This is a genomic window from Amycolatopsis sp. NPDC004747, assembly GCF_053601335.1.
Map to the genome: position 1 here is coordinate 241,222 of NZ_JBSGBQ010000006.1, position 54,279 is coordinate 295,500.

The 54,279-nt window shown below is 70.0% G+C and carries 56 protein-coding genes (1 of these 56 only partly in view); 26 read left to right on the forward strand and 30 right to left on the reverse strand.

The features are described from left to right. Positions 1–571, reverse strand: the start of a protein-coding gene (locus tag ACWEGE_RS12205) for an alpha/beta hydrolase (protein ID WP_449660467.1). It extends 1,049 nt beyond the left edge of the window; 571 of the gene's 1,620 nt are visible here — the first part of the coding sequence; the start codon lies at positions 569–571; the stop codon falls past the left edge of the window. 190 nt (positions 572–761) lie between these two features. Between ACWEGE_RS12205 and ACWEGE_RS12210 the strand changes: the two genes are divergently transcribed. Then, complete coding sequence (locus tag ACWEGE_RS12210; protein WP_449660468.1) at positions 762–1,040, forward strand: DUF3311 domain-containing protein; 279 nt, start codon at positions 762–764, stop codon at positions 1,038–1,040. Then, positions 1,037–2,692 (forward strand): monocarboxylate uptake permease MctP, encoded by a 1,656-nt coding sequence (gene mctP / locus ACWEGE_RS12215; RefSeq protein WP_449660469.1) that lies wholly within the window; start codon positions 1,037–1,039, stop codon positions 2,690–2,692. Before ACWEGE_RS12210 ends, mctP begins: the two co-directional genes overlap by 4 nt. On the opposite strand, the gene ACWEGE_RS12220 is transcribed toward mctP, so the two are convergent. Then, positions 2,689–3,291 (reverse strand): hypothetical protein, encoded by a 603-nt coding sequence (locus tag ACWEGE_RS12220; protein ID WP_449660470.1) that lies wholly within the window; start codon positions 3,289–3,291, stop codon positions 2,689–2,691. The genes mctP and ACWEGE_RS12220 overlap by 4 nt on opposite strands. A 32-nt stretch (positions 3,292–3,323) precedes the next feature. On the opposite strand from ACWEGE_RS12220, the gene ACWEGE_RS12225 reads away from it, so the two are divergent. After that, positions 3,324–3,899: a peroxidase-related enzyme gene (locus ACWEGE_RS12225; RefSeq protein WP_449660471.1), complete on the forward strand. Its 576-nt coding sequence runs from the start codon at positions 3,324–3,326 to the stop codon at positions 3,897–3,899. Here the strand turns inward: ACWEGE_RS12225 and ACWEGE_RS12230 are convergent. The 4 genes from ACWEGE_RS12230 to ACWEGE_RS12245 all read right to left on the reverse strand — a co-directional run bounded on the left by ACWEGE_RS12230 (position 3,896) and on the right by ACWEGE_RS12245 (position 7,540). Continuing rightward, a complete protein-coding gene (locus ACWEGE_RS12230) occupies positions 3,896–4,825 on the reverse strand; it encodes a bifunctional helix-turn-helix transcriptional regulator/GNAT family N-acetyltransferase (protein ID WP_449660472.1) in 930 nt (309 codons plus the stop codon). The genes ACWEGE_RS12225 and ACWEGE_RS12230 overlap by 4 nt on opposite strands. 224 nt (positions 4,826–5,049) lie before the next feature. Further along, the gene (locus ACWEGE_RS12235; protein ID WP_167344411.1) at positions 5,050–5,199 is read right to left on the reverse strand and encodes a hypothetical protein; all 150 of its coding nucleotides are present in this window, start codon (positions 5,197–5,199) and stop codon (positions 5,050–5,052) included. A gap of 260 nt (positions 5,200–5,459) precedes the next feature. Continuing rightward, entirely contained in the window at positions 5,460–6,650 is a 1,191-nt protein-coding gene (locus ACWEGE_RS12240) for an AAA family ATPase (RefSeq protein ID WP_449660473.1), read from the reverse strand. A 155-nt stretch (positions 6,651–6,805) separates the two neighbouring features. Beyond that, the gene (locus tag ACWEGE_RS12245) at positions 6,806–7,540 is read right to left on the reverse strand and encodes a MerR family transcriptional regulator (RefSeq protein ID WP_449660474.1); all 735 of its coding nucleotides are present in this window, start codon (positions 7,538–7,540) and stop codon (positions 6,806–6,808) included. A gap of 171 nt (positions 7,541–7,711) precedes the next feature. On the opposite strand from ACWEGE_RS12245, the gene ACWEGE_RS12250 reads away from it, so the two are divergent. Then, complete coding sequence (locus tag ACWEGE_RS12250) at positions 7,712–8,257, forward strand: DoxX family membrane protein (protein ID WP_449660475.1); 546 nt, start codon at positions 7,712–7,714, stop codon at positions 8,255–8,257. Between the two features lie 48 nt (positions 8,258–8,305). Here the strand turns inward: ACWEGE_RS12250 and ACWEGE_RS12255 are convergent, their stop codons facing one another. Beyond that, on the reverse strand, positions 8,306–9,649 hold the full coding sequence (locus ACWEGE_RS12255; protein ID WP_449660476.1) for an acetyl-CoA C-acetyltransferase: 1,344 nt from the start codon (positions 9,647–9,649) through the stop codon (positions 8,306–8,308). A gap of 92 nt (positions 9,650–9,741) precedes the next feature. On the opposite strand from ACWEGE_RS12255, the gene ACWEGE_RS12260 reads away from it, so the two are divergent. Both ACWEGE_RS12260 and ACWEGE_RS12265 read left to right on the forward strand, forming a co-directional pair. After that, positions 9,742–11,076: a 3-oxoacyl-ACP reductase gene (locus ACWEGE_RS12260; protein ID WP_449660477.1), complete on the forward strand. Its 1,335-nt coding sequence runs from the start codon at positions 9,742–9,744 to the stop codon at positions 11,074–11,076. A 1-nt stretch (position 11,077) separates the two neighbouring features. Beyond that, complete coding sequence (locus tag ACWEGE_RS12265) at positions 11,078–11,908, forward strand: MaoC family dehydratase (protein ID WP_449660478.1); 831 nt, start codon at positions 11,078–11,080, stop codon at positions 11,906–11,908. Here the strand turns inward: ACWEGE_RS12265 and ACWEGE_RS12270 are convergent. Then, positions 11,900–12,556, reverse strand: a complete 657-nt coding sequence (locus ACWEGE_RS12270) for a TetR/AcrR family transcriptional regulator (RefSeq protein WP_043787198.1) — start codon at positions 12,554–12,556, stop codon at positions 11,900–11,902. The genes ACWEGE_RS12265 and ACWEGE_RS12270 overlap by 9 nt on opposite strands. 126 nt (positions 12,557–12,682) lie before the next feature. Here ACWEGE_RS12270 and ACWEGE_RS12275 point away from each other — a divergent pair, with 126 nt between their 5' ends. The 3 genes from ACWEGE_RS12275 to ACWEGE_RS12285 all read left to right on the forward strand — a co-directional run bounded on the left by ACWEGE_RS12275 (position 12,683) and on the right by ACWEGE_RS12285 (position 15,208). Further along, positions 12,683–13,345: an SCP2 sterol-binding domain-containing protein gene (locus ACWEGE_RS12275; RefSeq protein ID WP_449660479.1), complete on the forward strand. Its 663-nt coding sequence runs from the start codon at positions 12,683–12,685 to the stop codon at positions 13,343–13,345. Between the two features lie 61 nt (positions 13,346–13,406). Continuing rightward, positions 13,407–13,958 (forward strand): SCP2 sterol-binding domain-containing protein, encoded by a 552-nt coding sequence (locus ACWEGE_RS12280; RefSeq protein WP_449660608.1) that lies wholly within the window; start codon positions 13,407–13,409, stop codon positions 13,956–13,958. Positions 13,959–14,011: 53 nt separating this feature from the next. Next, the gene (locus tag ACWEGE_RS12285) at positions 14,012–15,208 is read left to right on the forward strand and encodes a YDG/SRA domain-containing protein (protein ID WP_449660480.1); all 1,197 of its coding nucleotides are present in this window, start codon (positions 14,012–14,014) and stop codon (positions 15,206–15,208) included. On the opposite strand, the gene ACWEGE_RS12290 is transcribed toward ACWEGE_RS12285, so the two are convergent. Further along, the gene (locus ACWEGE_RS12290) at positions 15,209–15,679 is read right to left on the reverse strand and encodes an FxsA family protein (RefSeq protein ID WP_449660481.1); all 471 of its coding nucleotides are present in this window, start codon (positions 15,677–15,679) and stop codon (positions 15,209–15,211) included. 223 nt (positions 15,680–15,902) lie between these two features. Between ACWEGE_RS12290 and ACWEGE_RS12295 the strand changes: the two genes are divergently transcribed. After that, the gene (locus tag ACWEGE_RS12295) at positions 15,903–16,136 is read left to right on the forward strand and encodes a hypothetical protein (RefSeq protein ID WP_449660482.1); all 234 of its coding nucleotides are present in this window, start codon (positions 15,903–15,905) and stop codon (positions 16,134–16,136) included. Here the strand turns inward: ACWEGE_RS12295 and ACWEGE_RS12300 are convergent, their stop codons facing one another. Further along, positions 16,137–16,688 (reverse strand): TetR/AcrR family transcriptional regulator, encoded by a 552-nt coding sequence (locus ACWEGE_RS12300; protein WP_449660483.1) that lies wholly within the window; start codon positions 16,686–16,688, stop codon positions 16,137–16,139. Between the two features lie 79 nt (positions 16,689–16,767). Here ACWEGE_RS12300 and ACWEGE_RS12305 point away from each other — a divergent pair, with 79 nt between their 5' ends. Continuing rightward, entirely contained in the window at positions 16,768–17,664 is an 897-nt protein-coding gene (locus ACWEGE_RS12305; protein WP_449660484.1) for a quinone oxidoreductase family protein, read from the forward strand. On the opposite strand, the gene ACWEGE_RS12310 is transcribed toward ACWEGE_RS12305, so the two are convergent. From ACWEGE_RS12310 to pdhA, 5 genes are all read right to left on the reverse strand, one after another. Further along, positions 17,661–19,607: an ABC transporter ATP-binding protein gene (locus ACWEGE_RS12310; RefSeq protein ID WP_449660485.1), complete on the reverse strand. Its 1,947-nt coding sequence runs from the start codon at positions 19,605–19,607 to the stop codon at positions 17,661–17,663. The two genes, ACWEGE_RS12305 and ACWEGE_RS12310, sit on opposite strands and share 4 nt — an antisense overlap. A 20-nt stretch (positions 19,608–19,627) precedes the next feature. After that, positions 19,628–20,212, reverse strand: coding sequence for a TetR/AcrR family transcriptional regulator (locus ACWEGE_RS12315; RefSeq protein ID WP_449660609.1), 585 nt, complete (start codon positions 20,210–20,212; stop codon positions 19,628–19,630). Positions 20,213–20,335: 123 nt separating this feature from the next. After that, positions 20,336–21,673 (reverse strand): dihydrolipoamide acetyltransferase family protein, encoded by a 1,338-nt coding sequence (locus ACWEGE_RS12320; RefSeq protein WP_449660486.1) that lies wholly within the window; start codon positions 21,671–21,673, stop codon positions 20,336–20,338. A gap of 16 nt (positions 21,674–21,689) precedes the next feature. Beyond that, positions 21,690–22,682: an alpha-ketoacid dehydrogenase subunit beta gene (locus ACWEGE_RS12325; protein ID WP_364596966.1), complete on the reverse strand. Its 993-nt coding sequence runs from the start codon at positions 22,680–22,682 to the stop codon at positions 21,690–21,692. Then, the gene (pdhA, locus tag ACWEGE_RS12330) at positions 22,682–23,887 is read right to left on the reverse strand and encodes a pyruvate dehydrogenase (acetyl-transferring) E1 component subunit alpha (protein ID WP_449660487.1); all 1,206 of its coding nucleotides are present in this window, start codon (positions 23,885–23,887) and stop codon (positions 22,682–22,684) included. The genes ACWEGE_RS12325 and pdhA overlap by 1 nt, the downstream gene beginning before the upstream one ends. 360 nt (positions 23,888–24,247) lie before the next feature. Here pdhA and ACWEGE_RS12335 point away from each other — a divergent pair, with 360 nt between their 5' ends. After that, positions 24,248–25,669, forward strand: a complete 1,422-nt coding sequence (locus ACWEGE_RS12335; RefSeq protein ID WP_449660488.1) for a M20/M25/M40 family metallo-hydrolase — start codon at positions 24,248–24,250, stop codon at positions 25,667–25,669. Here ACWEGE_RS12335 and ACWEGE_RS12340 read toward each other — a convergent pair. Next, complete coding sequence (locus ACWEGE_RS12340; RefSeq protein ID WP_449660489.1) at positions 25,666–26,226, reverse strand: TetR/AcrR family transcriptional regulator; 561 nt, start codon at positions 26,224–26,226, stop codon at positions 25,666–25,668. The genes ACWEGE_RS12335 and ACWEGE_RS12340 overlap by 4 nt on opposite strands. Positions 26,227–26,306: 80 nt before the next feature. On the opposite strand from ACWEGE_RS12340, the gene ACWEGE_RS12345 reads away from it, so the two are divergent. Continuing rightward, a complete protein-coding gene (locus tag ACWEGE_RS12345) occupies positions 26,307–27,311 on the forward strand; it encodes a hypothetical protein (RefSeq protein ID WP_449660490.1) in 1,005 nt (334 codons plus the stop codon). On the opposite strand, the gene ACWEGE_RS12350 is transcribed toward ACWEGE_RS12345, so the two are convergent. The 3 genes from ACWEGE_RS12350 to ACWEGE_RS12360 are packed head-to-tail and all read right to left on the reverse strand — an operon-like array spanning position 27,308 to position 30,762. After that, complete coding sequence (locus tag ACWEGE_RS12350) at positions 27,308–28,150, reverse strand: transglutaminase family protein (RefSeq protein ID WP_449660491.1); 843 nt, start codon at positions 28,148–28,150, stop codon at positions 27,308–27,310. The two genes, ACWEGE_RS12345 and ACWEGE_RS12350, sit on opposite strands and share 4 nt — an antisense overlap. Further along, complete coding sequence (locus tag ACWEGE_RS12355; protein WP_449660492.1) at positions 28,147–29,094, reverse strand: alpha-E domain-containing protein; 948 nt, start codon at positions 29,092–29,094, stop codon at positions 28,147–28,149. The genes ACWEGE_RS12350 and ACWEGE_RS12355 overlap by 4 nt, the downstream gene beginning before the upstream one ends. A gap of 9 nt (positions 29,095–29,103) precedes the next feature. Further along, positions 29,104–30,762 carry a circularly permuted type 2 ATP-grasp protein gene (locus ACWEGE_RS12360; protein WP_449660493.1) on the reverse strand — a complete coding sequence of 553 codons (1,659 nt, stop codon included), beginning with the start codon at positions 30,760–30,762 and terminating at the stop codon, positions 29,104–29,106. Between the two features lie 182 nt (positions 30,763–30,944). On the opposite strand from ACWEGE_RS12360, the gene ACWEGE_RS12365 reads away from it, so the two are divergent. The 4 genes from ACWEGE_RS12365 (at position 30,945) to ACWEGE_RS12380 (ending at position 35,986) form a co-directional block, all read left to right on the forward strand. After that, positions 30,945–31,856 (forward strand): ABC transporter substrate-binding protein, encoded by a 912-nt coding sequence (locus tag ACWEGE_RS12365; RefSeq protein WP_449660494.1) that lies wholly within the window; start codon positions 30,945–30,947, stop codon positions 31,854–31,856. 23 nt (positions 31,857–31,879) lie between these two features. Beyond that, entirely contained in the window at positions 31,880–32,818 is a 939-nt protein-coding gene (locus tag ACWEGE_RS12370) for an amino acid ABC transporter permease (RefSeq protein ID WP_449660495.1), read from the forward strand. Next, complete coding sequence (locus ACWEGE_RS12375; protein ID WP_449660496.1) at positions 32,815–33,588, forward strand: amino acid ABC transporter ATP-binding protein; 774 nt, start codon at positions 32,815–32,817, stop codon at positions 33,586–33,588. The genes ACWEGE_RS12370 and ACWEGE_RS12375 overlap by 4 nt, the downstream gene beginning before the upstream one ends. Positions 33,589–33,670: 82 nt before the next feature. Continuing rightward, positions 33,671–35,986, forward strand: a complete 2,316-nt coding sequence (locus tag ACWEGE_RS12380; RefSeq protein ID WP_449660497.1) for an oxidoreductase — start codon at positions 33,671–33,673, stop codon at positions 35,984–35,986. Here ACWEGE_RS12380 and ACWEGE_RS12385 read toward each other — a convergent pair. Next, positions 35,983–36,558: a hypothetical protein gene (locus ACWEGE_RS12385; protein ID WP_449660498.1), complete on the reverse strand. Its 576-nt coding sequence runs from the start codon at positions 36,556–36,558 to the stop codon at positions 35,983–35,985. The genes ACWEGE_RS12380 and ACWEGE_RS12385 overlap by 4 nt on opposite strands. 164 nt (positions 36,559–36,722) lie before the next feature. On the opposite strand from ACWEGE_RS12385, the gene ACWEGE_RS12390 reads away from it, so the two are divergent. From ACWEGE_RS12390 to ACWEGE_RS12400, 3 genes are read left to right on the forward strand one after another with little or no spacing between them, the layout of a single operon-like run. After that, positions 36,723–38,540, forward strand: coding sequence for an NHL domain-containing thioredoxin family protein (locus ACWEGE_RS12390; protein ID WP_449660610.1), 1,818 nt, complete (start codon positions 36,723–36,725; stop codon positions 38,538–38,540). Between the two features lies 1 nt (position 38,541). Next, entirely contained in the window at positions 38,542–38,874 is a 333-nt protein-coding gene (locus ACWEGE_RS12395; protein ID WP_449660499.1) for a GroES family chaperonin, read from the forward strand. A 25-nt stretch (positions 38,875–38,899) separates the two neighbouring features. Beyond that, the gene (locus ACWEGE_RS12400; RefSeq protein ID WP_449660500.1) at positions 38,900–41,053 is read left to right on the forward strand and encodes a VanW family protein; all 2,154 of its coding nucleotides are present in this window, start codon (positions 38,900–38,902) and stop codon (positions 41,051–41,053) included. Between the two features lie 4 nt (positions 41,054–41,057). Here the strand turns inward: ACWEGE_RS12400 and ACWEGE_RS12405 are convergent, their stop codons facing one another. Together ACWEGE_RS12405 and ACWEGE_RS12410 are read right to left on the reverse strand one after the other, a co-directional pair. Next, entirely contained in the window at positions 41,058–41,765 is a 708-nt protein-coding gene (locus ACWEGE_RS12405; protein WP_449660501.1) for a leucine-rich repeat domain-containing protein, read from the reverse strand. Further along, the gene (locus tag ACWEGE_RS12410; RefSeq protein WP_449660502.1) at positions 41,762–42,601 is read right to left on the reverse strand and encodes a helix-turn-helix transcriptional regulator; all 840 of its coding nucleotides are present in this window, start codon (positions 42,599–42,601) and stop codon (positions 41,762–41,764) included. Before ACWEGE_RS12410 ends, ACWEGE_RS12405 begins: the two co-directional genes overlap by 4 nt. Positions 42,602–42,712: 111 nt before the next feature. Between ACWEGE_RS12410 and ACWEGE_RS12415 the strand changes: the two genes are divergently transcribed. Further along, the gene (locus tag ACWEGE_RS12415; protein WP_449660503.1) at positions 42,713–44,128 is read left to right on the forward strand and encodes an MFS transporter; all 1,416 of its coding nucleotides are present in this window, start codon (positions 42,713–42,715) and stop codon (positions 44,126–44,128) included. Between the two features lie 62 nt (positions 44,129–44,190). On the opposite strand, the gene ACWEGE_RS12420 is transcribed toward ACWEGE_RS12415, so the two are convergent. The 4 genes from ACWEGE_RS12420 to mug form a co-directional block, all read right to left on the reverse strand. Continuing rightward, positions 44,191–44,466, reverse strand: a complete 276-nt coding sequence (locus ACWEGE_RS12420) for a GlsB/YeaQ/YmgE family stress response membrane protein (RefSeq protein WP_176173976.1) — start codon at positions 44,464–44,466, stop codon at positions 44,191–44,193. A 138-nt stretch (positions 44,467–44,604) separates the two neighbouring features. Then, positions 44,605–46,440 (reverse strand): acyl-CoA dehydrogenase, encoded by a 1,836-nt coding sequence (locus ACWEGE_RS12425; RefSeq protein WP_449660504.1) that lies wholly within the window; start codon positions 46,438–46,440, stop codon positions 44,605–44,607. A gap of 159 nt (positions 46,441–46,599) precedes the next feature. Continuing rightward, positions 46,600–47,385, reverse strand: a complete 786-nt coding sequence (locus ACWEGE_RS12430; protein ID WP_449660505.1) for a response regulator transcription factor — start codon at positions 47,383–47,385, stop codon at positions 46,600–46,602. Positions 47,386–47,652: 267 nt separating this feature from the next. Then, complete coding sequence (gene mug / locus ACWEGE_RS12435) at positions 47,653–48,213, reverse strand: G/U mismatch-specific DNA glycosylase (protein ID WP_449660506.1); 561 nt, start codon at positions 48,211–48,213, stop codon at positions 47,653–47,655. Between the two features lie 116 nt (positions 48,214–48,329). On the opposite strand from mug, the gene ACWEGE_RS12440 reads away from it, so the two are divergent. Then, positions 48,330–48,506 carry a hypothetical protein gene (locus ACWEGE_RS12440; protein ID WP_003058066.1) on the forward strand — a complete coding sequence of 59 codons (177 nt, stop codon included), beginning with the start codon at positions 48,330–48,332 and terminating at the stop codon, positions 48,504–48,506. On the opposite strand, the gene ACWEGE_RS12445 is transcribed toward ACWEGE_RS12440, so the two are convergent. Together ACWEGE_RS12445 and ACWEGE_RS12450 are read right to left on the reverse strand one after the other, a co-directional pair. Further along, on the reverse strand, positions 48,447–49,073 hold the full coding sequence (locus ACWEGE_RS12445) for a VanZ family protein (RefSeq protein WP_449660507.1): 627 nt from the start codon (positions 49,071–49,073) through the stop codon (positions 48,447–48,449). The two genes, ACWEGE_RS12440 and ACWEGE_RS12445, sit on opposite strands and share 60 nt — an antisense overlap. Further along, complete coding sequence (locus ACWEGE_RS12450) at positions 49,070–49,294, reverse strand: hypothetical protein (RefSeq protein ID WP_449660508.1); 225 nt, start codon at positions 49,292–49,294, stop codon at positions 49,070–49,072. Before ACWEGE_RS12450 ends, ACWEGE_RS12445 begins: the two co-directional genes overlap by 4 nt. Here ACWEGE_RS12450 and ACWEGE_RS12455 point away from each other — a divergent pair. The 4 genes from ACWEGE_RS12455 to ACWEGE_RS12470 all read left to right on the forward strand — a co-directional run bounded on the left by ACWEGE_RS12455 (position 49,293) and on the right by ACWEGE_RS12470 (position 53,364). Next, complete coding sequence (locus ACWEGE_RS12455) at positions 49,293–50,372, forward strand: Gfo/Idh/MocA family protein (RefSeq protein WP_449660509.1); 1,080 nt, start codon at positions 49,293–49,295, stop codon at positions 50,370–50,372. The two genes, ACWEGE_RS12450 and ACWEGE_RS12455, sit on opposite strands and share 2 nt — an antisense overlap. A 39-nt stretch (positions 50,373–50,411) precedes the next feature. Next, the gene (locus ACWEGE_RS12460) at positions 50,412–51,191 is read left to right on the forward strand and encodes an alpha/beta fold hydrolase (RefSeq protein ID WP_449660510.1); all 780 of its coding nucleotides are present in this window, start codon (positions 50,412–50,414) and stop codon (positions 51,189–51,191) included. Positions 51,192–51,307: 116 nt separating this feature from the next. Further along, positions 51,308–52,999: a bifunctional metallophosphatase/5'-nucleotidase gene (locus ACWEGE_RS12465; RefSeq protein WP_449660511.1), complete on the forward strand. Its 1,692-nt coding sequence runs from the start codon at positions 51,308–51,310 to the stop codon at positions 52,997–52,999. Between the two features lie 38 nt (positions 53,000–53,037). Beyond that, positions 53,038–53,364: an MmcQ/YjbR family DNA-binding protein gene (locus tag ACWEGE_RS12470; RefSeq protein ID WP_449660512.1), complete on the forward strand. Its 327-nt coding sequence runs from the start codon at positions 53,038–53,040 to the stop codon at positions 53,362–53,364. Here the strand turns inward: ACWEGE_RS12470 and ACWEGE_RS12475 are convergent. Both ACWEGE_RS12475 and ACWEGE_RS12480 read right to left on the reverse strand, forming a co-directional pair. Then, a complete protein-coding gene (locus ACWEGE_RS12475) occupies positions 53,357–53,887 on the reverse strand; it encodes a GNAT family N-acetyltransferase (RefSeq protein ID WP_449660513.1) in 531 nt (176 codons plus the stop codon). The two genes, ACWEGE_RS12470 and ACWEGE_RS12475, sit on opposite strands and share 8 nt — an antisense overlap. Positions 53,888–53,889: 2 nt before the next feature. Next, positions 53,890–54,267, reverse strand: a complete 378-nt coding sequence (locus ACWEGE_RS12480) for a nitroreductase family deazaflavin-dependent oxidoreductase (protein ID WP_449660514.1) — start codon at positions 54,265–54,267, stop codon at positions 53,890–53,892. Between the last annotated feature and the right edge of the window lie 12 nt (positions 54,268–54,279).

The following is a 54,279-nucleotide window of genomic DNA, read 5'->3' on the forward strand; positions in this document are numbered from 1 at the left end:
GGCAGGACAGCGCCGCGTACTTCGTCGCCTGCAGGATCAGGTTCAGGTTGCCGCGGTTGCGGTCACGCGGGTCGAGGTCCGCCCCGGTGCCGATGGCGCCGCCGCAGGTGATGTTGGTGCTCTTGCCGGTGCCGCGCGGGTCGAAGCCGACGATTTCCTGGTGCTCGCGCAGCTTCGTCTGGTTGCGCAGGCGGGCCGGGAAGTTGCGGCCGGGCGCGCCCGGGCCACCGGGGTTGGTGACGACGCTGGCGGTGGCGTCCGACTTCGCCTTGAGGCGGCTGACCGCGATGGTCAGGTCGATCTGGGCGTTCGCCTGGTACCAGTTGCGCGGGGTCTTGTAGGTCGCGCACTCCATGTCCTCGGCGCCCGCGGGCGGGGCCGTCGGCAGTTCGGAGGGGACAGCGCACTTGTGCCAGTCGAGCTTCTGGTTCGCGTACTGCGCCGGGATGTTCGTGGAGTTCAGCGGCTGCTTACCGGCCGCGACCTCCTGGCCTGCGAACGCAGGAGTGAACCCGGCCAGCAGGGTGCCGGCGATCGCCGGGATCACCACCGCGTAGCGGAGTCGTGTCATACGGTTGCCCCTTTTGGGTTTTGCGCGTGCGGAGTCGGCTATTGATATCGGGCCCGTACGGGCGGGGCAACCCACGTTCGTCGGAGAGAGCTTTCCGCTGGGCGATCAAATCGATATCGGACAAGCGTGACTCGCTGTCACCCAGGTCTTAAGGTCATGCAGTCGGTTACGGGAGTGTTAGGTGAGGTCGATGTCGACTGCAAAGCACGACGGAAAGGTGCGCGGGTTTCAGTTCAGCCCGTGGAACCTGCTCCTGATCGTCCCGCTGCTGGTCCTGGTCACGCCACTGTTCAACATGGACGGACCGCGGCTGTTCGGGATGCCGTTCTTCTACTGGTTCCAGTTCCTCTTCGTCGGGATCGGGGTGCTGAGCACCTGGATCGTCTACATGATGACGCGGGACAAGCCCACCTCCGACGGCCCGGACAAGCTGAGCGTCGACGAACTGGACGAGGGGGACGCTCGATGAGCAACCTGCAGTGGCCCGAGCTGATCATCTTCACGCTCCTGTTCGCGCTGGTCACCGTGCTCGGCTTCATGGCCTCGCGCTGGCAGCGCGGCAGCACGCTGGACCACCTGGACGAATGGGGGCTCGGCGGCCGCAAGTTCGGCTCGTGGATCACCTGGTTCCTGCTCGGCGGTGACCTCTACACGGCGTACACGTTCGTCGCGGTGCCCGCGCTGGTGTTCAGCGCCGGCGCGCTCGGCCTCTACGCGCTGCCGTACACGATCGTCGTCTACCCGATCGTGCTGCTGCCGGCGCTGCGGATGTGGTCGGTTTCGCGGGTCCGCGGTTACGTGACCCCGGCCGACTTCGTGCGCGGCCGCTTCGGCTCGCCGATCCTGGCGCTGCTGGTGGCGATCACCGGCATCGTCGCGACCATGCCGTACATCGCGCTGCAGCTGGTCGGCCTCGAAGCCGTGCTGCGGACGATGGGCATCAACGGCTCCGGCATCGTCGGGCACCTGCCGCTGCTGGTCGCCTTCGTCATCCTGGCGTTCTACACCTACCAGTCCGGCCTGCGGGCGCCCGCGCTCATCGCGTTCGTCAAGGACATCCTGATCTACCTGGTCATCCTGGTGGCGATCATCTACCTACCCTCGAAGCTCGGCGGCTGGTCGCACATCTTCGACGCGGCGGCGAAGAAGCTCGGCACGCCGAACCCGGCCACCGGCAAGCCGGCCGGGTCGATCCTGCTGACGGCCAACAACCAGCTGCAGTACGCGACGCTGGCGCTGGGTTCGGCGCTCGCGCTGTTCCTGTACCCGCACTCGCTGACCAGCGTGCTGGCCTCGCGCGGCCGCAGCGTGATCAAGCGGAACATGGTTGCGCTGCCGGCGTACTCGCTGGTGCTCGGCCTGCTGGCCCTGCTCGGCTACGTGGCGATCACGGCGGGTGTCAAGCCGCTGACGAACGCGGCGACCGGCAAGGCGGACGGCAACACGATCGTCCCGGTCCTGTTCGACAACCAGTTCTCGTCCTGGTTCGCCGGCATCGCGTTCGCCGCGATCGGCATCGGCGCACTGGTGCCGGCCGCGATCATGTCGATCGCCGCGGCCAACCTGTGGACCAGGAACATCTACAAGGAGTACATCCGCAAGAACGCGACACCGCAGGAAGAGGCGAAGCAGGCGAAGCTCGCTTCGCTGGTCGTCAAGCTCGGCGCGGTCGCCGTGATCATCCTGATCGACCCGCAGTTCTCGATCGACCTCCAGCTCATCGGCGGCGTGCTGATCCTGCAGACGCTGCCGGCGGTCGCGCTGGCGCTGTACACGCGCTGGTTCCACCGCTGGGGCCTGATCGCGGGCTGGATCGTCGGCATCGGCTGGGGCCTGATCATGCTGTACGGCATCCCCAACCCGGCCAACGGCAAGCAGCACTTCGGCGGTTCGGCGCTGTCGCTGGGCAACCTGTCGATCTTCGGCTGGCACCCGTTCGCGGGCTCGGCGGTCCAGATCTACGTCGGTTTCGTGGCGCTGATCGGCAACCTGGTGGTGGCCGCGATCGTCACGGTGATCGCGCGCCAGATGAAGGTGTTCAACGGCACGGACGACACGGAGCCCGAGGACTACCACACCGACGAGCACGACAAGAACCTGCGGCCGATCGGCGTCCACTAAGTCCACTGAGGACGGATGGCCGCCCGGGAAACCAGGTAGAGCACCACGCCGTTGAGCAGGTGCCAGAGGAAGTGCGTGCCGACCGGGACGTAGTCGCACACGTCCCGGTCGAGCGTGCGCAGGCTCAGTGAGAGTGCGAAAACCGCGCCTGCCACGGCGAAGTGCGTCCAGTGGGCGTCGCGCTGGAAGGCGAGGATCGCGGCAAAGGCCGCCAGTCCGATCAGGGCGCCGAGGTAGAGCCCACCGCCCAGCAACGCGGTGACGACGGTGAGCGTGAGAAACGCGGGCGCGGCAAGCCACGCGTATCGCGGACTCCAGTGTTCGCGCGCGAACAGCACGGCGTACACCAGCATGAAGGCGAGAATCGCCCCCGAGTCGGCGGCGCCCGCCCACCGCGTCGCGAGCAGGTGGAAAACGGTGCCGGCGACGAAGATGAGCCCGATCAGCCCGGCGAGCAACCGTCCGATCCGATCCCCGCCGGCCAGCCGCCACACGAGAACGGCGGCCACGACGAAGGCGAGGTTGCTGAGACTGTTGAGCGGCTCACCCCAGAGTCCGGGCCCGACGCGTTCGCAGTACCCGTCGACGTAGTACGGCACACCACCAGCCAACCACGACTAGCGTGCGGGGTATGAGCGAAGCGGTGAGCCGGTTCCCGGTCACGGAACTCGAAGACCTGCCCGAAGACCTGCGCGAGCGCGTCGGCGCGATCGCGGAGAAGTCCGGGTTCACCCCGAACATCTTCCGCGCGCTCGGCCACCGCCCCGCCGAGCTGCGCGCGTTCCTCGACTACCACGACGCCCTGATGGAACGCACCGACGGACTGACCAAGGCCGAGCGCGAGCTGGTCGTCGTCGCGACGTCCGGCGCCAACCACTGCACCTACTGCGTCGTCGCCCACGGCGCGATCCTGCGCATCCGCGCCAAGGACCCCGAGCTGGCCGACCGCGTTTCGAGCAATCCGTGGCAGGTCGAGCTGGACGAGCGCGGCCGCGCGATCGTCGACCTGGCCCTGGCGCTCGCCCAGGACTCCGCCCTCTTCGGCGAAGGCGACCTCGAAGCCGCGCGCAACGCAGGCCTCACGGAAGACGAAATCTGGGACGTCGGCGCGATCACGGCGTTGTTCGCCATGTCGAACCGGCTCGCCCACCTCACCGCCCTCCGCCCCAACCCCGAGTTCTTCCTGCTCGGCCGCGTCCCGCGTTAGAACTCCAGGCGCCAGGTTTCGTCGGTCAGCTTCGGGCCCCAGTCGTCGAAGTCCTTCTCGGCGACGAGCTCGAACCCGGCCGCGCGGTAGATCGACCGCGCGGCGTCGAGGACGGAGACCGTCGACAGTTCCATCGCGCGGTGGCCGTGGGCCCTCGCGAAGGAGACGCACTCGGTCACCAGCCGCTTGCCGACGCCGTGCCCCCGCGCCGACGGCTCGAGCAGCAGCAGGCGGAGCTTCGCGGTGTCCGCGTCCGGCCCGGGGCCGCAGCCGATGCTGCCCACCCGCTCGCCGTCGAGCTCGGCGATCCAGAACGCCTGCCGCGGGTCGTCCGTGTTGTCCAGGAACTCCGCGGCGAGCCGGGCGACGAGCGCCTCGAACCGGGCGCCGAAGCCGTACTCGCGGGCGTACAACGCGCCGTGGCGTTCCACCACCCAACCGAGGTCACCCGGTCGTGGCGGGCGGAGGACGAGGACCGGGTCGCGGCGGCGGTCGCCGACCAGGTCGCCGATCGTGCGCATCGCGGACAGCAGGCGCTGCTGGTCTTCGTCGGCGAACCGGCGCAGCAGCCCGCCGATCTGGTCGCTCGACCGGCGGTTCAGCACGGCGAAGGCGTCCCGGCCCGCCGCGGTCGGGCGCACGAGCTGGCGGCGGGCGTCCTCCTCGGACCGTTCGCGCACGACCAGCCCGCGCGACTCGAGGCGCGCGAGCAGCCTGCTGGCGTAACCGGCGTCGAGGTCGAGGCGTTTCCGCAGCTCGGTGACCGGCATCGGGTCCTGGTGGGCGAGCTCGAAGAGCACGCGGGCTTCCGGCAGCGAGTACTCGGCGTCCGCCGGCCCTTCGTCGAGCACGCCGATGACCCCGGTGTAGAGCCGGTTGAAGGCGCGGACGGCGGCGACCCGGTCGGCGAGCAGGGCGTCGTTCATTGACCACCTCAACAAGTTCGTTGACGAAGTCAAAGATTACTGCGGAGTGCTCGGCGCGCAAGGGATTTACCGGGGAAATGGGAAACCCCGCGATGCTGCCAGGTCGGGGGTCCGCCAGCATCACGGGGTCGTACTGGGTATCGACGCCCCTCCGGGCGGCGTTACACCATGAGCACGATGTGGCCTAGGTCACTCGAATGGGCGACCGGCCACGGGGTGAGAGATCAGCGCATGTAGCCCGAGCGAGCCTGCGCGATCGCGATGAGTTCCTGACGGACCGTCGCGGTGGCGGCGGTGTCGATCGCCCGGTTCAGCGCCCGGCGAGTGCGAGCCTCGGCGCGACGGGCACGGAGCTTGGCGGCGATGTTGTTCATCGGTTTCTGCATCCCCTTCGAGGGTCTTGGTGGCTTGTAGGTCTAGTATGCGCCTTTTTTCACAAGTATGCCAATGAATATCCGGTGATGTGGCGCACTTGCCGATGAATCATCGGCAAACTTGGGTATGCGCCGGAGAGATTCAGGGTGGCGGCCGTCACGACGAAGCAACCCGCTAGCAGCCTCTAGCTATCTCTAGTAAAAAAGCAAGACACTCTTAGCGACGCTCATAGACCGCGAGACAGCGGTAAAAGCCCAGGTCAGTCGCGTCCGAGCAGGTAGTGGCCGAAGTGCGGGACGGTGAAGGCGATCTGCCCCCGCTCGGCGGAGTACACGAGGCCCTTCTTCATCAGGCTGTCGCGCGCCGGCGACAGCGACGACGGCTTCCGCCCGAGGAACACGGCGACGTCGGCGGTGCCGGCCGGTTCGTCGCGGCCCTGGGTCAGCGAGGCCATCGCCTGCAGGTACTCCCGCTCGGCCGGCGTCGCCCGCTCGTAGCGCGACCCGAAGAAGCCGACCGCCAGTTCCGACTCCGCCTCGGGCGCCGCGACCTGGACGTCCTTGACCGTGATCGGGTCGGACGGCGCCGCGTCCCAGGCCGCCTTGCCGTAGGCCTGGATGAAGTAGGGGTAGCCGCCGGACGCGTCGAAGAGCGCGTCGAGGGCTTCCGGCTCGATGCCGGCGTCCTCCCGCTCGATCGGCGCCATCACGGCGAAGTCGGCGTCCTCGCGGCTGAGCCGGTCGATGCGCGCGTACCGGAAGAGCCGCTCGGAGTAGGACTTCGACGCCGAGAGCACCGCGGGCACGTGCGGCAGCCCGGCCCCGACGACGACGAGCGGCGCGCCGGACTGCGACAGCTCGTGGCAGGCCGCGCACAACGCCGAGACGTCGTCGGGCTGCAGGTCCTGGATCTCGTCGATGAGCAGCGCGACGCCGGTGCCGACGTCGGCGGCCAGCTCGGCGACGTCGGTGAACAGCTCGACGAGGTCGATCTCGATGTCCCCGGAGTCGGCCCGCCCCTGCGCGGCGGGCACGTCGATGCCCGGCTGCCACCGGTCGCGCAGCTTGGCGTCGGGCTTGTTGGATCGGAGCGCAAACGCTTTCAGCACCCCGAGCACCTCTTCGACCCGGTCCGGAGCGCGATGTCGCACGGCGAGGTCCCGGATGGCCCGGTGCAGCGCGGCCGACAACGGCCGCCGCAGCTCGGCGTCCGGCCGGGCTTCGATCTTGCCGGCACCCCACTTGTGCCGCACGGCCATCGCCCGCAGCTCCCCCAGGAGCACGGTCTTCCCGACCCCGCGCAGTCCGGTGAGCACGAGACTGCGTTCGGGTCTCCCCCGCGCAACCCGCTCCAGCACGACTTCGAACGCCTTGAGCTCACGCTCGCGCCCGGCCAGCTCGGGCGGCCGCTGTCCGGCGCCCGGTGCGAAGGGGTTGCGGATGGGGTCCACTCTGCCAAGCTATCGGCGTTTCTAGCGTGAGCCCGATATTCCGCCATAGACGGCTAGCGCGTGTCGCCCAGGTTCCACCGGTCGGCCGTACATAGAGACGAACAGGTCTGCAGCCCTGCTCGTCCCTACCCCCAGTGCGCCCTTACGACGCGCCACTACCCGTTCAGGTTCCGTTCCGCGTAGATCTTCATCGCGTCCCGGACGAATTCCGCCGTCGCGCCTTCGAGCCCGTAGCGCGGGTCGTCCACGTACAGCTGCCCGAGTCCCGCGAAGTACCCCGCGGACACCGACGAGACCGCCGGCCGCAGCCACTCGTGCAGCCGCCGCGTGATCGCCTGGACCTCGTCGGCACCCGGAGCCAGGCCGGCCGAGCGGGCCGCGCCGAACGCCGCCGCGATGTCGAGCTGCTCCTGCTGGTGGGCCTTCTTCTCGTCCGCCGAGAGCGAGCGCCACCACTGGTCTCCGCGCCGGTACGCGTCGGCGCCCCAGCGCTCGGTGACCTCCTTCTCGTACTTCGTGTGGTCGAAGCCGTCGAAGACTTCTTCTGCCATCAGTCGTTCGCCTCCCTTCAGTTTCCGGAGGGTCGTGCGGACCGACTCGATCTGCCGTCCGATCCGCCGCTGCTCCTCTTCGAGCAGCTCCAGGTGGGTTTCGAGCGCCGCGGCGCTGTCGCGCTGGCCGTCGAGCACCTCGGCGATGGCCGGCAGCCCGAGCCCGAGCTCGCGCAGCAGCAGGATCCGCTGCAGCCGGACGAGCGCCTGCTCGTCGTAGTAGCGGTAGCCGTTGCCGCCGATCCGGCTGGGCTCGAGCAGGCCGACCGCGCCGTAGTGGCGCAGCGTCCGGCTCGTGGTCCCCGCCGAGCGGGCGATGTCCTGGATCGACCACTCCATGCCGCCCACGGTAGAAGTTGACGCTGCGTCAAGGTCAACCGCTAAGTCTTCATAAAGCTCTCTAGTGCTCAGACTATAAAGACCCAGAAAGCTCGATGAGGATTCGAGCGCGGGCCGAGCGGGCATCCACGGAGTAGGTTCGACCAGGCAGTGGCCCGTACGAGGAAGGCTATGACCGTGATACTCCGTCGAGTGGCACGTCCCCTGCTCGCCACGATCTTCGTGACGGGCGGGATCAATGCGCTGAGGCAGGCCGAGGGCCACGCCAAGGCGGCGGAACCGTTCCTCAACAGCGCGATCGACAAGTTCGGCGACAAGCTCCCGGAGCAGATCCCGCGGGACCCGGTGACGCTCGTCCGGATCGACGCCGCGGTGAAGGTCGGCGCCGGTCTCGCGCTCGCGGCGGGCAAGGCGCCGCGGCTCGCGGCGGGGCTGCTGCTCGGCAGCCTGGTGCCGACGACGCTCGCGACGCACAGCTTCTGGGCCATCAAGGACCCGGGCGAGCGCCAGCAGCAGCAGATCCAGTTCTTCAAGAACGCGAGCCTGGCCGGTGGCCTGCTGCTCGCGGTGGCCGACACGCACGGGAAGCCGTCGGCGGCCTGGCGCGCGAAGCACGCCGCGAAGGACGTCGGCGCCGCGGCCGGGAAGCTGAGCCGCAAGGCCGAGAAGCGCGCGAACAAGCTCGCGAAGCGGGCTCAGAAGGCGCTTCCCAACTAGCCCGCGAAAAGGGCCGTCCCCGGTGGGGGACGGCCCTTTTTCGTGCGGTTACTTCTCCAGGATCGCGGTGACGCCCTGGCCGCCGGCCGCGCAGATCGAGATCAGGCCGCGGCCGGACCCCTTCTCGTGCAGCAGCTTCGCCAGCGTCGCGACGATCCGGCCGCCGGTCGCGGCGAACGGGTGCCCGGCCGCCAGCGACGAGCCGTTGACGTTCAGCTTCGCCCGGTCGATCGCGCCGAGCGGCTCGTCAAGGTCCAGCTTCTCCTTGGCGAACGCCGGGTCCTCCCACGCCTTGAGCGTGGCCAGCACCTGCGACGCGAACGCTTCGTGGATCTCGTAGAAGTCGAAGTCCTGCAGCGACAGCCCCGCGCGCGCGAGCATCCGCGGCACGGCGTAGGCGGGCGCCATCAGCAGTCCATCCATGCCCCCGCCACCACCCTCAACGGAGGCGCTGCGCGCCGCTGGTCGACCTTTGTCGCCGTGGACGTAGTCGACGGCCGCGGTCTGCGAGAACGTCAGGTACGCCAGCACCGGCAGCTTGTGCGCCTTCGCCCACTCGTCGGTGGCGAGCAGCACCGTCGACGCGCCGTCGGTCAGTGGCGTGGAGTTGCCCGCTGTCATGGTGCCGTCCGGGCCGCCGAAGGCCGGCTTGAGCTTGGCGAGCTTCTCCGCCGTCGAGTCCGGCCGCAGGTTCTGGTCGCGCGCGAGCTTGAGGAACGGCGTCACGAGGTCGTCGAAGAAGCCGCGCTCGTAGGCGGCGGCGAGCTTCTGGTGGCTGCTCGCGGCGAGCTCGTCCTGCGCCTCGCGGGTGATCTCCCAGACCTTGGCCGTCAGCGCGGCGTGCTCGCCCATCGACAGCCCGGTGCGCGGCTCCTCGTTGCGGGGGATCGCCGGGACGATGTGCCCGGGCCGGATCTTCGCGACGAGCTTGAGGCGGTCGCCGAGCGTCTTCGCGGCGTTGAGCTGGATGAGGATCTGGCGCAGGTCCTCGTTGACGGCCAGCGGCGCGTCGCTCGTGGTGTCGACGCCGCCGGCGATCGCCGAGTCGATCTGGCCGAGGGCGATCTTGTTGGCGACGTTGACGATCGCCTGCAGGCCGGTGCCGCACGCCATCTGGACGTCGGACGCGGGCGTCGCGGGCGAAAGCTTGCTGCCCAGCACGCTCTCGCGGGCCAGGTTGAAGTCTTTCGAGTGCTTGAGCACGGCGCCGGCGGCGACCTCGCCGATCACCTCGCCCTGCAGCGAGAAGCGGCTGACCAGACCGTCGAGGGCGGCGGTGAACATGTCCTGGTTCGACGCCTTCGCGTACGGCCCGTTGGACCGCGCGAAGGGGATCCGGTTGCCCCCGATGATCGCGACCTTGCGGACAGCTGGTGTCTTCTTCGGCGGCATGACTTCACCTCTCTGGTCGTGTCCCTCACACTGTAACCTACTAGCGAGTAGGTTAGACTGCGAAGTGACGCAGACTGCACGGGAGGCAACCGATGGCTGACAGGTACCAGCAGTTCACGAAAACCCCGTTGGGGAAGTTCGTGGTGCCGAAGCTCGGCCTGCCGAACCCCGCCACGCTGCGCCGCTACCAGCCCGGGCAACCCGCTCTCGAGGGTCCCGCACTCCTGGGCGCCGCGCCCGGCGGACGGCTGGAGAAGACCCTCCGTGACCAGCTGGCCGACGCGGGCATCGAGGTCGTCACGGCGGCGGTGGACCGGCACGCGGCGCTGGTCTTCGACGCCACCGGCGTCACCGACCCCGCGCGCCTGCGCGAGGTCTACGACTTCTTCCACCCGGTGATCCGCAGCGTCGGGCCGTCCGGCCGGGTCGTCGTGCTGGGTACCCCGCCGGAGCAGGTCGAGGGCCGCGAGCGGATCGCCCAGCGCGCGCTCGAAGGCTTCATCCGCTCGGTGGGCAAGGAGCTGAAGCGCGGCGCGACGGCGCAGCTCGTGTACGTCGCCGAAGGCGCCGAAGAGGCAACGGAGTCGACGCTGCGCTTCCTGCTCTCGGCGAAGTCGGCGTTCGTCGACGCGCAGGTGATCCGGATCGGCACCGAGGGCAAGACGGCTTCCGCGCCGTCGAACTGGGAAAAGCCGCTGGCCGGCAAGGTCGCGCTGGTCACCGGCGCGTCCCGCGGCATCGGCGCGGCGATCGCCGAGGTGCTGGCCCGCGACGGCGCGCACGTCGTCGCGCTCGACATCCCGGCCCAGGGCGGGGACCTGTCGAAGGTGGCGAACAAGGTCGGCGGGTCGTCGCTGCAGCTCGACATCACTTCGCCGAGCGCGCCCGCGAAGCTCGCGGAGTACCTGAAGGAGCGTCACGGCGGCGTCGACATCGTCGTGCACAACGCGGGCATCACGCGCGACAAGACGCTGGGGAACATGAGCGAGAGCGCGTGGGACTCGGTGCTCGCCGTCAACCTCGCCTCGCAGCTCGCGGTGAACGACAAGCTGCTCGCCGATCGCGTGCTGAACGAGAACGGCCGGATCATCGGCGTCTCGTCGATCGCGGGCATCGCCGGCAACGTCGGCCAGACGAACTACGCGACGTCGAAGGCGGGCGTGATCGGCATGGTCAACGTCGGCGCGCCGCAGCTCGCGGCCTACGGCGGCACGATCAACGCCGTCGCGCCAGGGTTCATCGAGACCAAGATGACGGCCGCGGTGCCGCTGTTCATCCGCGAAGCCGGGCGGCGGCTGTCCAGCCTCGGCCAGGGCGGCCTGCCGGTGGACGTCGCCGAGACGATCGCCTGGTACGCGAACCCGGCGTCGGCCGCGGTGAACGGCAACGTGGTCCGCGTCTGCGGCCAGGCCCTGCTGGGGGCGTGACGTGGCGATCCGCGAACTCGACAGCACGCCGAGCCTGACCACGCTGTACCCGAAGGCACTGCTCGGCTTCCGCAAAACGGGCTCATCGCTGCCGGACACCGAACTGGTCCGCACCGGCGTCGTCGTCGACCCGGCGCACCTGGCGGCGTACAACACGGTGTGCGGCTTCCGGCTGAGCGACGAGCTGCCCGCGACGTACCCGCACATGCTGGCGTTCCCGCTGCAGATGGCGCTGATGACCGAGCCGGGGTTCCCGTTCCCGCTGCTCGGCATGGTGCACCTGAGCAACCGGATCACCCAGCACCGCGCGCTGCGGGTGAGCGAGCCGCTGACCGTTCGCGTGCGGGCGGAGAACCTGCGCCCGCACGAGAAGGGCCGTCAGTTCGACGTCGTCAGCGAAGCCCAGGTCGGCGACGAGACGGTGTGGACGGACGTCAGCACGTACCTGCGGCGCGGCCCGGGTTCGGGCTCTTCCCGGCGTGACCAGCTGGCCCCGCCGACGCCGGACGCGATCTGGCGCGTCCCGGCCGACATCGGGCGGCGCTACGCGGAGGTCTCGGGTGACCGCAACCCGATCCACCTGCACCCGCTGACGGCTCGTCTCTTCGGCTTCCCCCGCGCGATCGCGCACGGGATGTGGACGAAGGCCCACGCGCTGGCGGCGTTCGAAGGCCGGCTGCCGGAGGCGTTCACGGTGGACGTCCGCTTCAAGCAGCCGGTGCTGCTGCCGGCCAAGGCGGCCTTCACGTCGTGGTCCGTGGACGACGGCTGGGCGTTCGAGCTGTGGAGCAAGTCGAAGCCGCACCTGGACGGCACGATCAGCTCACTCTGACGGCTTCCAGACCGCGCCCTCGATGAGGTCGTTGAAGCCGAGCCAGACGAGGTTCATCAGCCAGGACGCCAGCACGCCGTCGGAGATGTCGGGGTGGTCGAGGGCCCAGTCGGCGAGCGACTCGGCCCCGCCGACCAGGGACGCGGCCAGGCCTTCGCCGGAGAACTCGGCCTGCTCGCCGACGCCCTTGCGGGTGCCGGCGGACACGACGAGCGCGGCGACGAGCTGGATCGCCCGGGCCCGCATGTCGGTGATCTCCGCGGCGAAGGCGCCGCCGACGGTGAGGGCCTGGCGGTGCAGGACCGTCCAGGACTCGCGGTACTCGGCGACGAAGCGGTAGAAGGACCGCAGGCCGTGCCAGAGCTGCATGTCCGGCGGGAGGTCGGGCTGCACGCCGGCCTGGATGGCCTCGAGCAGGCGCGTCGCCTCGCGGCGGATGCACGCGCCGAAGAGGTCTTCCTTCGAGCCGAGGTAGGTGTAGATCATCGGCTTCGAGACGCCGGCGACGTCGGAGATCTCGTCCATCGACGCGGCGTGGTAGCCGTGGCGCGAGAAGACCTGGACGGCCGCGTCCAGGATCTGCCGCTCGCGCACCGCACGCGGCAGCCGCCTGGCCCGTTCGGGCGGACGCTGATCTTCCTCTGACACGCTCGACCTCCTTGTTGCTGCCCGGAGACGGTACCTGCAGCGGACCCGGCAGAGTGATTTCGGCACGCTTGCCCGGCTACCTACTGGCGGGTAGTATTACTGCTGGGTAACTGGAGAGGGGTGACCATGGCCGAAAACGCCGGGATGACCAGCGCCGATCGCATCGCGGACCTCCGCGGGGCAGCGCTCCTCGACGCGCTGGAGCGCCTCGACCCGCTGGGCCCGGAGGCGCACGCCCTCGACGTCAACGCGCTCACGGAAGCCCTCGACCCGGGCGAGCTCCGCAAGGACGACTTCCGCCGATTCCTGAACGTCCTGCTCGGCCTGGCTTCACGCGCGCCCGCGTTCGACCTGAGCAAGGTCGAGCCGGCCCGGTTCGCCTCCCTGGTGGCCTCCGCGTCGCGCGCGCAGCTGGAGAGCGTCGTCGCGGACCGCGCGCTGCGCGAGCGCGTGCTGGACGAGATCTTCGCCCGCATGGGCGCGCACATCCGGCCGGATCGCGCCCGCGACCTGCAGGCGGTGGTCCACTGGCGCCTGTCGGGCGGAACGGGCGAAGGCGGCTTCGACCGCTACGAGACGGCGATCTCCCACGGGTCCTGCACGGTGAGCAGGTCGATGCACGCCACTCCGCGAGTCACCATCACCATCGCGCCGACCGACTTCTTCCGGCTCATCACCCACCAGGCGACCCCGGCGGTGTTGTTCGTCACGGGAAGAATCAAAGTGAAAGGTGACCTGGCCTTCGCGGCCGGCTTGATCGGTTTCTTCGACTTACCGAAGCCCGTATAGTCCGCTCGTGCCCCGAAACGCGAAATGGCGCCGCCCCCGCACCCTTCGCGGTGGCCACGCGGTGAACGCGTTCGCGGAGAAGCTGGTCATCGGCCGCCTGACGCCCACGCAGTTCGTCCAGGTGCTCGAAACCCTGCACATGCTGGGCTCCGCGGGCGCCGGCATCGAGCTGAGCTCCCTGTCGACGGACGTCCTGGTGGACGTGGTCCGCCAGGCATCCCGCGACCAGCTGAAGGCGATCGCTTCCCATCCGGAGCTGCGTGCAGTGTTTTTGGACGAGATCTTTCGCCGAATGTCGGAGCATTTCTCACCAACCCGCGCCCGCCACGTGGATTTCGTGGTTTCCTGGCGCTTTTCCGAGGGCACGGGCGAGGACGGCTACGACCGCTTCCAAACGGTGATCGAGGACGGCGTGTGCGTGTCTTCAACGGACCTGTCCCGCACCCCGGACACCACGATCACCCTGTCGGTGGACGACTTCATCCGCATGGCGACGGGCAACGCCGCGGTCGCGGCGATGTTCGTGACGGGCCGGGTGAAGGTGAAGGGCGAGTACGCGCCGGCGGTGCGGTTCAGCAGCTACTTCGACATCCCCAAGCCATCTGTGGACTAGCTGTTCTAGCTGGGTGACAGCAAACTGTCGGTGTCCACCTTTAGTGTGGTCGCATGAGTCTCGCCGACGTGTACCAGGAGCATGTCCTCAAAGCCATCGCCGAGTTCGACGACCTCGGCCGCGATGCGTTCCTGGACAAGTACGGCTTCGGCCAATCGCGACGGTACGTCGTGCTCCATGCTGGCCAGCAGTACGACTCAAAGGCACTTATCGGCGCGGCCCACGGGTATGCGACCGGTCAGGCCCTGGCGGCCAAAGAGTTCAACGGTGGGTTGCAGACCGTCGTCGCGCGGTTGACCGCGTTGGGCTTCGACTTCCGAGACCTCAACATCATGTCAGCCGACGGCTTTGCGCCGGGCATCGGCGAGATCCCCGGCTACCCAGAAGGCTCAGTGTTCGCTAGCCGGGCTGAGGTGGCGGCGAGTGGCGTCCACCGTGCGCTCCAAGCGGGCATCGTGGGAACCGGCAAGGCGGGTGCGGAATCCATCGTGTCGTCGGGCGGTTACGAGGACGACGACGATCACGGGTACGAACTGTTCTACACCGGCCACGGAGGGCGGGATGGCCGCGGTCGACAGGAGAGTGATCAGACCTTCGAAGCGTCCGGAAACGCTGCCCTGCGAACGAGCTGGTTGACCGGTGCTCCGGTCCGGGTGGTGCGCGGCGCGGATCGGAAGTCGCCGTATGCGCCCGATTCGGGTTACCGCTACGACGGCCTGTTCCGAGTCGACGACGCCGCGTTGGTGCCCGGTCAGGGCGGCTACCAGATTTGTCGATTCCGCATGGTCAAGATGAGCGTGGGCGTGGACGTCACCTTCGTCCGGCAAGATGCCTTGCTGTCTGCTGAACTGCACCACGGTGAAGCCCCGGTTGGCACCGTCCAGCCAGAGCGCAAGAAGGTCGTCACGCAACGAACTGTTCGCTCAACCGAAGTCGTGGAGTACGTCAAGAAGATGTACGACCACACGTGTCAGATCTGCGGTGTCCGCCTGTCAGTGGGTGATGGCCGGGGATATTCAGAGGGAGCGCACATCCGGGCGCTCGGCGGCATCCACCGCGGCCCCGACCTGCCGCCCAATGTGCTATGCCTTTGTGCCAACTGCCACGTGCAGTTCGACCGCGGGGCCATTGTCATCGACCCGGATCTCACGATCGTTCGCCACGGGCAGCGGGTGGGCGTGTTGACCGTGCAGGAGTCCCACAACCTCGGCAGCGAATTCCTCAAGTACCACCGCGAGACGCACGCATGATCAGTTCTCGACGATCCGGCCCTCAATAACCGTCGGCTGCTCCCGCCGCCGCGAAGGCTCCGGGGACACGACCTCGCTGTCCACCACTATCACCGGCCCGCGACGTTGGTTGGCGAACCGCACCGCTCGCTTCTCCATCCGCTTCAACCACATCCGCCGCGCCACCGCGCGCGTCGGCGGGAGGATCAGCAGCAACCCCAAGACGTCCGAAACGAACCCCGGCACCAGGATCAGCACCCCGCCCAGGCCGACCAGCATTCCGTCGGTCAGTTCCTTCTCCGCCGGCCGCCCCGAGCGGGCTGCGGCCGTGAACGCCCTCATGGCCTTGCCGCCCTCGCGGCGGGCCAGCCAGGAGCCCAGGAATGCGCCCGCCAGGAGGAGGGCCAGCGTGCCGAGGACGCCGACCGCCGAACCCACCGCCCAGATCGCGGCGATCTCGGCGAAGACGTAGAGCAGGAACGCGACAGCCATACCCGGTCAACGAACGACCTGTCCGATTTGCTCCCGGCCCACCTCGCCGGCCGCTGGTCTCACCCTTCGTGTCCGACTGGCTTCGCCGGCTCCTGATCGCGTTGTGCCGGGTCGTGCCGTTTCTCGTGCTCACCCGCGGTGGGCGCCGGGGGATGGCCGTCTCGGTTATCGGGTGGCTGGTGGTCGCCGTGCTCGTGGCCGGGGGTGCCGGTGGAGGGCTGCTTTGGTTTCTCGGCTGCCCGCGAGCCGTCAGTTCGACGTCGGGCAGCTGCTCGACCTGCTGGAGATCACCCTTTCCGTGGTCGCCGGGTTCGGCGGGGTCGTGCTGCTCGCCGGTGTCTATGCGATGGCCGGCCTGGCCGACGACTGGGCCGACAAGCGCCAGGTGATCCTGCGGGTGATCCGCGACCGGACCAAGGGTTCCTGGTCGGAGCTCGACTTCGACTTCGCCGCCTGATCAGCGCAGCAACGTCGCGATCATCGATCGCAGGCCCGCGCGCAGCCGGTCCGTCTCGCCGGTCTTCAAGAACCGCACCATCAGATCGCTGTGCAACGACCCCAACAGCAGGTGCGCGATCAGGTCCGCATCCAGTGACGGTGCCGCCGAGGCGATCAACTCCGACACGTGCGCGTGCCACGAAAGGTAGATCGGGCTGTTCAGCCGGTCCGTCGACGCCTGCTCGAACGCCGCCATCACCTTGACGTTCTTCGAAGCCAGCTCTACCACCGCGTCGAAGAACGCCGCCAGGCGCTCGGCAGGCGGTGCTCCTGGTCCCAGCGGCGGCGGACCCGAGGTCAAGGCCGCAGAAAGCTCCTCCAGCCGTGACTCCACCAGCGCACGCATCAGGCCTTCGCGGTTGCCGAAGCGGTGGAACACCGTTCCCTTGCCGACGCCGGCCGCGGCAGCGACGCGCTCCATCGACACCTCGGCCAGCTCGTGCGAGGCCAGCAGCTCCTCCGTCGCGCGCAGGATTGCGCGGCGGTTGCGGGCCGCGTCGGCGCGTTCCATGAAGACTCCTCGACAAGTTGACCGTCGGTCATATAGTAGGCGGCCGTAAGTTGACCGTCGGTCCAGTTAGGGGAAAGCGATGCGGGCAGTGGTGCAACACGGTTCTGGTGGTCCCGAGGTCCTCAAGGTCGAGGACCGGCCCGAACCGACGCGGAATCCCGGCGAAGTCCTCGTCAGGACCGAGGCCATCGGGGTGCCGTTCTACGAGACGCAGCTGCGGTCCGGTCTGCTGCCGGCCGGCGAGCCGGCGATCTTCGGGCACGAGGCCGCGGGGATCGTCGTGGAGGCCGACGACCCGGCCTTGCCGGGACGCAGGGTCGTCACCATGTCCTACACCGGGGGTGCGTACGCCGAGGTGGTCGCGGCGAGCCAATACACGCTCGTGCCCGACGGCATCACGCCCGAGCAGGCCGTCGCCGCTGCCGTTCCGGCCTCCGTGGCGCTCACCTTGATGAAGACCGCGGACGTCGAAGCGGGCGAAACGGTGCTGGTCGAGGCCGCCTCCGGGGCGATCGGCGGCTACCTGGCCCGGCTGGCCGAACTAAGAGGTGCCCGAGTGGTGGCGACGGCCGGCGGCGGGAAAGCCGACATCGACCACCGCGACCCGGACTGGCGGCAGAAAGTGCCCGACGGCATCGACGTCGTCTTCGAGTCGATCGGCGGCCCGCGCGCCGCCGAGCTGCTCGCGAAACTCGCGCCGCACGGCCGGATCCTCGCCTACGGCATGCTCAGCGGCGAATTCCCGGCGTTCCCCGTCGCCGGCCTCATCGCCCGCGGCCTCACCCTGATCGGCTTCGGCGGGCCCGACGCCTACGGCAAGCAGGTCGCGGCCGGCCGCGCCGAGGCACTCGGCCTGGTCGCGGACGGCACGCTGACCCCGGTCATCGACCGCACCTACCCCCTCGCGGACGTCGTCGCCGCGCACGCGCGCGTCGAGAGCCGCGAAGGGGTCGGCAAGGTCGTGCTCGTTCCCTAGCTCGGCACCTCGTCCAGGTACGCCTGCGCCTGCAACGTGAACAGCTCCGCGTACCCCGCCTTCGCCGCCATCAGCTCCTCGTGCGTCCCGTACTCGGCCACCTTCCCGTGGTCCAGCAGCAGGATCCGCTCCGCCTGCCGCACGGTCGAGAACCGGTGCGAGATGTACAGCGTCGTCCGGCCTTCGGACAGCTCGCGCAGCCGGGAGAACAGGTCGTGCTCGGCCTGGGCGTCCAGGGCCGACGTCGGCTCGTCGAGGATCAGGATCGGTGCCTCGCGCTGGAACGCCCTGGCCAGCGCGATCTTCTGCCACTCCCCGCCGGACAGCGAAACGCCCTGGTCGAACCAACGTCCCAGCGGGCTGTCGTAGCCGGACGGCAGCCGCTCGATGCGCTCGTCCGCGCCGGCGCGGCGGGCCGAATCCTCGATGTGCGGCCGGTCCTCCAGCCGCGCGAGGTCGCCGAGGCCGATGTTCTCCGCCGCTGTTCCCTGGTACGTGACGTAGTCCTGGAACATCGCGCTGATCCGCCGGCGCAGCTCGTCCGGGTCGTACTCGCGGATGTCGACGCCGTCGAGCAGGATGCGGCCGTCCGTCGGGTCGTACAGCCGGCAGAGGAGCTTGAACAGCGTCGACTTGCCCGCGCCATTGCGGCCCACCACCGCCACCGTCTCGCCCGGGCGGATCTCGAAGCTGACGTCCTCCAGGGCCGGCTCCTCCGAACCCGGGTACGCGAAGGTGACCGAGTCGAACTCGATGTGTCCGTCCACTTTGGCCGGGAAGGGCCGCGGCGCGGCCGGCGCGGTGATCTCCGGCTTCGTGTCCAGGAACCGGTACAGCGTGTCGAGGTAGAGGTTGTTCTCGTACATCCCCGAAAAGGCCGTGAACAGCCCGGACACCGACGCCTGCACGGACGTCGCCGCGGCCGTGTACAGCGCCAGGTCGCCCAGCGTCAGCCGGCCGCCGACCGCCTCCAAAGCGATGTACAGCGCGATCGCCGAACCCGCGAACGTGCTCAGCAGCCCCCAGGACGTCGAACTGATGTTGCGGTTGATCGTCAGCTTCCGCTGCCGCTCGTACGAGACCAAGCCCAGCCGGCGGAACCGGTCGACGAAGTACGGGCCGAGCCCGAACAGCTTCGTCTCCTTGGCGTAGGTGTCCGTGGTGACCAGCGACGACAGGTAGTCCATCCGCCGCTTGATCGGCGACATCAGGAAGGTCAGCCAGAACGCGCGCGAGCCGTACTTGGACTGCGAGATGAACGCCGGGATCGGCGCCACCAGCGCGACCAGCGCCAGCAGCGGGCTGATCGCGACGAGCAGCGCGATCATGCTGCCGAAGGTGATCAGCGTCCGCACGAGCCCCAGCGCGGAGTTCATCATCGACAGCGGCCGCGTCGGCGCCTCCTGCGCCGCCTGGCGCAGCATGTCGTAGGACGCGGACCCCTCGAAGTACGCGAGGTGCAGTTCGCTCGCGTGCGCCATCACCTGGTGGCGGATGGTCAGCGTCATGCGTTCCTGCAGCAGCGACTGCGCGATCGACGTCAGCGCGCTGCTGATCGCGGTCGCGGCGAGCACGCCGAACTGGAACAGCGCGACGTTCACGATGTCGCCGGTGGTCCCCTTGCCCTGGATCGCCGCGACGACGGAGTCGAGCAGCAGCTTCGCCACGTACGCGGTCACCGTCGGCAGCAGGCCCGACAACAGCGTGATCAGCGCCAGGAGGATGGTCAGGACCGGGCTGGCCTGCCAGGTCAGCTTGACGACCTTCGGCAGGCCGCGGACCGTGCCCGCCACCGACGTCTTCGCGCGCCTCAGCCGGGAGCGCAGGTCCTTCGGCTGGTCGTCCTGCTTCGGTTCGGGGATGTCGACGGGCCCGGTCAGCCCGCTCTCCGGCACGGTCACGGCGTGCCGCCGTCTTCCTCGCCGCGCCAGCATGAACTCCATGCCGCCCCCACCGCCCGGGATCACTGAGCCTCCACCGCGCCGTGCAGGAAGACGTCGACCACCTGGCGCGTGGTGGCGGCGTTGTCGTCCGGCGCCATCCGCCGTCCGCCGAACAGCAGGGTGAGGAACAGCGCGGCCAGCTGCTCCGGGGCCAGCCGCAGCCGGTCCTTCTCGGGTTCGAACAGTTCGGTGATCGCGCCGCGCATGGCGGCCATCGACTCGCTGCGGCCGCCCTTCAGCGTGCGGTTCTTCAGGCGCTGCTCGGGGTCGCGGTGCCGGACGCGGCCGGTCGCGTGCAGGGCGCCCATCAGCGCGCCCATCCGCTCGAAGTGCGCGCCGAGCGCTTCGGCGGCCTCGACGAGCCTGTCCGCCAGTGGTTGTTCGATGGGGATTTCGGCGATCGCGTCGAGGACGTGGTCGGGGCGCAGCACCTCGGCGGTGCAGGCGTCGAACAGCTCGTCCTTGTCCTTGAACGCGCGGAAGATGGTGCCCTCGCCGATGCCGGCGGCGCGGGCGATCTGGCTGGTCGTGACCGCGGTGCCGTGGTCCATCAGGAGCGGCAGCACCGCGTGCACGATCATGGCGCGCCGGTCTTCGGCGCTCATGCTCGGCGCTCTGCGCCGGGTCTCGGGTGCTGGTGTCATGCCACCAGTGTGCGGAGTGAGTGCTCACTCCGTCAAATGGATAAAAGTGAAGGCCGCCCGAAAGCGGCCCTCACCTGGGAAAACTCAGTACGTCATGGCCATCGCCGGGTCGGCCAGCAGCGCACCGACGTCGGCGAGGAACTCCGAGCCCTGCTGGCCGTCGACCACGCGGTGGTCGAAGCTCAGCGACAGCTGGAGCACCTTCCGGACCTTGATCTCGCCGTCGACCACCCACGGCTGGTCCTTGATCGCGCCGAGGCACAGGATCGCGGACTCGCCCGGGTTGATGATCGGCGTTCCCGTGTCGACGCCGAACACGCCGACGTTGGTGATCGTGATCGTGCCGTTCGCCATGTCCGCCGGCGAGGTCTTGCCCTCGCGGGCGGTGTCCGTCAACGCCGTCAGCGCGTTGGCCAGCTCCTTCAGCGACATCGAGTCGGCGTCGCGGACCTTGGGCACGATCAGGCCCCGCGGGGTGGCCGCGGCGATCCCGAGGTGCACGTAGTCCTTGTAGACGATCTCCTGCGCCGCTTCGTCCCAGACCGCGTTGACGTCCGGGGTGCGCTTCGCCGCCAGGCACACGGCCTTCGCGGCGAACGTCAGCGGCGTGACCTTGACCCCGGCGAACTCCCGCGACTTCTTCAGCTTCTCGCGGAACTCCATCATCGGCGTGACGTCGATGGTCAGGAACTCCGTGACGTGCGGAGCGGTGTACGCGCTCTGCACCATCGCGGCCGCGGTGGCCTTGCGGACGCCCTTGACCGGCACCCGCCGCTCGCGGGTGGCCGGGTCGTAGCCGGAGTCCACAGTGGACGAAACCGGCGCGGCGGCGGAGCCGTTGGCCGCCCGCTCGACGTCGTCGCGGGTGATCACGCCACCCTCGGCGGTGCCGGTCAGCGCGTGCAGATCGACGCCGAGATCCTTCGCCAGCTTCCGCACCGGCGGCTTCGCCAGCGGGACGTACCCGCCGCGAGGCGCGGCAGGAGCGGCGGGAGCCGTCGGAGCAGCGGGAGCCGGCGGCGGCGGAGCGGCGACAGCGGCCGCGGGGGCGGCGCCCTTGCGGGCCCGCCGCTGCGTGACGACTGTCTTCGAGCCGTACCCGACCAGCGGCTTCATCTCCTCTTCCTCGGCCGGAGCCGAGGCGGCGGGGGCAGCGGCGGGTGCGGCCGCGCCACCGGGGTCGACGTCGATGGTCAGGATCGGCGTCCCGACCTCCACCGTCTGGCCCGGCTCGACGTGCAGTTCGGTGACGACCCCGGCCCACGGGATCGGCAGCTCGACGGCGGCCTTCGCGGTCTCGATCTCGACCACGATCTGGTTCACCGTCACCGTGTCGCCCGGCTTGACGTGCCAGTTGAGGATGTCGGCTTCGGTCAGCCCCTCCGCCGTGTCGGCCAAGGGGAATTGCTTGTACGTGGGCATTGCGCGGAAATCCCCCTTACCAGGCGAGCGAGCGGTCGACGGCGTGCAGCACCCGGTCCAGGTCGGGGAGGTAGTGCTCCTCGAGCTTGGCCGGCGGGTACGGCGTGTCGAACCCGGTCACCCGGAGGACGGGCGCTTCCAGCGAGTAGAAGCACTCCTGCTGGACGCGCGCGGCGATCTCCGAGGTCAGCGACGACTCCGACGGCGCCTCCGACAGCGCGATCAGCCGTCCGGTCTTGCGCACCGACTCGAACACCGGGCCGAGGTCCAGCGGCGAGAGCGTGCGCAGGTCGATGACCTCGAGGGACTTGCCTTCGTCCTCGGCCGCGGCGGCCGCGTCGAGGGCGACCTTCACCGACGGGCCGTACGCGACGACCGTCGCCGTCGTGCCTTCGCGCACGACCTGCGACGAGAAGCACGGGACCGGCGTGCCGGTGACGTCGATCTCCGCGCGCAGCGCACCCGAGTGGTAAAGCCGCTTCGGCTCGAAGAACAGCACCGGGTCGTCCGACTTGATCGCCTGCTGGATGCCCCAGTAGGCGTCGACGGCGTTCGAGATGGACACGACCTTGAGGCCCGGGATGTGCGCGAACAGCGACTCCGGCGACTCCGAGTGGTGCTCGACCGCGCCGATCCCGCCGCCGAACGGCACCCGGATCACGACGGGCATCTTGATCTTGCCCTGCGTCCGGTAGTGCAGCTTCGCCAGCTGCGACGAGATCTGGTCGAAGCCGGGGAAGATGAAGCCCTCGAACTGGATCTCGCACACCGGCCGGAAGCCGCGCACGGCCAAGCCGACCGCGGTGCCGATGATGCCCGACTCGGCGAGCGGCGTGTCCAGCACGCGCTGCTCGCCGAAGTCCTTCTGCAGGCCGTCGGTGATCCGGAAGACGCCGCCGAGCTTGCCGACGTCCTCGCCCATGATCAGGACCTTGGGGTCTTCTTCCATCGCGCGGCGCAGGCCGAGGTTGAGGGCCTTGCCGATGGTGAGTTTCTGGAGGTCGGACATCAGTGCTCACCCGCCGATACGAAGCCGTCGAGGTAGGACAGGAACTCTTCGCGCTGCGCCTCCAGCACCGGGTTGCCCTCGGCGTAGACGTTGCTGAAGATCCTCTCGGGCGGTGGCTCGGGCATGTTGAACGTGTACTCGCGCAGGTCCGCGGCGAACATGTCGGCCTCGGCCTGGACGCTGTCGAAGAACGCCTGGTCGGCGTACCCGCCGCGGGCCAGGTACGCGCGGACGCGCTCGATCGGGTCCTTGAGCTTCCACTCCTCCAGCTCGTCGGAGAGCCGGTAGCGGGTGGGGTCGTCGGTCGTCGTGTGCGCGTCCATCCGGTAGGTGAACGCCTCGATCAGGACGGGTCCGTTGCCGTGGCGGCACTCGTCGAGCGCCCAGCGCGACACCGCGAGGCAGGCCAGGACGTCGTTGCCGTCGACGCGGATGCCGGGGAAGCCGTAGCCGCGGGCGCGCTGGTACAGCGGCAGGCGCGACTGGCGCTCGGTCGGCTCGGAGATCGCCCACTGGTTGTTCTGGCAGAAGAACACCAGCGGCGCGTCGTAGACCGCGGCCCAGACGAATCCTTCGTGGACGTCACCCTGCGAGGTCGCGCCGTCTCCGAAGTAGACAATGGTCGCTTCGCCGTCGTCGTCACCGACCTTGCCCTCGAACTTCTGGCCCATCGCGTAGCCGGCGGCGTTGAGCACCTGGTTGCCGATCACGATGGTGTACGGGTGGAAACCGTGCTGCCGGTAGTCCCAGCCGCTGTGGTCGGTGCACCGGAAGATGCCGAGCAGGTCCTTCATGTCGACCCCGCGCGTGAACGCGACGCCGTGCTCGCGGTAGCTCGGGAAGGCCATGTCGTTGGCCTTCAGCGCCCGGCCCGAGCCGATCTGCGCGGCCTCCTGGCCGAGCAGCGGCACCCAGATGCCGAGCTGGCCCTGGCGCTGCATGGCGTTCGCTTCGCGGTCGGCCCGCCGGACCAGCACCATGTCGCGGTACAGGCCGCGGAGTGCTTCGGCGTCGACGTCCTCGACGTACTTGTCGAACTGGGGCGAGGGAACCCGTTCGCCTTCGGGGGTGAGCAGCTGAGTCAGCTCAGCGCCACCTTCGCTCGTTGCCCGCAATCCGGCGATCACCTGCTCGGGGGAAGGCTGGGCCGCTACGGCGGCCGGCCCGTCTCCGGGCTCCGGGTGCGTCCACTGTTCGGACGGCATGCGCAGTACTCCTCGGTGTCGGTGCCTCTGGCGGCCGCTTGTGGCGACCACAGCGACTGCACCGGCGGGGACCAGCGCATCGGGTCCGAAGCGCTCGGTCACCGTCGGCGTTGACGGTTCTCGCCGACATCCTGGCACGAAGGCCCGCGCTTTGGTGAGTGACGGATGCTGATTTGTTGCTGAGAAAGGGGCCCTGAACAGGGGAAACGTTAGGAAGCCCGAGCATCGGACCTACGAGAGTAGGGAATCGACTCGCGCGCTCACCAGGCGTGGCGCTCCCGCGTGATCGGGTGATCACGCTCCCCGGTGGCGACGTTGTGACGTCCCGCACTGTCGGACCCCCATGGCACGATGGGCCGGGTGGAGCAGAAATCCGTTCGTGAATCCGTAGTGGCGTCGTGGACCAACGACGTCATCCCGAGCCTGTCCGGACTGGTGGCGATCCCCGCCCTGTCCCCGGCCTTCGACGCCGAATGGGCGAAGAGCGGCCACCTCGCCGCCGCCGTCGACCACGTCCGCGAGTGGATCGCCGGGCGCGACCTGCCCGGCGCGACCCTCGAGGTCGTCCGGCTCGAAGACCGGACCCCGCTGCTGCTCGTCGACGTCCCGGCGACCCCGGGCGCGGCGGACAAGGGCACCGTCCTGATGTACGGCCACCTCGACAAGCAGCCCCCGGTCGGCGGCTGGTCCGAAGGCCTCGGCCCGTGGACCCCGGTGATCCGCGACGGCCGGCTGTACGGCCGCGGGTCCGTCGACGACGGCTACTCCGGCTACGCGGCGACCACGGCGATCGAAGCCGTGCACGCGGCCGGCGGCGAGCACGCCCGGATCGTGCTGCTGCTGGAGACCGGCGAGGAGTCCGGCAGCCCCGACCTGCCCGCGTACGTCGAGCACCTGGCCGACCGCATCGGCGAGGTGTCGCTGGTCATCTGCCTCGACGCCGGCGGCAGCGACTACGAGCGGTTGTGGCTGGTCACCAGCCTGCGCGGGATGCTGCACCTCGACGTCACCGTGCAGCTGCTCGGGTCGGCCCAGCACTCGGGCATCGCGTCGGGGGTCGTCGCCAGCTCGTTCCGCGTGCTGCGGAAGCTGCTCGAGCGGCTCGAGGACAGCGCGACCGGCGAGCTGCTGCTCGACGAGCTCAAGGTCGACGTCCCGGCGAACCGGCTCTCGGAGCTCAAGGCCGTCTCGCAGGACTTCCCGGAGGCGCTGTCGAAGGCGTTCCCGCTGGTCGAAGGCGGGCGCGTGATCACGGAGGACGCGCTGGAGCTGATGCTCAACAACGCGTGGCGCCCGACGCTGTCGGTGATCGGCGCCGACGGCTTCCCGAAGCCCGCCGACGCCGGCAACGTGCTGCGCGAGAGCACGACGCTGACGCTGAGCTTCCGCCTGCCGCCGACGGCCGACGCCGAGAAGGCGCTCGAAGCCGTGAAGAAGACCCTGACCACCGACGTCCCGTATGGCGCGAAGGTGACCTTCGGCGACAACCCGCAGGCGGAGGACGGCTGGAACGCGCCGACCGAGTCGCCGTGGCTGACGACGGCCCTGCGCACGGTCAGCGACGAGGTGTTCGGGCAGCCGCACCGGGCGACCGGCATGGGTGGCTCGATCCCGTTCATGGGCCTGCTCTCGCGGAAGTACCCGGACGCGCAGTTCCTGGTCACCGGCGCGTGCGGGGCCGACTCGAACATCCACGTGCCGGACGAGTGGCTCCACCTGGACTACGCGCAGCAGGTCACCGAGGCCGTCGCGCACATCCTGGACGCGCACGCCCGCGGCTAGCGGCAGGCTTCCCGGAACGCTTCGGTGGCCGCATCGAGGTAGGCCGGGAACTGCTGGTCACCGCCCGAGTCGATCCAGCGGTCGAAGGCGTCGCCGAGGATGATCGCCGCGACCTGGGCCGCCGGTTTCGCCAGCTCGGGCGGTGTCCCCCGCTGCTCGAGCGCCTCCCGGATCGCGGTCGTCATCGCCGCGCCCTTGCTCCGCTCGCGTTCGCGGAGCTCGGGCGTGGCGGCGATGACCGCCCGGCGTTCGGGAGACGGGTCGACCAGCTGCGTGACCTGCGTACCGACCTCGGCCAGCGCGGTGAGCGCCGTCCGCAACGGCGATTCGCCTTCTTCGGCGGCGAGCACGGCTTCGGCGACCGCGGGCGGCAGCTGCTCCGCGCCGGCGAAGAGGACTTCGCGCTTGTCGGGGAAATAGCGGAAGTACGAGCGGCGCGTGATCCCGGCGCGCTCGGCGATCTGCGTGATCGTCACGGCGTCGTAGCCGTGCTCGGCGTACAGCTCCAGCGCGGCTTTCCGCAGCCGGTCCGCGGTCCCGGGATCCCATCTGGCCACGGTTCAGCCTAACTGATGTCTCAGTGTGTCATTACCTGCTAGCCTCAGTGATGACACACTGAGACATCACGGGAGTCGACATGGAGATCTGGGTACTCGGCGCCTTGGGCCGCACCGGCCGGGCCATCACCGCCGAACTCGAGCGCCGGAACGTGCCGGTCGTGCTGGTGGGACGCAACCAGGAACGCCTGGCGGCGACCGGCTCGAAGTACGTCGTCGCCGACGGCGTCGAGGCCATGGCCGCCGAAATCCGGCGCCGGCGGCCGGCGGTCGTGATCAACACGATCGGCGAGTACGCCGCCACCGCCCCGGCGATCGCGCGGGCCGGCCTGCCCGGCGGCCACTACGTGGACATGGCTGCGGACCCGGTCGCGGTCCGGCGGCTGCTCGACCTGCACGAAGAGGCCCTGGCCGGCGGCAGCACGTTCGTGACCGGCGCCGGGTTCGGCGTCCTGGCCACCGAGGCCGTCGTCGCGAAGCTGTGCGAGGGGCGTGACACGCCGAGCCGCGTGGAGGTCGACGCGCTGGCCTCCGTCGCGTCCGAGGGCGGGACCGTGGGGGTCGCGCTGGCCGCCAGCATCGTCGACGCCCTGACCGCGGTCACGGCGAGAGGCGCGAAGCCGCGCACCCTCGTCCTGCCGGACGGCGAGTCGGCGAAGGTGGCGGGCGTCGACTCGGGTGAGCTGATCGCCGCCCGGCGTGCGTCCGGCGCGGCGGACGTCACGGTCTTCTCCGGGCTCGCCCCGACCTCGCCGGTGGTCCGGGCCCTGCTCCCGCTGCTCGGGCGGGTGGTGTCGATCCCGGCCGTGCGCCGCTTCGCCGTCCGGCGGCTGGCGGCGGTCCGGACGAAGCCGGCGCCCCGCCCCCGCACCCACACGTGGGGCCACGCCGTCGTGACCTGGCCCGGCGGAACCACCCGCGAGGGCTGGCTCCGTGCGGACGAAGCCATGGACTTCACGGCGGCGGTCGTGGCCGAAACGGCGGCGCGCCTGGCCCGCGGCGAGGGCAAGCCGGGCGCGCACACCCCGGCGTCGGCCCTCGGCGCGGAGCTGGCCGAAGCGGCGGGCGGGACCTTCTTGCTCTAGGCCAGCCGGGTCAGGTGGACCGAGACGTCCAAGGTGGACTGACCGCCCCCGGTGAAGATGCCCTTCAACGGCGCCACGTCCGCGTAGTCCCGCCCCATCGCCACCCACACGTGCCGCGGGCCGACCGGGATGGCGTTCGTCGGGTCGTACGCCCACCAGCCGCCGGTCCAGACGTCGACCCAGGCGTGGGACTCGCCCTCGACCACCTCGCCGAGCTTCGCGTCCGGCTTCGTGTGCAGGTACCCGGACACGTACCGCGCCGGCACCCCGATCGCCCGCAGCATCACCAGCGTGACGTGCGCGAAGTCCTGGCAGACGCCCTCACGCGCCTGCCAGGCGTCCGTCGCCGTCGAGTGGACGCCGGTGGTGCCCGGCTGGTACTTGAGCTGCTTGTTCACCCACTCGCACACCGCCAGCACCGCGTCCGCCGGGTCGAGGCCCGTCCGCAGTGACCGGGCTTCGCGCGCCAGCGTGACGTCTCGCGGGGTGTAGTCGGTCGGGGTCAGGTACTCGGTGCGGTGGTCGATCACCGTCTCCGACCGCAGGTCCTTCCACGACGCCGTGCGGATCGGCTCCGCTTCGTCCGCCGTCTCGACCACCGACGTCGCCAGCACCGTGAACTCGGTGTGCGGCGCGTGGAGGTCGAACGACGTCACGACCGTGCCCCAGTAGTCCGTGTACCGGTAGGCGCGGGTCGCCGGGGTCGTCTCGATGCGGGTCGCCACCGTCGTCTGGCGGCGGTCGGAGCGCGGGGTCAGCCGAGCCTCGTTGTACGACTGCGTCGCCGGTGTCGCGTACCGGTACCCGGTCCGGTGCGCCACCCGCAGCTGCCACGTCACAGTGAAACCTCCGCGCCGCTCCACGCCACCCACGGCGACGTGCTGAAGTACTGCAGGGACACCGCTTCCCCGATGTCCTTGATCGTCGTCTGCAACCCACCGAGCCGTCGCGGCAGGTCGGTGAGCAGGTCCGACGGGCGGAGGAACTCCAGCTCGCTGCGGGCCCGGCCGAGCTGGCGCAGCGCCTCGGACTTCTCGTTGCTGCGCGAGCCGCCGCCCGGGTCGAGCCGCTGCAGGCAGTCCTCGGCCTGGCGCAGCGCGTGGAACACCGAACGCGGGAACAGCGTGTCCCGCAACAGGAACTGCACGACGCGGCCGGCGTCCAGCGCGCCGCGGTAGGTCCGCAGGTACGTGTCCTGCGCGCCGGCGGAGCGCAGCACCGTGATCCAGCCCGGTGAAGACGCGCGGTCCGCGACCCGGGACAGCAGCAGCCGCACGACCATGTCGGCGCGTTCGATCGAGCGGCCCAGCACCATGAACAGCCAGCCGTCGTCCCGCGACATCGTCGAGTCGGCCAGCCCGGCGAACATCGCCGCGCGCTCCTCGACGAACGACAGGAACGCGTGCGGCCCGGCGCGCCGGGCGTAGCGCTGCCGGTCCGGCACCGCGTTCCACGTCGCGTTCAGGCACTCCCACAGCTCGGTCGAGACGACCTCGCGGGCGCCGCGCGTGTTCTCGCGCGCCGAGTTGATCGAGCCGACGATCGAGGCCGGGTTGTCCTTCCCGTACGCCACCAGCTCGGTCAGCTTCCACACGTCGAGGTCCTGCGTGCCCGCCGGGTCGATGCCCAGGACGGCCAGCAGCTGGCGGCTCGCGTGGTCCGGGTCGACGGTCGCGTCTTCGAGCAGCTGGTGGACCGAGACGTTGAGGATGCGGGAGGTGTCGTCGGCGCGTTCGACGTACCGGCCGATCCAGTACAGCGACTCCGCGTTGCGTGCCAGCATGCGGCCTCCCTAGCTCTGCTGTTGCTGCTGTTGCTGCTGGGACGTCGTGAGCTCGGGCCCCTGCTCGGCGGCCAGTCCATCCACAGTGGACATCGCGCCGAGTGCGGGCTGCTCCAGCTCCCGCTCGGCCGTCGACGCCCGGGACGCCAGCACCCAGGTGTCCTTCGAGCCGCCGCCCTGCGAGGAGTTGACGACCAGGCTGCCCTCCGGCAGCGCCACCCTGGTCAGCCCGCCGGGGAGCACGAAGATGTCCTTGCCGTCGTTGACGGCGAAGGGCCGCAGGTCGACGTGCCGCGGCGCGAGCCGGTCGTCCACCTTGGCCGGCACGGTCGAGAGCTGGACCACCGGCTGCGCGATCCAGCCGCGCCGGTTCGCACGCACCTTCCGCCGCAGCGTGTCCAGCTCCTTCTTGGACGCCTCCGGCCCGAACACGATCCCGTAGCCGCCCGAGCCCTCGACCGGCTTCACGACCAGCTCGTCCAGGTGGGCCATGACGTGGTCGAACTCGTCCGGCAGCCAGCAGCGGAAGGTGTCCACATTGGGCAGGAGCGGCTTCTCGTTCAGGTAGTACTTCACCATCTCCGGCACGTAGGTGTAGACGAGCTTGTCGTCGCCGACGCCGTTGCCGATGGCGTTCGCGACCACGACGTTGCCCGCGCGCGCCGCGTTCTGGATCCCGGCCACGCCGAGCACCGAGTCCGGCCGGTAGTGCACCGGATCGAGGAACTCGTCGTCGATCCGCCGGTAGATGACGTCGACCTGGCGCTCGCCCTCGGTGGTCCGCAGGTAGACGACGTTGTCGCGGCAGAACATGTCGCGGCCTTCGACCAGCTCGACACCCATCAACCGGGCCAGCAGCGAGTGCTCGAAGTACGCCGAGTTGTGCACGCCGGGGGTCAGCACGACGACCGTCGGGTCGGCGACGTTCGCCGCGGCCGCCGCGCGCAGCGCCCGGAGCAGGTGCGACGCGTAGTCGCCGACCGGTCGCACGCGGTGCTGGGCGAACAGGTCCGGGAAGACCCGGGCCATCGTGCGCCGGTTCTCCATCACGTACGACACCCCGGACGGGTTGCGGAGGTTGTCCTCCAGCACCCGGAACGTGCCCTCTTCGTCACGCACCAGGTCCACACCGGACACGTGGATGCGCACGCCGTTCGGCGGGGTGATGCCGAACGCCTCCCGGCGGAAGTGCTCGCACGAGGTGATCAGCCGCCGCGGCAGCACGCCGTCGCGCAGGATCTGCCGGTCGCCGTAGACGTCGGCGAGGAACGCCTCGAGCGCGCGGACGCGCTGGGCGACCCCGCGCTCGAGCTTCGTCCACTCGGCGGCCTGGATCACCCGCGGCACCAGGTCCAGCGGGAACGGCCGCTCCTGCCCGGACAGTGAAAAAGTGATGCCCTGGTCGACCATCGCCCGGTCCAGGGCCTGGGAGCGGGACTGCAGGTCGTGCGCGTCGAGGGCGGCGATCGACTCGTACAGCGCCCGGTACGGGCCGCGGACCGTGCCGTCGGCGGCGAACATCTCGTCGTAGGCGCCGGCGTGCGGCCGCTCCGGCGAGAGGTAGCCCTCGAACCGGGCCCCCGGGCGGGTGATCCGGCTGGTCGCCGCCTTCCTCGCGCGTCGACCGGACGGGGGCAGCCGCGGCGGGGTGGCGTTCATGGTCGACATCCTTACTCACTCCCCGGCTCGGACGCGATACCCGGCGGTACGACGAGCGCCGGTCTAAACATCGCCGTAACTTCACGGTGCTGTGCTTTGGTATGGATGAGTGGCAATATGCGTGCTCTCAGAACCTGAGAACTACGAGGAGTGACGACGTGGCCCGAGGAACCCAACTCAAGGCGCTCGCAATGCTGCCTGCGTTCGCCCTGGTCGGCCTGACCGTGGCCTGCGGAGCGGGCGGGAGCGGCGCGGGCAACGTCAACACGAGCCCCTCCGCCTCGGCGCCGGGCGCCGGATCGGGTGACGTGGGCACGGTCGCCAAGGACGACAAGCTCGCCGCCATGGTCCCGGACGCGATCAAGACGGACGGCAAGATCCTGGTCGGCCAGGACCAGAGCTACCCGCCGAACGAGTTCCAGGACGAGTCCGGCAAGGTCACCGGCTTCGACGTGGACCTCGGCACCGCGATCGGGCAGAAGCTCGGCCTGAAGATGGAGTTCCAGAACTCCGCCTTCGACGGGATCATCCCGGGCATCCAGGCCGGCAAGTACGAGCTCGCGATGTCGTCGTTCAGCGTCAACGCGGAACGGCTCCAGATCGTCGACATGGTCAGCTACTACAAGGCGGGGACGTCGCTCGGCGTGCTCAAGGGCAACCCCGACAAGCTGAGCATCGACGACCTGTGCGGCAAGAAGATGGGCGTGCAGAAGGGCACCGTCCAGGTCGACGACCTGGACAAGCGGTCGCAGAAGTGCACCTCGGAGGGCAAGCCGGCGATCGACGTGACCCAGCTGCAGGCCCAGACCGACGTGAACCTCGCGCTCACCGCGAAGCGGGTGCAGGGCGAGCTGGCCGACTCGCCGGTCGTCGACTACGCGGTCAAGCAGACCAACGGGCAGCTTGAGGTCGTCGGCGAGCCGTACGACACGGCGCCCTACGGCATCATCCTGAAGAAGGACAGCGGCGACTACGGCAAGGCGGTCCAGGCCGCGGTCCAGGCCCTGATCGACGACGGCACCTACAAGAAGATCCTCGACAAGTGGGGTCTGTCGGCAGCCGGCGCGGTCAGCAAGTCGGAACTCAACCCGGCGGCTTCCTGAGCCGGGTAGAGAGGCTTCAGTCAGTGTCCAGTTCTTCCGACGCGCCTCCCGGTGACCGGGTCGACGTCGACACCACCCCCATCAAGGCCGTCCCGGTGCGCCACTACGGGCGCTGGGTGGCCGGGGTGGTCGTCCTCTTCATCGCCTTCATCGTCGTTCGCAGCATCGTCACGAACGACAACTTCAGCTGGCCCACCGTCTGGGACTACCTGTTCAACGACCGCGTGCTGCGCGGTCTGCAGAACACCCTGATCCTGACCGTGATCTCGATGCTCATCGGCATCGTGGGCGGGGTCGTGCTGGCGGTCATGCGGCTGTCGCCGAATCCGCTCACCAAGGGCGCCGCCAGCATCTACATCTGGTTGTTCCGCGGCACCCCGCTGATCACCCAGCTGGTGTTCTGGAACTTCCTCGCGTTCGCCTACCCGCGGCTCGGCCTCGGCATCCCGTTCGGGCCCGAGTTCGTTTCGTGGGACACGAACACGCTGATCAACCAGTTCACGGCCTCGCTGCTCGGCCTCGGCCTCAACGAAGCCGCGTACATGGCGGAGATCGTGCGCGGCGGCATCCAGTCGATCGACAGCGGTCAGCTGGAGGCGGCGTCCGCGCTCGGCATGAAGCGGACGACCACGCTGCGGCGCATCATCCTGCCGCAGGCCATGCGGGTGATCGTGCCGCCCACCGGGAACGAGACGATCGCGATGCTGAAGACCACGTCACTGGTGGTCGCGATCGGCTACTACGAGCTGATGGTCGCGGTCCAGACCATCTACGCGCAGAACTTCAAGACGATCCCGCTGCTGCTCACCGCGGTGATCTGGTACCTGTTCATGACGTCGATCCTGACGGCCGTCCAGATCCAGATCGAGAAGTACTTCGCCCGTGGTAGCTCGCAAAGCGTCACCCCACGGACCGGCCTGCGCAGCCGGCTGTTCAGCCGGGGTGGAGGGAACGTCACATGACCCCCGTCGTGTCCGCACAGAAGATCTGCAAGAGCTTCGGCAGCGTCGACGTCCTCAAGGGCATCGACCTCGAGGTGCACGAGCGGGAGGTGCTCTGCCTGATCGGGCCGTCCGGCTCGGGCAAGTCGACGCTGCTGCGCTGCATCAACCACCTCGAGAAGATCGACGCCGGCCGGCTCTACGTCGACGGCGTGCTCGTCGGCTACAAGCAGCGCGGCGACAAGCTGCACGAGCTGCGCGAGAGCGAGGTCGCGCTCCAGCGCAAGGACATCGGCATGGTGTTCCAGCGCTTCAACCTCTTCCCGCACATGACGGCGCTCGAAAACATCATGGAGGCGCCGATCCAGGTCCGGCGCGAGCCGAAGGCCCAGGTCCGGCAGCGCGCGCTGGAACTGCTGGAGCGCGTCGGCCTCGCGGACAAGGCGAAGAACTACCCGGCGCAGCTGTCCGGCGGGCAGCAGCAGCGGGTCGCGATCGCCCGGGCGCTCGCGATGCAGCCGAAGCTGATGCTGTTCGACGAGCCGACGTCGGCGCTGGACCCGGAGCTGGTCGGCGACGTCCTCGGCGTGATGAAGCAGCTCGCCAAGGACGGCATGACCATGGTCGTCGTCACGCACGAGATGCAGTTCGCGCGCGAGGTGGCGGACAAGGTCCTGTTCATGGACGGCGGGGTCGTCGTCGAGGAAGGGCCGCCCGAGCAGGTCATCGGGAGCCCGCGTGAAGAACGGACCAAGTCCTTCCTCGCCCGGGTGCTCAATCCCAACGCCTGAAGGTGTCCCACGGCGGAAACGGTGTTCCGGCACCGTTTCCGCCGTTTTTTCGCTACCTTGATGGCGGGGTGAGGGAGGGGTCATGTCGACGGAAAGCGCTTTGCCGCCGCTGGACCCCTTCGCGGGCATCCCGGACCGCCGGTACGAGGTCAAGGCCTCCGAACTGCTGAAACCCGGCAACGCGGGCCTGATGCGCTGGCGGCGGCAGGCCACGAACGCCCCGATCGTCTACGTCGAGGACGCCTACATCACCGGCACGCTGGACCTGCGGGCCGCGGACCTCAAGTACCTGTTCCGGTTCGAGCGGTGCCGGTTCGAACAGCCGCCGGACGTGCGCGAGGCGAACCTGCTCGGGCTCGTGTTCCGCAAGTGCTGGCTGCCCGGGCTCAAGGCCCGCAACATGCGCAGCCGCAACGACGTCCGGCTGATCCGCAGCGTCGTCCAGGTCGACGGCGACCGGCGGGAGATCGAAGAGACCACCGTCCAGCGCGGCGACGACCGCGAACGCGGCATGCCGAACGCCGCGGTCAACCTGACCGACGCGGTGATCGAAGGCTCGATGGTCCTCACCCGCACGGTGATTTCGCACCCGCACGGCAAGGCGATCCAGGCGGACCGCCTGGTGCTGACCGGTGCGCTGCTGGCCTACCGGATGGTCGCGAACGGCGAAGTCCGCCTCCCGGGCCTGCGGACCGGCGGTAACGTCAACTTTTCCGGCGCCACGCTGAACAACCCGGACGGCTTCGCGCTCAACGGCAACGGCCTGCACATCGGCGGCAGCCTGCTGTGCGAGGTCGACAACTACGGGCCGGCCAGCCAGCGCAAGCGGTTCTCCGCGACCGGGATCATGTACCTGCCGAGCGCCACCGTCGACAGCGACATCTCACTGCGCGAGGCCAAGCTGACGGTGTCGCAGCACGGGCCGATCGCCGTCGACGCCTGGAAGTCCAACGACCCGTACATCGACCCGCGGCCGGCGCTGGTCGCCGACCGGATGCGCGTCGACGGCAACGTCGAGCTGTCGGACGGCCTGCAGGCGCTGGGGACGTTGCGCATGGTCAACGCCCGGGTCGGTGGCTCGCTGCGGCTGGCCGGCGCCGAGATCCGGGTCGAGCGCGGCAAGACGGTGCCGTACTACGACCGCGCGCTGCACCTGGACGGCACCGAGATCGGCGGCGACATCGAGGCGACGAGCCTGCGCGTGCCGGCCGGGCAGCTGCGCCTGGCCGACGTCACCGTCGGCGGCAACTTCCTGGCCTGGAACTCGATGTTCCGCCACCCCGGCCGGGACGTGTTCTCCGCCCGCCGCTCGAAGATCGCCGGCAACTTCCAGCTCACCGACGCCACCATCCACGGCACGCTGCGCCTGCAGGGTGTGGACGTCGGCGGCAGCATCAACCTGGCGGGCACCCGGCTGACCGACCCGGGCAGCCGCGCGACCAGCAGTTATTCGCTCGACGTCCGCACCGGCCGGGTCGGCCGCGACCTGACCCTGCGCGACAACAACGGCCGCCCGTTCGTGGCCGAAGGCGGCGTCAACCTCGACGGCGCCCAGGTGGCCCGCCGCGTCGACCTGCGCGGTTCCCAGCTCGGGTCGTTGCCGCCGTTCGGCGTGGCCCTCGACGCGGGCGACGTCGCCTCGGACGAGTTCATCCTGACCCCGAGCAGCCCACCGGCGGGCCGGGTCGTGCTGAGGCGCGCCCACTGCGGGACGCTGAGCGACAACAACCAGTTCTGGGCGGCCTCCGAGGGCATCGAGCTGGAGGACTTCCGCTACGACGCGTTGAAGAAGGGCATCCCCCTCGACGACGACAAGGCCCTGGACGAGCGCATCGAGCTCCTGCGCCGCGCCATGCGCGGCTACCGGCCGGGGCCGTACGACCAGCTCGCGCACATGCTGCGCGCGGCCGGGAACGAAGAGCACGCCTCGACGGTGGCGCTGCGCAAGCAGCAGTTCCGGTACGAGGCGCTGGCGCGGGGGTTCAAGTTCTTCGGGCCGGGTGTCCGGTTGTGGAGCTGGCTGCAGCGGTCGATGGTCGGCTACGGCTACCGCCCGGTCCGCGCGCTCGGCTGGCTGCTGACGCTGCTGGTGCTGGGGAGCCTGTGGTTCGGCCTGGGCACCGACGACTGCATCACGTGGAAGCCGTCGGACCAGGCCCACCAGATCATCGCGAACGGCCCCCGGTGCGTGGTGAACCAGCAGGACACCGGCCTGCAGTGGAACCCGGTGATCTACACGGCGGACCTGCTGGTCCCGATCGTGGACTTCGGCAACAAGTCGAGGTGGTACATGCACGGCACGGACAACTGGGTCGCGGCCGGCTTCACGGCGTCGGGCTGGATCCTGGCGACCACCGTGGCCGCCGGTGTCAGCCGCATGCTGCGCCGGGACAGCTAGTCGATGAAGCGGGACCAGAACGGTATGTAGCGCGGGCCGTCCGGCGGGGCCGTGCTGATGCCGCCCGTCGCGAACTCGCGGTGCAGGTAGTCCCGCAGGTCACTGCCATACACGATGATGTCCGTCTGGTACACCGACAGCACCGGGTAACCCACCGAGCCCGGCACGCCGGGCAGGTACCGGTGCCCGCACACCGGCACCAGCTGCGGCACGTCGGCCAGGCGGCGCCGGGCTTCGCGGACCGCGTCCTCCGGGCCGACCGGGCGCGTGCCCCACTCCGGGAGCCAGAAGCCGTTGTGCTCGACGTCGTACAGCACGCCGTCGACCGGCCAGGCCAAACGTTTGCGCAGCTGCTCGGCGTTGCCGCAGCGCCAGTCGGGCCAGCGGTCGCCGATCGGGACACCGGCGGACAGGAACGTCCGGTGGTCCGCGGCGAAGCGGAAGCCGAACCGGCGCTCGACCTCGTCGAGCTCGGTTTCGCTCAGCCCGGGACGCACGGGTTCCCGGAGGTTCTCCTGCAGGTGCCGCGCCTCCTCCGGAGTGAGGGCGCCGGCCGGCTGGACGGGTGTCATGGCCCGAGCCTAAGCGGCGGCTCACCTGCCCGCGCGTCCTTTTTCGCGCCGACCTGGTGAACACGTCCGGGTGAGTTTGTTCTCTCATCGGGGCGGACCGCGGAACAGAGCGTGAACGCGTGTAGTTCACTCATGCCGTGACTTCTCCACGACCGCAGAGCCGCGTGCGCGCCCCCGAGCTGCGCGGCGACGTCTGGCTGAACACCGGTGGCCGCCCGCTCACCCTCGCCGGGCTGCGTGGCCGCGTCGTGCTGCTGGACTTCTGGACCAGCGGCTGCATCAACTGCCTCCACGTGCTCGACGAGCTGCGTCCGCTGGAAGCCGAGTTCGCGGACGTGCTGGTCACCATCGGTGTTCACTCGCCGAAGTTCCTGCACGAGGGTGAGCGCGCCTCGATCGAAGCCGCGGTCCGCCGCTACGACGTGCACCACCCGGTGGTCAACGACCCCAAGATGGAGCTGTGGTCGCAGTACGCGGTCCGCGCGTGGCCGACGCTGGTCGTCGTCGACCCGGAGGGGTACGTCGTGCACGTCGCCGCGGGCGAAGGGCACGGAGAAGCGCTTCGCCGCGTCATCGCGGATCTCGTGACGAAGCACGAAGCGAAGGGGACGCTTCGCCGCGGCGGCAGCCCGTACGTGCCGGTCGAGGAGCAGCCCGCCGAGCTGCGGTTCCCGAGCAAGGCCGTCGCCACCGCCGAGGGGCGCGTCCTGGTCGCCGACACCGGGCACCACGCGATCGTCGAGTTTGCGTCCGACGGCGAGACCGTCATCCGCCGCTTCGGCAGCGGGGCCCGCGGAGGTCAGGACGGCCCGTTCGACATCGCGACCTTCGCCGAGCCGTCGGGCATCGCGCTGCTGCCGTACGACATCGCCGAGCGCGTCGGCTACCACGCCGTCGTCGCCGACACGGCCGGGCACCGGCTGCGCGGCCTCGACCTGATCACCGGCGAGGTCACGACGGTCGCCGGCACCGGCGCCCAGTGGCGCAGCGGGCCGGACTCGGGCAAGGCCGCCGAGGTCGACCTCACGAGCCCGTGGGACGTCGCCTGGTGGGGCCCGGCCGGCGGGGTCGTCGTCGCGATGGCGGGCAACCACACGCTGAGCGTGTTCGACCCGGTCGCCGGCCTGATCCGCCGCTTCGCCGGGACGACCGTCGAGGGCCTTCGCGACGGCGACGTCAGCGAAGCGTTCTTCGCGCAGACGTCCGGCTTGGCCGTGGACGGCGACAAGCTGTGGCTGGTCGACGCGGAGACGTCGGCGCTGCGCTGGATCGAGCCTGAGGGCGAGTCGTTCAAGGTGCAGACGGCGATCGGCGTCGACCTGTTCTCCTTCGGCCACACCGACGGCCCGGCCGACAAGGCGCTGCTCCAGCACCCGCTGGGCCTGGCCGTGCTGCCCGGCGACAAGATCGCGATCGCCGACACGTACAACGGCGCGGTCCGCCGCTTCGACGTCTTCACCCGCGAGGTGACCACGATCGCCACCGGGCTCGCCGAGCCGCAGGGCCTGCTGCTGCACGACGGCGAGCTGCTGGTCGTCGAGTCCGCGGGCCACCGGCTGGCCCCGCTCACGGCGGCCGAGCCGACGCTCGTCACCGGCGACGCGCACGCGGTGCGCCGCCCGCCGACGGTGCTCGCCCCCGGCGAGATCGACTTTTCGGTGGTGTTCACGGCCCCGCCCGGCGAGAAGCTGGACGACCGCTTCGGCCCGTCGACCCGGCTCGAGATCAGCGCTTCGCCGCCTTCGCTGCTCGCCGACGGCGGCGGGACGGGCACGGATCTGAGCCGCAGGATCCGCCTGGCCCCGGGCGTCACCGAGGGCGTGCTGCAGGTCGTCGCACAGGCCGCGAGCTGCGACGACGGTGGTGAGCACCCGGCGTGCCGGATCACCCGGCAGGACTGGGGCGTCCCGGTCCGCGTCGAGGACGGCGGGTCGAGCGAATTGAGCCTGGTCATGGCCGGTGAGCCGACGACCGGCGAGTAACATGCAGGCCGTGTCTGACGGGCCGAAACTCGAAATCCAGATGCTGCACGACCGGGTACTCGTGCGGCTGTCGCCGGAAGAGGGAGAGCGCCGCAGCAGCGGCGGCATCGTGATCCCCGCAACGGCGCAGGTAGCGCGACGGCTGGCGTGGGGTGATGTACTGGGCGTGGGCAACAGTGTGCGCAACGTCAAGACCGGCGACCGCGTGCTCTTCAACCCGGAGGATCAGCTAGAGGTCGAGATCCAGGGCGAGGGGCACCTGGTGATGCGCGAACGCGACATCCACGCCGTGGCGACCGAGCTCACCGAGCACGGGACGGGGCTCTACCTGTAGGTCGGGTCCCGCGAAAGGCAGGCGCGTGGCAGACGAAGAGGGACGCGAGGCCGCGGAAACGCTCGAGGCCGAGCCCGGAGCGGCTGAACCAACGGCCGCCGAGGTGTGGCCCGACGCCGAGCAGGAGCTGTCGGCAGCCGAGCGAACGGCCGCGGCCGCGGCGCCGGAGAGCGCGGAGACACCCGATCCGCCTGCCCTGCCCGATCCGCCTGCGCCGGAGGTCGCTGCGGTTGAAGTGCCCGCATTGACCGCCGAGCCTGCACCCGAGGTCGCTGATCCGCCTGCGCCGGTCGCTGCGGCCGAAGAGCCTGCGCCGCTCGAACCTGCCACCGAAGTCGCGCCCGTTTGGCCGCCCGTTGGCGGCGCGGCGGCGGGTGAGCCTGCCGCCACCGATCTCTTCTCCGATGACCTGCTCGGCGAGCTGCTCGAAAATCCCGCGCCCCAGCCGGCGCCGGACACTCCGGCGCGGAAGCTGCGCACCGGGGTGGCCCGGGCCATGATGGCCGTCGGGCTCGCTCTGGGGCTCTTCGTCATCCTCTACGGCATCGATCTCGCCGTCAGTGCCGGGGATGTTCCGCGTGGCGTCACCGTGGCCGGGATCGAGGTCGGCGGGCTCAGCCACGCCGAGGCCGAGGCCAAGCTGCGGAAGGAGCTCGAACCGCGGCTGATCCGGCCCGTCGTCGTCCACGGTGGGGATGTGCAGGCCGAACTCGTGCCCTCGCAGTCCGGGCTCGGGCTCGACTGGCCGAACACCCTCGGGCTCGCCGGGCACCAGCCGCTCAGCCCGATCACGCGGATCATGTCCTTCTTCAGCAGCCGCGAGGTCGGGGTGGCCACGCGCACCGACCAGAACCGGATCGCCGACGCTCTGCGGGAGCTGGCCGACGGCAAGCTGAACCACCCCGCCACCGAAGGCTCGGTCGGGTTCACCCCGATCGCGGGCAGCGACGGCGGTGTCGACGCCTACCCGATCCTGCCGCGTCAGGGCCAGCAGCTGACCGACCTCGCCGGCGCCGTGCACGCCGTCACCGACCACTGGCTCGACCCCGGCGGGGTCAAGCTGGCCATGGCGATCACGCCCGTGCGGGCGACCGCCGCCGGGGTGCAGGCCGCTTGCCGGCAGATCGTCGTGCCCGCCGTCGCGAAGCCCGTCCTCGTGCACGGCGAAGGCAAGGACGTTCCGCTGAAGCCCGCCACCATCGCGGCTTCGTTCCAGTTCGCCGTGGTCGAGGGCGGGGCCCTCGAGGTCCGCATCGACCAGGGCAAGCTGCAGGCCGCCCTCAAGGACCAGCTCGCGAGCACCGAAACCGAAGGCAAGGACGCGCAGATCGTCTTCACCGGCGACCAGCCGACGGTCGAGCCGTCCGAAGAAGCCCGCAAGGTGGACTGGGAGAAGACTTTCCTCCCCCTGATCGACGTGCTCAAGAAGACCGACGGGCGGGATCTCCCCGTCGTCTACAGCGCGTCGGCACCCAGCGTGACCACCGACGCCGCCAGCGCGCTCGGCATCAAGGAAGTCATCGGCGAGTTCACCACCTCCGGCCTGACCGGGCCGGCCGCGACGAACAACCGGACGCTCGCCGCCCGCGTGTCCGGCGCGATCGTCAAGCCCCGCGAGACGTTCAGCCTCGGCGGCCGCTCCGGCCCGCGCACCGCGGACGCCGGCTACGTGCCGGCCCCGGCCAATGAGGACGGCACCGGCCCGGACGTGGTCGGCGGCGGTGTCTCCCAGCTGGCGTCCACTTTGTACAACGCCGCCTACCTCGCCGGCCTGGCCGACGCCGGCCACCTGGAGCACGACCACTACCTCGACCGCTACCCCGTCGGCCGCGACGCCAAGGCCGTCAACGCCGACGGCAGCCCGGTCGAGCTCAAGCTGACCAACGACGCCGCGACCGGCATCGCCATCCAGGCCACCGTCTCCGGCGACTCGGTGACCGTCCGGATCTGGGGCACCCGGCACTTCCGCGTCGAGAGCCAGACGGGGGCCCAGACCCCCGGCGACCCGCCGCCGATCCAGTTCGGCTCCGGCGGGACCGAACCGTGCCGGCCGTCGATCGGTTCATCCGGCTTCAGCGTCACCGACACGCGCGTGTTCTACGACCTCGCAAGCGGTACCGAGCTCCGGCGGACGTCGCACACCGCGACCTACGGCCCGCGCCCGACCGTGCTCTGTTGAGTTGTCAGCGAAGGACCATGCACCCCGCCTCCTCGAAGTCGCGCAGCCACGCCGGCTCCCGGAGCTGCTTGTTCCACCGCAGATCCAGCTTGTCCAATTTGGACAGGCGGGCGAGCGACGCCGGCAGCGTCGTCAGCGAGTTCTCCCGCAGGTCCAGCTGACGCAGCTCACCCAGCGCGCCGATCGACTCCGGGAGCGCGGTGAGCCGGTTGCCGCGCAGGTGCAGCTCCCGCAACGCACCCAGCGCGCCGACCGACTCGGGCAGCGCGGTCAGTTCGTTGCGGTAGAGCCGGAGTTCGCGCAGCGCCGCGAACCCCGACAGGTCCGGCGGCAACGAGGTGAGCCGGTTGTCCGTGCACCCCAGGTACCGCAGCTTGCTCAGCCGGCACCAGGCTTCCGGGAACTTCGTCAGCCGGTTGTCGCTGACGTACAGGTACTCGGTGAGCCCGGCCAGCTCGCCCAGCTCCTCGGGCAGCGCGTCGAACCGGTTGTGCGCCAGGTCGAGCGTGTGCAGCGACTCCAGCGCCGAGATCCCCGGCGGCAGCGTGGAAATCCGGTTCGCCGCCAGGTTCAGCACGCGCAGCCCGGTCAGCGACCACAGCGACCCGGGCACCTCCGCGATCGCGTTCTTGTACAGGTCGAGCCGGGTGACGTCGGGCGGGATGGCAGGCACCGACGTCAGCCCCTGATCGCTCAGGTCCAGTGCCGTCATCGCGACCGCCTGGTCAAGGGCAGCAGCGCCCACGTCGACGCGTCGTCCGGAGTGGACACCTGGATCCGCAGGCCCGGCGCCTCCGAGACGGCCAGCTCGGTCAGCCGCAGGCGCATCCGGCCCGCCCGCGGGTGCTCGAACTCCCGCAGCCTCGGCCGCGGCTCCGCCACCTCGTGCCGCGCCCACAGCGCGGCGAACTCGGGACTCAGCGCGCCCAGCCGCCGGATGTCCTCCTCCCACGACGGGTCACCGACGTGCCTGCCGTACTCGGCGCGCATCCGCGCGACCATGTGCTGGACCTCCTCGTCGTAGTTCAGCAGCATCCGCCGCGCGTTCGGCTCGGTCACGCAGCACCACAGCAGGTTCTTGTGCAGGCACGGCAGGCTGTGCCACTCCCAGAACAGCTCCTCCTGGGCCGCGTTCGACTCCAGGACGTCGAACCGGCCGTTGACCACCGTGGCGGGCAGCGGATCGAGCGCGCGCAGCACCTCGCGCACCGCCTCCGGCACCACCTCGGCCGACGACGGCAGCCGGGACGGTGTCAGCTCCGCCAGCCGGTACAGGTGCTCCCGCTCGGGGTGGTCCATCCGCAGCGTGCGCGCCACGGCGTCGAGCACCTGCGCGCTCGCGTTGATCGGCCGCCCCTGCTCCAGCCACGTGTACCAGGTGACGCCGACGCCGGCGAGCAGCGCGACCTCTTCCCGCCGCAACCCGCTCGTGCGACGGCGGACGCCGGGCGGCAGCCCGACCTCCTCCGGGCCGATCCGCGCGCGGCACGCCTTGAGGAACTGGCCGAGTTCCTCCCGGCGGCTGGTGTGGACCTGCGTCGACGTCATGCGGACCATGGTGCCGGAGGGGTACGACAATTTCCGGGGAGCCGGGTGCTGCCGGTACCAGCATCGCCAGGCTCTCTCCGCGCCGGACCGGAGCACCCCAAGGTCGGAGCCATGACTCTGACCACCTCTGCCCCGGCCGTCCCGGACCGGGCCGCCCGGCCGGACCGGCGGCCGTGGTTCATGCTGGCCGTCCTGCTCCTCGGCCAGTTCATGGCCCTGCTGGACGTCACCGTCGTGAACGTCGCCATGACCGACATCCGCACCGACCTGCACGCGTCCGGCGCCGCGCTGCAGCTCGTCGTGTCCGGCTACACCGTTGGCTACGCGATGCTCCTGATCACCGGCGCCCGCCTCGGCGAGCTGTTCGGGCGGCGACGGCTGTTCGTCACCGGCGTCCTCGCCTTCACCGGCTGCTCGCTGCTCTGCGGATTCGCACCCGGCGCGACGACGCTGGTCGTCGCGCGGATCGCACAGGGCGCCGGCGCCGCGCTGATGATGCCGCAGGTCGTCAGCGTCATCCAGGCGCAGTTCACCGGCCCCGCGCGGGCCAGGGCGCTCAGCGCGTACACCGCGGTCATCTCCGTCGCGTTCGTGGCCGGCCAGGTGCTCGGCGGGGTGCTCGTCGGCGCCGACCTCTTCGGCGCGGGCTGGCGGCCGATCTTCCTGGTCAACGTCCCGATCGGCGTGCTCGTGGCCGTGCTCGCCCGGCGTCTCGTGCCGGGCGGCGCGGCCAAGGCGGGCCGGCGGCTCGACCTCGCCGGCCTCGCCCTCGCCGTGCCCGCCGTGGTGCTGGTCGTCCTGCCGCTCGTCCTCGGGCACGAAACCGGCTGGCCGGCGTGGACGTTCGGCTCGCTCGCGGCGGGCGTGCTGCTGGCGGTGCTGTTCGTGGTGGTGGAACGCCGGGTCCGCGACCCGCTGGTCGACCTCGGTGTCCTGAAGATCCGCGGGGTCGCGCCGGGACTGGCCGCGCTGGGCACCGGAGTGGCGTCCTACGGCGGTTTCCTCTTCTGCGTGGCCTTGCACCTGCAGGCGGGCCTCGGGGAGACGGCGCTGGCCGCCGGGCTGACCATGGCGCCGGGCGGCGTGGTCTTCGGCGTCTGCGGGTTCTTCTGGCACAAGCTGCCCCGACGCGTCCATGCCGCGTTGACGCCGGGCGGCTACGCGGGGTCGGCGGTCGCGTACGCGTTGCTGGGGTGGAGCCTCAAGGACGGCGGAAACGGCGGCGCCCTGTTCTTCACCGCGCTCGTGCTGTTCGGCCTCTCCATGGGCCTGGCGTTCGGCTCCCTGATGGCGCACGCGCTCACCCACGTCCCGCTCGAGCGCGCGGCGGACGCGAGCGGCCTGCTCACGACGACGTTGCAGCTCGGCCAGGTCATCGGGGTGGCGACCTTCGGGAGCCTCTTTCTCACGCTCGCCGCCGGTTCGTCCGCGTCCGCCATCGCCACGACGATGACATGGGCCGCGGCGTTGCTGCTGGTCGGCGCCGGGTTCGCCGTCGCGCTCGCCCGCGCGTCGGCCGGGCGGTAGCCACGGAAAAGCCCGGCCGGTCCACGCGAAGTGGACCGGCCGGGCCGCAAGATCCGAAAGCGTTACCTGGTTACCCCACGGCGACCGTACGCGCCCGCGGCGATGCTGACACCGATCGCGGCCAGCACGACCTGGGTGAGGATCTCCAGCCAGTCGATGCCGTTCGTGTCGGCGTAGCCGAGACCGCGCGCGATGGCCGTGCCGATGAAGGCGGCGATGATACCGATCACGATGGTCAGCCAGATCGGGATGTTCTGCTTGCCGGGAGCGACCAGCCGGCCCAGAACGCCGATGATCAGCCCGACGATGATGGCGCTGATGATGCCGGCGACAGTCATCACTTTCTCCTCTCGGTGATCGCGGGTCCGGCCACTCGGTCCCGCGAACTCGCAGACGGAATTCCCCGGGGATCTGGGCCCGAAACGCCGAAAGGGCCCCTTCCGGGTGGGAAGGGGCCCTTCGGTGGAACGCGTTGATCAGAACGCGGCTTCGTCGATCTCCATGAGCGCGTTGTCGGCGGCCTCCACGATGGCGCGGCGGGCGGTCAGCTCCGGCAGCACCTGCTTCGCGAAGAACGACGCCACGGCGATCTTGCCCTCGTAGAACGGGGTGTCCTTGGCGGACGCGCCCGCGTCGAGCTTGCCGATGGCGACCTCGGCGTGCTTGAGCAGCTGCCAGCCGATGAGCAGGTCGCCGACCGACATCAGCAGGCGGACCGTGTGCTGGCCGACCTTGTTGATGCTCTGCGGGTCCTCCTGCGACGCGGTCAGGTAGCCGATCAGCGAGCCGAGCATGCCCTGGGTGTCCTCGAGGGCCTGCTTGAGCAGCGCACGCTCGTTCTTGAGCCGGCCGTTGCCCGCCTCGGACTCGATGAACTTGGTGATCTCACCGGCGACGTAGGCCAGCGACTGGCCCTTGTCGCGGACGATCTTCCGGAAGAAGAAGTCCAGCGACTGGATGGCCGTGGTGCCCTCGTACAGCGAGTCGATCTTGGCGTCGCGGATGTACTGCTCGATCGGGTAGTCCTGCAGGAAGCCGGAGCCGCCCAGCGTCTGCAGCGACTGCACGAGCTGCTCGGTGGCGCGCTCGGAGCCGACACCCTTGACGATCGGCAGCAGCAGGTCGTTGACGCCGTGCGCGAGCTTCTGGTCGCCGTCGCCGGTCCACAGCTGGTCCTGGAACGACGCCGTGTAGAGGTACACCGCGCGGAGGCCCTCGGCGTACGCCTTCTGGAGCATCAGCGAGCGGCGGACGTCCGGGTGGTGCGTGATGGTGACGCGCGGCGCGGTCTTGTTCAGCATGTTCGGCAGGTCGGCGCCCTGGACGCGCTCCTTGGCGTACTCGAGCGCGTTGAGGTAACCCGTCGACAGGGTCGCGATGGCCTTCGTGCCGACCATCATCCGGGCGTACTCGATGACCTGGAACATCTGCGCGATGCCGTCGTGCACCTCGCCGAGCAGCCAGCCCTTGGCCGGGGTGCCGTGCTGGCCAAAGGTCAGCTCGCACGTCGTCGAGGCCTTGATGCCCATCTTGTGCTCGACGTTCGTGACGAAGGCGCCGTTGCGCTCGCCCAGCTCACCGGTCTTGGTGTCGAAGTGGAACTTCGGCACGAGGAACAGCGACAGGCCCTTGGTGCCCGGCTTGGTCTCGATGCCCGGGCCCTCGGGGCGGGCCAGCACGAGGTGCATGATGTTTTCGCTCATGTCGTGCTCGGCCGAGGTGATGAACCGCTTGACGCCGTCGATGTGCCAGGAGCCGTCCTCCTGCTTGGTGGCCTTGGTGCGGCCCGCGCCGACGTCGGAGCCGGCGTCCGGCTCGGTCAGCACCATGGTGGCGCCCCACTGCCGGTCGATCATGATCTGGGCCCAGTGCTTCTGCTCTTCGGTGCCGTTCTTGTTCACGATCATCGCGAAGTTCGGGCCCGCCATGTACATGAACAGCGGGGCGTTCGCGCCGAGGATGAGCTCGGACGCCGCCCACTGGACCGTCGGGGGGAGGCCGAAGCCACCGAGGTCGTTGGTCAGGCCGAGGCGCCACCACTCGCCGTCGAGGAGCTGCTTGTAGCTCTTCTTGAAGGACTCGGGGATCTTGACGCTGAACGTCTTCGGGTCGTAGACGGGCGGGTTGCGGTCGGCGTCGGCGAAGGACTCGGCGAGCGGGCCGGTCGCGAGCTTGTTCAGCTCGGACAGCACACCGCGGGCGGTTTCTTCGTCGGATTCGGCGAGCACACCCTTGCCGAGGCGCTCCTGCACGCCGAGTACCTCGAAGAGGTTGAACTCCAGGTCTCGGACGTTGCTCTTGTAGTGGCCCATGTCGTCACTCCAATGTGTTCGGCTCCCCGGCCGGGCACACGTTCGCCTTACTCGCCGGTAACTTCAGGATATTACCTGCGGGTAACCAGAGCAAGCGGATCCGCACTTCCGAGTATCGGAAATCCACCCGAATGTTGCCTTCTGCCTGGGGAACGGGCCTCAGCGATGGCCCGGGATCGCCGTTGTGTCCGCCGTCACCGGGAGGTACCCGTCTTCCGGTCGGGCGATCAGGATCCCGCTGCGGAAGGCGATCGTCACCGCGTGTGTGCGGTCCCGGGCGGAAAGCTTGCGCAGAATGCTCTTCACGTGGGTTCGGACGGTCTCGACCGACAGGAACAGCAGCTTCGCGATCGCCGAGTTCTCGAGGCCCTCGGCGACCAGCTGGAGCACCTGGTACTCGCGCCTGGACAGCGGCATCGCGCCGCGCGGCGACGGCGGGCTGTCGTGGGCGAGGTCGCCCTTCGGGGTGGTCGTGCGCTTCGGCCGGGCGGTCAACGCGGCCAGCGCCGGGTCGATGTAACGGCGTTCGCTGTGCGCCCGCCGGATCGCTTCGGCGAGCCGTCGTGAATCGATCGACCGCGGCACGATCGCGTGCGCGCCGGCGGCGATCGCGGCCGCGAGGTACTGCTGCGTGCGATTCGCGTCACGGATCATGGTGACCAGGATCAGCGCGGGGTCACCGGAGTTGAGCAGCTTGGTCAGGTGGCAGTTCGGGTCGAGCGCCGAGTCGAGCACGACGACGTCCGGCTTGACCTGCTCGCACAGCTGCAGGGCGGCGTGGTGGCTGGCGGCCTGCCCGGCCCAGTGCAGGCCCTGGCTGCGGTGCACGAGCGCGGCGAGGCCGTCGCGGAAGATCGGCACGGGATCGACGACCGCCACGCCGAGGCTGCGCCCGCCTGGTCCGGCCGGCCCGGTGGGCCTGCGGGTGGGCTCGATGCCGTGCATCGCGGGCCTCCGTCTCTGCGCTGTCGCTCCCGGGGCGCCGGACGTCTCCGGCGTCGTCCGGTCTCCCTGCCTGGACCGGTCGGAAGTGACTCCTCCTGCTTGGTACGAGTCGCGATTGCGCAGCTCATGACGCCAAATCCCCCTCATGGCCCAATCCGCCGGTCACAGCAAACTTTCCGTAGAAGTCGATCTTGAAGAGATGGCTCGGCCGGGCGGGAAGGGACCTGATGGGGCAGTCGGCGCTACTGAGGGTGGCCCGCAGGAGTTTCAACGATTTCGACAGTTGCCGGATGCGGCCCGCAGCTCGGCGAATTCGGCCGCCAGCCCGGCCGGCGTCCAGTGCGCGTTGAGCCCGCTCGGGTTCGGCAGCACCCACACGTGGGTGTCGCCGATCCGGTGGTCCTGCCGCCCGACGCGCGCCTTCGGGAAGCCGAAGGCGGTCCGGTAGGCGGTGATCCCGACGACGGCCAGCCACCGCGGCCGGTACTTGAGCACCTTGTTGACCAGCAGTTTTCCGCCTTCGCGGAGTTCGTCGTCGGTCAGCTCGTCGGCGCGGGCGGTGGTCCTGGCGACGACGTTCGTGACGCCGAGGCCGAGCTCCAGCAGCTTGTCCTGCTCGCTGGGCGAGTAGAGCCGCGGGGTGAAGCCGCCGTTGTGGAGCGCGGGCCAGAAGCGGTTGCCGGGCCGGGCGAAGTGCTGCCCGAGTGCGCCGGAGTAGAGGCCGGGGTTGATGCCGCAGAAGAGGACGTCGAGGCCGGGGACGATGACGTCGGGGATGGTGGCGTTGTGCGCCGCGGCCAGCTGGTCCTTCGTGGGTCGGTTGCTCACCCGTCCAGTTTCCGGTCGATCCCGGACCACCGCTTCGTCGCGTGGGGTAGCGAATTCGGTACTGACCTGCGTAACCTGTGTGATCTCCCGCACAGCGCCGTACCGAGGAGGATTTCGTGCAGCTTCCGATCGTCCTCGGGCTGGTCGCGCTGGTACTGGCCGTCGCCGCGCTGGTCGTCGTCCTGGAAGACCGGCGGGCCGCCAAGCGGGCCGCGCTGCAGCGGAAAGCGCGGCTAGCGCGTCTCGGCGAGGTGGACCCGCTCGCGCCGGGCCGGCTGCACGTCGACCGGTGAACGCAGGAGCGTCAGCAGAAGGGCGCCGAACACCCAGCCGGCCACCGCGCCTGCCGTGTTGTTCATGAGGTCGTCGACGTCGAAGATCCGGTAGACGTACGGTGCCGTGCCGAAGTTGGCGGTGAGCTGCGTGAACTCGATGAGCAGCGACGCCGTGAAGCCGATCAGCGCGGTGCCGGTCAGGCCGCGGCGCCACAGGGTGCGCGCGAACACCCCGAGCGGCACGAACAGCAGGACGTTCAGGCACGCCTGCTGGAACGTCTGCGTCGTGAACCAGTCCCCGCCGTGCTTGAGCAGCTCCGTGTGGATGTCGGCGATCCACTGGAACGGGTGCAGCTGCACCGTCTGGCCGAGCCGGCGGGTGCCGGGGTCCGGCAGCGGCAGGAGGACGACCGCGACCGCCAAACAGCCGTAGAGCAGCACCGCCGCCGTCGTCGCGATGCTGCGCGGGCGCAGGCCGCCGTGCCGGGCGAGCTGGGTGATCAGCTGCGGGACCAGCACCACGGACCACAGCGCGAGGAAGGCGATGAAGCCGTACTGCAGGGCTGTGAGCTGTGCGTTCGTCATGCCATCGACGCTATGGATCTTGCCCCCGGTACCGCTTCGGTCGAAGAGCTCGCCGGTCCGGAGCCGGCATCGGCCACTCGGCCGACCCGCGCGCGGCCGATCGGCGGGTCGTGGGTGATCGAAGTCATGTCGTCGTAACCGGATGCGGCTTGCGCCGATACGGGAATGCGCACGACGCTCGGCACGTCGGGCTCTGTGCAGGCGACGAAAGGAACGCTCATGGCTCCGGTCCGGGTCGGCATCGTCGGGCTCAGCGCGAACGGCGGCTGGGCCGCCACCGCGCACGTGCCCGCGCTGGCCGCGGTGGACGGCTACGAACTCCGCGCGCTCAGCGGCAGCAGCGCGGACTCGGCGCGGGTGGCCGGCGAGAAGTACGGCGTGCCGCTGACCTTCGGCGACGCCGGCGAGCTCGCCCGGCACCCGGAGGTCGACCTCGTCGTGGTCGCCGTGAAGGTGCCGCAGCACCGCGCGCTCATCGAGCCCGCGCTGGCCGCGGGCAAGCAGGTGCTGAGCGAGTGGCCGCTGGGCGTCAGCCTGGCCGAAACCGAGGCGCTGGCCGAAGCCGCCCGGGGCCGGACGACCGCGGTCGGCCTGCAGGGGCGGTCCGCGCCGGCGTTGCGCTACCTGCGTGACCTCATCAAGGACGGCTACGTCGGCCGCGTGCTTTCGACGTCGCTCATCGCTTCGGGCGCGAACTGGGGGCCGAGTGTGCGGGCCGGCCGCGGCTACCAGCTGCACCCCGCGGGCGGGGCGACGATGCTGACCATCCCGTTCGCGCACACCGTCGACGCGGTGGCCATGGTCCTCGGCGGTTTCGCCCAGCTTTCGGCGACGATGGCGACGGTCCGGCCGCGGGTGCGCGACGAGGTCACCGGCGAGTCCGTCGAGATGACCGCGCCGGACCAGATCGCCGTCACCGGCGTGCTGACCGGCGGCGCGGTCGCGTCGCTGCACCTGCGGGGCGGGACGTCGCCGGCCACGGACTTCCACTGGGAGATCAACGGCACCGAGGGCACGCTGGTCGTCGGGGCCGCGGACCCGCTGTTCTGGATCGCGAAGCTCACGCTGCGCGGCAGCCGGACCGGGACGCTGGAGAAGCTGACCGTGCCCGCGCGGTACGAGCTGCCGCAGCTGGCCGGCCGCAGCGCCGAGCCGTCGTACAACGTGGCGCACGCCTACGCCCGCCACCTCAAGGGCGACTTGCCGGACTTCGCGCACGCCGTGGGCGTGCACCGGGTGCTCGACGCCGTCCAGCGCTCGGCCGACAGCGGGACCCGGATCCAGGTGGACGCAAAGTAACTGTTACTGCTGGTCGTAGGTTTCCGCTACCCTCGGGTCATGGACGACGTTGTCTACGACCGGGCGGGCCGGGGCGAGCCGCTGGTGCTGATCCACGGCATCGGCCACCGCCGCCAGGCGTGGGCACCGGTGTTTCCGCTGCTCACGCCGCATCGCGACGTCATCGCCGTCGACCTGCCCGGCTTCGGCGAGTCGCCCGAGCCGTCCGGCGGGTACGGCATCGAGCCCGCGCTGGTGATGTTCAAGGAGCTCTTCACCGACCTCGGGCTCGACCGGCCGCACGCGGCCGGCAACTCGCTCGGCGGCCTGCTGTCGCTGGCCCTCGGGCAGGCCGGGCTGGTCCGCAGCGTCACGGCGTTGTCGCCGGCCGGGCTGTGGACCCGGCGCCAGAAGCTGTACGCCATCGCCATGCTCAAGGCCCACCGCGCCCTCGCCCAGCGCACGCCGCCGCACGTCGTGCGCCGCATCGCCGCCACCGCGTCCGGGCGCCGCGCTCTGACCGGGATGATCGTCGGGCGGCCCGAGCGGCAGACGCCGGACGCCGTCGTCGAGGACGCCCGCGCGCTCGCCACCGCGCCCGGCTTCGAGCCCACCGCCGCCCAGTCGCGTGGGGACTTCCGCTTCACCGGCCCGGTGACCGGCGTCCCGGTGACCATCGCCTGGGCCGAGCGCGACCGGATCCTCGCCCGGCCGCGCGTCGCCGACCTGCGGAAAGTCGCGCCGGGCGGGGTGTTCCGCTTGCTGCCGGGCTGCGGGCACGTGCCGATGAACGACGACCCCGGCCTCGTCGCGCGGGTGCTGCTCGAGGGAAGCCGTTAGGTGACATTCGCTTTACGTCCGTCTTTTGACCCTGGTAGGTGACTGCTTCGCGAGGCAGAATCCTCCGCCGTGCGCCCGTTCGGGGACCTGGGGCGCGAATCGGAGGAAGAACACTCATGAGGCTTTCGACCCGGCTCGCGGTATTGGCCGCGGCCGCGCTGGCGACGACGGCGGTGACCACCGCACCCGCGTCCGCGGGCCAGCGCCCGGATCCCACCACCGACGTCCGGATCATCGGGTTCAACGACCTGCACGGCAACCTGGAGCCGCCGTCCGGCTCCAGTGGTCGCGTGGTGCAGTCGGACGGGACCACTGTGGACGCCGGCGGCGCCGCTTACCTGGCCACGCACGTGAAGCAGCTGCGGGCGCAGGTGGCCAACTCGTTCGTCGTGTCCGCCGGGGACAACATCGGCGCGTCGCCGCTGACCTCGGCGCTGTTCCACGACGAGCCGACCATCGACTTCCTGAACATGCTGGGGGTCAACGCGTCCGTCGTCGGCAACCACGAGTTCGACGAGGGCTACAAGGAACTGCAGCGCATGCAGTTCGGTGGCTGCCACCCCACGGACGGCTGCCAGTTCCAGAAGAGCTTCGACGGTGCGAAGTTCCCGTTCCTCGGGTCCAATGTGTACTTCACCAACGGCCTGCCCGCGCTGTTGCCGTTCACCGTGAAGTTCGAGGGCGGCGTGCCGATCGGCGTCATCGGCGCCACGCTGAAGGACCTGCCGTCCGTCGTCACGCCGGAGGCCATCAAGGGCCTGAAGTTCGGCGACGAGGTCGAGGCGATCAACCGGACCTCGAACCTGCTGGACTACTTCGGCGTCAAGGCCCAGGTCGTGCTGATGCACCAGGGTGACGGCACCGAGGTCGAGGGCCCGAACGACTGCAAGCTGCGCCCCGGCCCGGCCGCCGCGATCGCCGCCGCGGTGACGCCGAAGGTCGACGCCTTCTTCACCGGGCACAGCCACCAGCAGTACAACTGCGTGATCAACGACCCGGCCGGCCAGCCGCGGCCGGTCATCCAGGGCTCGTCGTTCGGGCGCCTGCTGTCGGTGATCGACCTGAAGATCAGCCGCAAGACCCGCGACGTCGTGCGGTCGCAGACCAAGGCGTTCAACGAGATCGTCACCCGCACGGTCACCCCGGACCCGGCCGTGGCGGCGCTGGTCGCCGACGCGAAGACCAAGTCCGCGCCGATCGCGAACCGCGAGGTCGGCACCATCACCGCGGACCTGCCGGCGGCGGGCAACGCGGCCGGCGAGTCGCCGCTGGGCGACGTCATCGCCGACGCGCAGCTCGCGGGCACGCAGTCGAACAACGCGGTCGTCGCGATCACCAACCCGGGCGGCATCCGCGCCGACCTGACGTACAAGTCGTCGCCGAGCGGCGAGGGCGACGGCGTGGTGACCTACGGCGAGGCGTTCACCGTCCAGCCGTTCTCGAACATCATGCAGACGATCACGCTGACCGGCGCGAACCTGAAGAACGTGCTGGAACAGCAGTGGACGGCGACCGGCACGAAGATCCTGCAGATCTCGAGCTCGCTGCACTACTCGTACTCGGCGAGCGCGCCGATCGGCTCGCGCGTTTCGGGCATCACGGTCAACGGCACGCCGGTCGACCCGGCGGCGACGTTCCGCGTGTCGGTGAACAACTTCCTCGCCGCCGGCGGGGACGGCTTCACCGAGTTCACCAAGGGCACCAACCTGTCGGGCGGCCCGGTGGACCTCGACGCGCTGGTCGCCTACCTGGGCGCGCACAAGCCGCAGGCCCCGCCCGCGGCCGACCGGATCACCCGCCTGCCGTAGGTCCGGTTCTTCCAAGACACCGGGTCGACAATGGACCCATGACGACCTGGGAAGACGTCGTCCGCCTCGCCTCCGGGCTGCCGGAGGTCGAGGCGTCGACGTGGTACCGAACGCCCGCGCTGAAGGTGGCGGGCAAGGGGTTCGCGCGGTTGCGCACCGAGGCCGAAGGCGGCCTGGTCGTGATGTGCGGGCTCGACGAGAAGGCCGCGTTGCTGGAGTCCGGCGACGCGGCCTTCTTCACGACCCCGCACTACGACGGGCACGGCTCGATCATCGTGGACCTCGAGCGCGTGGACGTCGATCAGCTGCGCGAGCTGCTCGAAGAGGCGTGGCGGCGGAAGGCGCCCCGCCGGCTGCTCACTTGAGCTCCCCGCGCAGCATGCTCATCAGGATCATGTCGTGGCGGCGGCCGCCCTCGCCGACGAACGCCTCGCGGTGCCTGCCGTCCTCGGAGAAGCCGACCTTGCGGTAGACGTGCCGGGCCCGCTCGTTCTCGGCGACCACCCAGAGCGTGATCATGTGCAGGCGCATGAACTCGAAGCCGTAGCGGCACATCACGCGCAGGGCGTCGGTGCCGTAGCCGCCGCCGTTGCGGTATCCGGCGTCACCGATGTAGACGTCCAGCTCGGCGTTGCCGACCTCGGGCCGGGCGTCCCGGAGGTCGATGACGCCGATCAGCTTGCCGTCGGCCTTGGTTTCGATGCCGAGCACGACCAGCTCGTACGTGTTGAGCGGGCGTTCCTCGCAGCGCTTGCGGATCTGCGCGCGTGAGCGCGGGTAGTCGTTGACCATCCAGCGGCCGACCTCGGGGTCGTGCACCCAGCCGAAGATGTCGTCCGCGTCCTCCGGCTCGAGCGCGCGCAGCCGGACGAGTTCCCCCTCGATCATCCCTACTCCCGTTTCACCAGCAGAAAGTCGTTGACGGCCAGCAAGCCGAAGAACTGGCGCACGGGCGTCGGCATCGCCCGGCGCGACTCATCATGCACGAGCTCCGGCGAGTGCACGCGGTAATTTTTCCGCCGGGTGACGATGGTGCAACTCTCCGCGGCCAGCACGTTCTTCACCCAGTCGGTGTCCGGGCCGTAGGTGAGCGCGATGACGAAGCCGTCCTCGGTGCGGAAGACGTTCAGCGGGGTGCGGTACTCCTTGCCGGATTTGCGTCCTTTGTGGACGAGCAGGCCGAAGCCCGGAGCCCAGTTCACGACGTACTTGTTGATCCGGTTGGTCACCACGCGGTTGAAGCGGGCGAGTCCTTTGGGCAGCACCATGAGCCGATAATA

Bases quoted from the DNA above. Each gene is read 5' to 3' on its own strand.
- ACWEGE_RS12250 (WP_449660475.1), top strand. From the start codon at position 7,712: ATGACCGTGATACTCCGTCGAGTGGCACGTCCCCTGCTCGCCACGATC.
- ACWEGE_RS12460 (WP_449660510.1), top strand. From the start codon at position 50,412: ATGGACGACGTTGTCTACGACCGGGCGGGCCGGGGCGAGCCGCTGGTG.
- ACWEGE_RS12315 (WP_449660609.1), bottom strand. From the start codon at position 20,212: ATGAGCGCCGAAGACCGGCGCGCCATGATCGTGCACGCGGTGCTGCCG.
- mctP (WP_449660469.1), top strand. From the start codon at position 1,037: ATGAGCAACCTGCAGTGGCCCGAGCTGATCATCTTCACGCTCCTGTTC.
- ACWEGE_RS12320 (WP_449660486.1), bottom strand. From the start codon at position 21,673: ATGCCCACGTACAAGCAATTCCCCTTGGCCGACACGGCGGAGGGGCTG.
- ACWEGE_RS12405 (WP_449660501.1), bottom strand. From the start codon at position 41,765: ATGACGGCACTGGACCTGAGCGATCAGGGGCTGACGTCGGTGCCTGCC.
- ACWEGE_RS12475 (WP_449660513.1), bottom strand. From the start codon at position 53,887: ATGATCGAGGGGGAACTCGTCCGGCTGCGCGCGCTCGAGCCGGAGGAC.
- ACWEGE_RS12230 (WP_449660472.1), bottom strand. From the start codon at position 4,825: ATGAACGACGCCCTGCTCGCCGACCGGGTCGCCGCCGTCCGCGCCTTC.
- ACWEGE_RS12470 (WP_449660512.1), top strand. From the start codon at position 53,038: ATGACGACCTGGGAAGACGTCGTCCGCCTCGCCTCCGGGCTGCCGGAG.
- ACWEGE_RS12365 (WP_449660494.1), top strand. From the start codon at position 30,945: ATGCTGCCTGCGTTCGCCCTGGTCGGCCTGACCGTGGCCTGCGGAGCG.
- ACWEGE_RS12465 (WP_449660511.1), top strand. From the start codon at position 51,308: ATGAGGCTTTCGACCCGGCTCGCGGTATTGGCCGCGGCCGCGCTGGCG.
- ACWEGE_RS12260 (WP_449660477.1), top strand. From the start codon at position 9,742: ATGGCTGACAGGTACCAGCAGTTCACGAAAACCCCGTTGGGGAAGTTC.
- ACWEGE_RS12355 (WP_449660492.1), bottom strand. From the start codon at position 29,094: ATGCTGGCACGCAACGCGGAGTCGCTGTACTGGATCGGCCGGTACGTC.
- ACWEGE_RS12375 (WP_449660496.1), top strand. From the start codon at position 32,815: ATGACCCCCGTCGTGTCCGCACAGAAGATCTGCAAGAGCTTCGGCAGC.
- ACWEGE_RS12325 (WP_364596966.1), bottom strand. From the start codon at position 22,682: ATGTCCGACCTCCAGAAACTCACCATCGGCAAGGCCCTCAACCTCGGC.
- ACWEGE_RS12360 (WP_449660493.1), bottom strand. From the start codon at position 30,762: ATGTCGACCATGAACGCCACCCCGCCGCGGCTGCCCCCGTCCGGTCGA.
- ACWEGE_RS12285 (WP_449660480.1), top strand. From the start codon at position 14,012: ATGAGTCTCGCCGACGTGTACCAGGAGCATGTCCTCAAAGCCATCGCC.
- ACWEGE_RS12225 (WP_449660471.1), top strand. From the start codon at position 3,324: ATGAGCGAAGCGGTGAGCCGGTTCCCGGTCACGGAACTCGAAGACCTG.
- ACWEGE_RS12410 (WP_449660502.1), bottom strand. From the start codon at position 42,601: ATGACGTCGACGCAGGTCCACACCAGCCGCCGGGAGGAACTCGGCCAG.
- ACWEGE_RS12290 (WP_449660481.1), bottom strand. From the start codon at position 15,679: ATGGCTGTCGCGTTCCTGCTCTACGTCTTCGCCGAGATCGCCGCGATC.
- ACWEGE_RS12425 (WP_449660504.1), bottom strand. From the start codon at position 46,440: ATGGGCCACTACAAGAGCAACGTCCGAGACCTGGAGTTCAACCTCTTC.
- ACWEGE_RS12395 (WP_449660499.1), top strand. From the start codon at position 38,542: ATGCAGGCCGTGTCTGACGGGCCGAAACTCGAAATCCAGATGCTGCAC.
- ACWEGE_RS12480 (WP_449660514.1), bottom strand. From the start codon at position 54,267: ATGGTGCTGCCCAAAGGACTCGCCCGCTTCAACCGCGTGGTGACCAAC.
- ACWEGE_RS12305 (WP_449660484.1), top strand. From the start codon at position 16,768: ATGCGGGCAGTGGTGCAACACGGTTCTGGTGGTCCCGAGGTCCTCAAG.
- ACWEGE_RS12310 (WP_449660485.1), bottom strand. From the start codon at position 19,607: ATGGAGTTCATGCTGGCGCGGCGAGGAAGACGGCGGCACGCCGTGACC.
- ACWEGE_RS12210 (WP_449660468.1), top strand. From the start codon at position 762: ATGTCGACTGCAAAGCACGACGGAAAGGTGCGCGGGTTTCAGTTCAGC.
- ACWEGE_RS12380 (WP_449660497.1), top strand. From the start codon at position 33,671: ATGTCGACGGAAAGCGCTTTGCCGCCGCTGGACCCCTTCGCGGGCATC.
- ACWEGE_RS12430 (WP_449660505.1), bottom strand. From the start codon at position 47,385: ATGCACGGCATCGAGCCCACCCGCAGGCCCACCGGGCCGGCCGGACCA.
- ACWEGE_RS12300 (WP_449660483.1), bottom strand. From the start codon at position 16,688: ATGGAACGCGCCGACGCGGCCCGCAACCGCCGCGCAATCCTGCGCGCG.
- ACWEGE_RS12275 (WP_449660479.1), top strand. From the start codon at position 12,683: ATGGCCGAAAACGCCGGGATGACCAGCGCCGATCGCATCGCGGACCTC.
- ACWEGE_RS12345 (WP_449660490.1), top strand. From the start codon at position 26,307: ATGGAGATCTGGGTACTCGGCGCCTTGGGCCGCACCGGCCGGGCCATC.
- ACWEGE_RS12420 (WP_176173976.1), bottom strand. From the start codon at position 44,466: ATGACTGTCGCCGGCATCATCAGCGCCATCATCGTCGGGCTGATCATC.
- ACWEGE_RS12385 (WP_449660498.1), bottom strand. From the start codon at position 36,558: ATGACACCCGTCCAGCCGGCCGGCGCCCTCACTCCGGAGGAGGCGCGG.
- ACWEGE_RS12455 (WP_449660509.1), top strand. From the start codon at position 49,293: ATGGCTCCGGTCCGGGTCGGCATCGTCGGGCTCAGCGCGAACGGCGGC.
- ACWEGE_RS12245 (WP_449660474.1), bottom strand. From the start codon at position 7,540: ATGGAGTGGTCGATCCAGGACATCGCCCGCTCGGCGGGGACCACGAGC.
- ACWEGE_RS12450 (WP_449660508.1), bottom strand. From the start codon at position 49,294: ATGAGCGTTCCTTTCGTCGCCTGCACAGAGCCCGACGTGCCGAGCGTC.
- ACWEGE_RS12255 (WP_449660476.1), bottom strand. From the start codon at position 9,649: ATGCCGCCGAAGAAGACACCAGCTGTCCGCAAGGTCGCGATCATCGGG.
- pdhA (WP_449660487.1), bottom strand. From the start codon at position 23,887: ATGCCGTCCGAACAGTGGACGCACCCGGAGCCCGGAGACGGGCCGGCC.
- ACWEGE_RS12235 (WP_167344411.1), bottom strand. From the start codon at position 5,199: ATGAACAACATCGCCGCCAAGCTCCGTGCCCGTCGCGCCGAGGCTCGC.
- ACWEGE_RS12415 (WP_449660503.1), top strand. From the start codon at position 42,713: ATGACTCTGACCACCTCTGCCCCGGCCGTCCCGGACCGGGCCGCCCGG.
- ACWEGE_RS12445 (WP_449660507.1), bottom strand. From the start codon at position 49,073: ATGACGAACGCACAGCTCACAGCCCTGCAGTACGGCTTCATCGCCTTC.